The 44,897-nt window shown below is 72.9% G+C and carries 33 protein-coding genes; 20 read left to right on the top strand and 13 right to left on the bottom strand.

Annotated elements, in window-relative coordinates; genetic code table 11:
- From V7E46_RS01925 to V7E46_RS01915, 3 genes are all read left to right on the top strand, one after another.
- A partial coding sequence (locus V7E46_RS01925) for a lanthionine synthetase LanC family protein (RefSeq protein WP_333766763.1) occupies nt 1–1,299 on the top strand: 1,299 nt, incomplete at its 5' end.
- Between the two features lie 66 nt (nt 1,300–1,365).
- A complete protein-coding gene (locus V7E46_RS01920; protein ID WP_333766762.1) occupies nt 1,366–1,506 on the top strand; it encodes a hypothetical protein in 141 nt (46 codons plus the stop codon).
- A gap of 72 nt (nt 1,507–1,578) precedes the next feature.
- Nucleotides 1,579–2,796, top strand: a complete 1,218-nt coding sequence (locus tag V7E46_RS01915; RefSeq protein ID WP_333766761.1) for a lanthionine synthetase C family protein — start codon at nt 1,579–1,581, stop codon at nt 2,794–2,796.
- Nucleotides 2,797–2,924: 128 nt separating this feature from the next.
- On the opposite strand, the gene V7E46_RS01910 is transcribed toward V7E46_RS01915, so the two are convergent.
- Nucleotides 2,925–3,317: a TraR/DksA family transcriptional regulator gene (locus tag V7E46_RS01910; protein WP_333766760.1), complete on the bottom strand. Its 393-nt coding sequence runs from the start codon at nt 3,315–3,317 to the stop codon at nt 2,925–2,927.
- Nucleotides 3,318–3,429: 112 nt separating this feature from the next.
- Here V7E46_RS01910 and V7E46_RS01905 point away from each other — a divergent pair, with 112 nt between their 5' ends.
- Nucleotides 3,430–4,014, top strand: a complete 585-nt coding sequence (locus V7E46_RS01905) for an NADAR family protein (protein WP_333766759.1) — start codon at nt 3,430–3,432, stop codon at nt 4,012–4,014.
- A gap of 122 nt (nt 4,015–4,136) precedes the next feature.
- Here the strand turns inward: V7E46_RS01905 and V7E46_RS01900 are convergent, their stop codons facing one another.
- From V7E46_RS01900 to V7E46_RS01890, 3 genes are all read right to left on the bottom strand, one after another.
- Nucleotides 4,137–7,730 (bottom strand): NACHT domain-containing protein, encoded by a 3,594-nt coding sequence (locus V7E46_RS01900; protein ID WP_333766758.1) that lies wholly within the window; start codon nt 7,728–7,730, stop codon nt 4,137–4,139.
- A gap of 1,293 nt (nt 7,731–9,023) precedes the next feature.
- Complete coding sequence (locus tag V7E46_RS01895) at nt 9,024–11,336, bottom strand: caspase, EACC1-associated type (protein ID WP_333766757.1); 2,313 nt, start codon at nt 11,334–11,336, stop codon at nt 9,024–9,026.
- A gap of 320 nt (nt 11,337–11,656) precedes the next feature.
- Nucleotides 11,657–11,905: a hypothetical protein gene (locus V7E46_RS01890; RefSeq protein WP_333766756.1), complete on the bottom strand. Its 249-nt coding sequence runs from the start codon at nt 11,903–11,905 to the stop codon at nt 11,657–11,659.
- Nucleotides 11,906–12,482: 577 nt separating this feature from the next.
- On the opposite strand from V7E46_RS01890, the gene V7E46_RS01885 reads away from it, so the two are divergent.
- The 4 genes from V7E46_RS01885 (at nt 12,483) to V7E46_RS01870 (ending at nt 18,254) form a co-directional block, all read left to right on the top strand.
- Nucleotides 12,483–13,757 carry a serine hydrolase domain-containing protein gene (locus tag V7E46_RS01885; protein ID WP_333766755.1) on the top strand — a complete coding sequence of 425 codons (1,275 nt, stop codon included), beginning with the start codon at nt 12,483–12,485 and terminating at the stop codon, nt 13,755–13,757.
- Nucleotides 13,758–14,028: 271 nt separating this feature from the next.
- Entirely contained in the window at nt 14,029–14,409 is a 381-nt protein-coding gene (locus V7E46_RS01880) for an SH3 domain-containing protein (protein WP_333766754.1), read from the top strand.
- A gap of 285 nt (nt 14,410–14,694) precedes the next feature.
- The gene (locus V7E46_RS01875) at nt 14,695–15,171 is read left to right on the top strand and encodes a hypothetical protein (protein ID WP_333766753.1); all 477 of its coding nucleotides are present in this window, start codon (nt 14,695–14,697) and stop codon (nt 15,169–15,171) included.
- Between the two features lie 83 nt (nt 15,172–15,254).
- Nucleotides 15,255–18,254: a hypothetical protein gene (locus tag V7E46_RS01870; protein WP_333766752.1), complete on the top strand. Its 3,000-nt coding sequence runs from the start codon at nt 15,255–15,257 to the stop codon at nt 18,252–18,254.
- A gap of 5 nt (nt 18,255–18,259) precedes the next feature.
- Here V7E46_RS01870 and V7E46_RS01865 read toward each other — a convergent pair whose 3' ends face one another.
- Complete coding sequence (locus tag V7E46_RS01865; RefSeq protein WP_333766751.1) at nt 18,260–18,700, bottom strand: hypothetical protein; 441 nt, start codon at nt 18,698–18,700, stop codon at nt 18,260–18,262.
- 124 nt (nt 18,701–18,824) lie between these two features.
- Here V7E46_RS01865 and V7E46_RS01860 point away from each other — a divergent pair, with 124 nt between their 5' ends.
- Entirely contained in the window at nt 18,825–19,475 is a 651-nt protein-coding gene (locus V7E46_RS01860) for a TetR/AcrR family transcriptional regulator (protein WP_333766750.1), read from the top strand.
- Here V7E46_RS01860 and V7E46_RS01855 read toward each other — a convergent pair.
- From V7E46_RS01855 to V7E46_RS01845, 3 genes are all read right to left on the bottom strand, one after another.
- Entirely contained in the window at nt 19,456–21,633 is a 2,178-nt protein-coding gene (locus V7E46_RS01855; RefSeq protein WP_333766749.1) for a tetratricopeptide repeat protein, read from the bottom strand. The two genes, V7E46_RS01860 and V7E46_RS01855, sit on opposite strands and share 20 nt — an antisense overlap.
- Nucleotides 21,634–21,643: 10 nt before the next feature.
- The gene (locus V7E46_RS01850) at nt 21,644–22,870 is read right to left on the bottom strand and encodes a hypothetical protein (protein WP_333766748.1); all 1,227 of its coding nucleotides are present in this window, start codon (nt 22,868–22,870) and stop codon (nt 21,644–21,646) included.
- Between the two features lie 1,072 nt (nt 22,871–23,942).
- Nucleotides 23,943–24,431 carry a hypothetical protein gene (locus V7E46_RS01845; RefSeq protein ID WP_333766747.1) on the bottom strand — a complete coding sequence of 163 codons (489 nt, stop codon included), beginning with the start codon at nt 24,429–24,431 and terminating at the stop codon, nt 23,943–23,945.
- A gap of 341 nt (nt 24,432–24,772) precedes the next feature.
- On the opposite strand from V7E46_RS01845, the gene V7E46_RS01840 reads away from it, so the two are divergent.
- The gene (locus V7E46_RS01840) at nt 24,773–28,174 is read left to right on the top strand and encodes a GH92 family glycosyl hydrolase (RefSeq protein WP_333766746.1); all 3,402 of its coding nucleotides are present in this window, start codon (nt 24,773–24,775) and stop codon (nt 28,172–28,174) included.
- 199 nt (nt 28,175–28,373) lie between these two features.
- The gene (locus tag V7E46_RS01835; protein WP_333766745.1) at nt 28,374–29,537 is read left to right on the top strand and encodes a S1 family peptidase; all 1,164 of its coding nucleotides are present in this window, start codon (nt 28,374–28,376) and stop codon (nt 29,535–29,537) included.
- Between the two features lie 196 nt (nt 29,538–29,733).
- On the opposite strand, the gene V7E46_RS01830 is transcribed toward V7E46_RS01835, so the two are convergent.
- Nucleotides 29,734–30,354 (bottom strand): hypothetical protein, encoded by a 621-nt coding sequence (locus tag V7E46_RS01830; protein WP_333766744.1) that lies wholly within the window; start codon nt 30,352–30,354, stop codon nt 29,734–29,736.
- Nucleotides 30,276–30,950: a hypothetical protein gene (locus tag V7E46_RS01825; protein WP_333766743.1), complete on the bottom strand. Its 675-nt coding sequence runs from the start codon at nt 30,948–30,950 to the stop codon at nt 30,276–30,278. Before V7E46_RS01825 ends, V7E46_RS01830 begins: the two co-directional genes overlap by 79 nt.
- 77 nt (nt 30,951–31,027) lie before the next feature.
- On the opposite strand from V7E46_RS01825, the gene V7E46_RS01820 reads away from it, so the two are divergent.
- The 4 genes from V7E46_RS01820 (at nt 31,028) to V7E46_RS01805 (ending at nt 34,052) form a co-directional block, all read left to right on the top strand.
- Nucleotides 31,028–31,255 (top strand): hypothetical protein, encoded by a 228-nt coding sequence (locus V7E46_RS01820; RefSeq protein ID WP_333766742.1) that lies wholly within the window; start codon nt 31,028–31,030, stop codon nt 31,253–31,255.
- Between the two features lie 131 nt (nt 31,256–31,386).
- Nucleotides 31,387–32,103 (top strand): CBS domain-containing protein, encoded by a 717-nt coding sequence (locus tag V7E46_RS01815; protein WP_333766740.1) that lies wholly within the window; start codon nt 31,387–31,389, stop codon nt 32,101–32,103.
- 161 nt (nt 32,104–32,264) lie between these two features.
- Nucleotides 32,265–32,969 carry a response regulator transcription factor gene (locus V7E46_RS01810; RefSeq protein ID WP_333766739.1) on the top strand — a complete coding sequence of 235 codons (705 nt, stop codon included), beginning with the start codon at nt 32,265–32,267 and terminating at the stop codon, nt 32,967–32,969.
- Nucleotides 32,970–33,068: 99 nt separating this feature from the next.
- The gene (locus tag V7E46_RS01805; RefSeq protein ID WP_333766738.1) at nt 33,069–34,052 is read left to right on the top strand and encodes an Acg family FMN-binding oxidoreductase; all 984 of its coding nucleotides are present in this window, start codon (nt 33,069–33,071) and stop codon (nt 34,050–34,052) included.
- Nucleotides 34,053–34,156: 104 nt separating this feature from the next.
- Here V7E46_RS01805 and V7E46_RS01800 read toward each other — a convergent pair whose 3' ends face one another.
- From V7E46_RS01800 to V7E46_RS01790, 3 genes are all read right to left on the bottom strand, one after another.
- The gene (locus V7E46_RS01800) at nt 34,157–35,857 is read right to left on the bottom strand and encodes a sensor histidine kinase (RefSeq protein ID WP_333766737.1); all 1,701 of its coding nucleotides are present in this window, start codon (nt 35,855–35,857) and stop codon (nt 34,157–34,159) included.
- 113 nt (nt 35,858–35,970) lie between these two features.
- Nucleotides 35,971–36,975 carry an acetylxylan esterase gene (locus V7E46_RS01795; RefSeq protein ID WP_333766736.1) on the bottom strand — a complete coding sequence of 335 codons (1,005 nt, stop codon included), beginning with the start codon at nt 36,973–36,975 and terminating at the stop codon, nt 35,971–35,973.
- 55 nt (nt 36,976–37,030) lie between these two features.
- The gene (locus tag V7E46_RS01790) at nt 37,031–37,837 is read right to left on the bottom strand and encodes a FadR/GntR family transcriptional regulator (protein WP_333766772.1); all 807 of its coding nucleotides are present in this window, start codon (nt 37,835–37,837) and stop codon (nt 37,031–37,033) included.
- A gap of 288 nt (nt 37,838–38,125) precedes the next feature.
- Between V7E46_RS01790 and V7E46_RS01785 the strand changes: the two genes are divergently transcribed.
- The 5 genes from V7E46_RS01785 to V7E46_RS01765 all read left to right on the top strand — a co-directional run bounded on the left by V7E46_RS01785 (nt 38,126) and on the right by V7E46_RS01765 (nt 44,802).
- The gene (locus V7E46_RS01785; RefSeq protein ID WP_333766735.1) at nt 38,126–39,739 is read left to right on the top strand and encodes an ABC transporter substrate-binding protein; all 1,614 of its coding nucleotides are present in this window, start codon (nt 38,126–38,128) and stop codon (nt 39,737–39,739) included.
- A gap of 81 nt (nt 39,740–39,820) precedes the next feature.
- Nucleotides 39,821–40,771, top strand: a complete 951-nt coding sequence (locus tag V7E46_RS01780; RefSeq protein WP_333766734.1) for an ABC transporter permease — start codon at nt 39,821–39,823, stop codon at nt 40,769–40,771.
- Nucleotide 40,772: 1 nt separating this feature from the next.
- Nucleotides 40,773–42,881, top strand: a complete 2,109-nt coding sequence (locus V7E46_RS01775) for a dipeptide/oligopeptide/nickel ABC transporter permease/ATP-binding protein (protein ID WP_333766733.1) — start codon at nt 40,773–40,775, stop codon at nt 42,879–42,881.
- A complete protein-coding gene (locus V7E46_RS01770; RefSeq protein WP_333766732.1) occupies nt 42,878–43,876 on the top strand; it encodes an ABC transporter ATP-binding protein in 999 nt (332 codons plus the stop codon). Before V7E46_RS01775 ends, V7E46_RS01770 begins: the two co-directional genes overlap by 4 nt.
- Nucleotides 43,873–44,802 carry a dihydrodipicolinate synthase family protein gene (locus V7E46_RS01765; RefSeq protein WP_333766731.1) on the top strand — a complete coding sequence of 310 codons (930 nt, stop codon included), beginning with the start codon at nt 43,873–43,875 and terminating at the stop codon, nt 44,800–44,802. Before V7E46_RS01770 ends, V7E46_RS01765 begins: the two co-directional genes overlap by 4 nt.
- The last annotated feature ends 95 nt before the right edge of the window (nt 44,803–44,897 follow it).

Here is a 44,897-nt window from a genome sequence, read left to right as displayed (position 1 = left end):
GCGGTCGGCGAGGCCGACGTACCGCCGTCGTCCCGCACCGCGGTCGGCGAGGCCGACGTACCGCCGTCGTCCCGCACCGCGGTCGGCGAGGCCGGCGCGCCGTTCCCCGGCGCGAGCGGCGAGGCCGGCGCGCCGGCCGCCGGCCGGCTGCTCAGCGACGGCCTGGCCCACCTCGCCGGGACGATCGACCCGGCGGGCGCGTACCTGTGGGACCGGCCGCGGTCCTTGCCCCAAGGCGACGCGTGCAACGTCCAGATGGGCGCGGCCGGCATCCTGGCCGTACTGGACCGGGCCGTACACTGCGGCCACAGCTCGGCCGAGCCGACGCTGCGCACCGCCGCACAGTGGCTGGACGAGCGGCTGACCCGGCCGAGCCGCGTCCTGCCCGGCCTGTACTTCGGCCGTTCCGGTACGGCGTGGGCCCTGCACAGCGCTGCCCGCACCCTCGGCGACGAGGCGCTGGCGGGGCGCGCGACCGAGTACGCGCTGCGTATCCCGCTCGACTGGCACAACCCCGATATCTGCCACGGCCTCGCCGGCGCCGGGACCGCGCAGCTGCACCTGTGGCACGCGACCGGCGACGAGCGCTTCGCCGCGCGGGCGGCGCGGTGCGCGGACTCGGTGGTCCGGCTGACCGCGCAGGCGGAGGGCGGGGTGGACTGGCCGCTCGGGCCGGAGCACCGGTCGGAGCTGGCCGGCTGCGGCTCGTACGGATTCGGCCACGGGGTCGCCGGGCAGGCCGCCTTCCTGCTCGCCGCAGGGCGCGACCTGGACCGGCCCGACCTGATCGAGATCGCCGTGGGCGCCGGGCACGCGCTCTGCGCCGTCGCCGAGCGGCGGGGCGACTCGGCCCTCTGGCCCAAGGGGCCGGGCCGCACCGAGCGCACCGGTCTGAACTTCTGGTGCAACGGCGCCTCCGGTATCGGCACCTGCCTCGTCCGGCTCTGGCAGCTGACCGGGGTCCGGGAATTCCGCGAGTTCGCCGAGCGTGCGGCGGTCGCCGTGCACCAGGACCGCTGGCGGCTCGGCCCGGGGAACTGCCACGGCGTGTCCGGCAACGCGGAGTTGCTGCTCGACCTCGCGGACGCGACCGGCGAGGAGCGGTACCGCCGATGGGCGGGGGAGAGTGCCACCGCCCTCCTCGTCAGAGCGGCCCGCAGGCAGGGACGGCTGGTGGTGCCGGACGACACCCTGCGCGACATCTGCGCGAGCTATCACGTCGGCTACGCCGGCGTACTGGACTTTCTGCTGCGCCTCAGACACGGCGGCAGCCGTTCGTGGCTGGTCGACACCCGTTGACCGGCCCTGATGCCGCCGGCACCAGGAGAAGAACACCGAGAAGCACACCCGAAGGGAGACAGCACCATGGAGTCCCAGGTACTGGAACTGCAGGAACTGCCCGAAACGGACGAGCAGCTGCTGGAGCCGATGATGTGTTGCGACACCGGCCACCACAGCTTCGAGGACACCGACCTGTGCGCCGTTCCGTTCGGTGACGGCCAGTAGTGATACGCCGGGCTTGTGCGGGTGTGGTTCGCCACGTCCGCACAAGCCCTCTCGTACGGGGACGATGCCGAGGTGACAGCACCGGAGTGGGCCTGTGTCCTGCCCGCGGACGCCAGAGCGGCGGCGCTGCGTACGGTGGCCGCCCTGGTCGGACGGCCGGGCACCGCCCCCCGCGCGGTCCCGCCCGACCTGGCGGCAGGCGGCGCGGGCCTCGCCCTGGCCTTCCACCAGCTGGACCGCTGCCTGCCGGGGCAGGGCTGGGACGTACCGGCCGGCGGCTATCTCGCCGCCGCGCTGCGCGGCGCCGGGCGACCCGGGGCGGTGCGCACCGCGGGCCTCTACCGGGGCCTCGGCGGGCTGGCTTTCGCCGCCCGTACGGTGGCGGCCGACGAGGGTGTGCGCGCGGCGCTGGACCGCGGCATCGAGGGCGCGGCGACCGCGGGGGCGCGCGAGCTGGGCGGCGGTACGCACGGCGTGGCCGCCCGGGCCTTCGACGTGATCTCCGGGCTGACTGGCACCGGCGCCTACCTGCTGTGCCGAGCCGCGGAGCCGGGTGCGGCGGCGGCACTGAGCGATGTGCTCGGCGCGCTGGTGGCGCTGTGCGGTGAGCGGGCCGGAGTGCCGCACTGGCACACGCCGGCCGCGGCCCTGAGCGGCGACGCACTGCCGAGGCTCTATCCCGGCGGCGCTCTCAACTGCGGTGTATCCCACGGCATCGCAGGCCCGCTGGCACTGCTCGCGCTGGCCCTCGGCGCCGGCGTCTCCGTCCCGGGGCAGCGGGAAGCCGTGGAAAGGGCGGCCGGCTGGCTGCTCGCCCAGCGTGCGGACGACCGCTTCGGCCCCGACTGGCCGCGGCTGGTCGCCCTGCCCGACCGGTCGGCCACCCCCGCCGCCGACAGTTCGTGGTGCTACGGCAGCCCCGGGATCGCCCGGTCCCTGTGGCTGGCAGGCGTGGCGCTCGACGACCGGTCGCTGCGGGACGTCGCGGCCGGTACGGTCACAGCCGCGCTGCTACGGCCGCTGGCCCGGCACCGGACCCACCCGGAGGCCGGCCTGTGCCACGGTGTGGCCGGACTGCTCCAGATCACGCTGCGGTTCGCGCACGACACCGGCGACCCCTTCTTCGCGACGGCCGCGGTCGAACTGACCGGCCGGCTGGTGGAGTCGGCCGGGCCGAACCGGATCCGGGACCCCGGCTTGCTGACCGGCGCGGCGGGTACGGCGCTCGCCCTGCTGGCCGCCGCGACCAGCGTCCCGCCGACCTGGGACCGCGCGCTGCTGCTGGCCTGAGACGCCGGGCAGGGTCCGCGGGGCCGCCCGCCCGGGGCGGCCGTGGGGACCTTCGCCGCGTGGAAAGGCAGCCGGTCGCCGTCCGCCGACCCGGGCCGGTGCGGCAATCCCCCGCAGATATGCCCAGGTCAGCGCGTGCGGGACGCGGCGGCGCACCGGACGCAGGTGGTGGCTGCCGGGAGCACGTCGAGGCGTTCCGGCGGGATCGGCCCGCCGCAGACCTCGCACCGGCCGTACCCGCCCCGATCGAGCCGCTCCAGCGCGAGGTCCAGGGCGGCCAGGTGGTCCCGCGCCTGCCCCAGCAGGGCGCCGATGTGTGCCCGCTCGAAAGCGGTGCTCGACCCCTCGGGATCATGCTCGTCATCGACCGCGACGAGGGAGTTCGCCTCGACGATCCCGTCGTATTCCCGGCTCAGGGCCGCGATCTGCGCACTCGTGGCATCGCGGGCGTCCGTCAGGCGTTCACGGGTGGCGTCATCGTCCGCGGAGGACACAGGGGCATGATGGTGCGAATCGCTCATTACCACCACAACACCGGCGTCCGCGTTCCCATTCCGGGAGACGGACGGACCAGCGGACCGAGCCGGAGAATCCGTTCGGCCGGTGTCGGTGGTGGCTGCGAGGATTCCTGTCATGGAGACGATCGACACGGTTCAGGCCCGCACGCGGGAAGACCTCGCGGCGCTCATCGCCGCCGGAGCGCCGGCGAAGTGGCTGCTGTTCTGGGGACACCGGCCGCAGCGGGACGGCTCGATCGGCCCGGGCGTGCTCAGCCAGTGGTGGCCTTCGTCATTCGCCGTCGACGGTGTGACGTACGGCAGTGCGGAGCACTGGATGATGGCGGGCAAGGCCCGGCTGTTCGGCGATGACGCCTCGCTCGCGGCGGTGCTCGGCGCCCGCACCCCTGCCGAGGCCAAGAACCTCGGGCGGCTGGTCCGCGGTTTCGATGACGCACGATGGGTTGCCGCCCGCTTCGCTCTGGTCGTCGCGGGCAATCTCGCGAAGTTCGGGCAGGACGCGGCCCTGCGCTCGTACCTGCTCGGCACGGGCAGGCGGATCCTGGTCGAGGCCAGCCCGCGCGACCGGCTGTGGGGCATCGGGCTCGCCGCCTCCGACGACCGCGCCACCGATCCCGCCCGCTGGCGCGGCGAGAACCTGCTCGGCTTCGCCCTGATGGAGGCCCGCGCCCGACTGGCCGACGAGGAGAAGTCCCGCTGAGCGCAGCCCCGTTGCCGCTCGGGCGGGCAGCTCGGCGGAGGGGAGCAGGCGGACGTCATACGCGCCCGCCGCCGCCGTGCGACCGGAGAAGGCGCGGGAGCGTCATCTCGCGGCCCGCCGGGTCAGGCGCTTCCGTGGCCGACCATCAGGTAGGAGTCGAAGTTCACGTTCACCGAGCGGGCGTCCTTCAGCTCGTCGATCACGTCGAGGGGGAGCCAGTCGCTGATCCCGTCGAAGCTGACGCGGCGCAGGGCCGGCAGGGAGAGCAGCGGCTCGATGTTAGTCAGCGCCGAGCAGCGTTCGAGGACGACCTCCTCCAGGTGCGTCAGACCGGTCAGCGGTGCGAGGTCCTGGACGGCGCTGCCGCTCAGGTCGAGGCGTCGTAGGTCCCGCATTCCGCCGATGCCGTCGATGGCCGTGAGGGAGCGGCAGTTCTCCAGCTTGAGCTGGCGCAGGCGGTGCAGCGGCTCCACGGCGGACAGGGACGTGAGGTCCTCCACCCTGTTCGCGCTCAGCAGCGTGAGGACACCGCACGACGCCACGCTCTGCACATCGGCGCGGGTGGGCCTGCCGTTGAGGGTCACCTCGCGCAGGCGGCTCTCGGAGGCGTCGGACAGGACAACGGGGCCCGGCCGGTCCGCGGCGAGCGTCAGGTTCAGCCGGCGCAGGCTGCGCAGCTCGGTGAGGGAGCCGGCGTCGTACAGCCCGCCGGTGGGGTTCAGCCGCAGGGTCCGCAGGTCGCCGAGGTGCCGCAGCGCGTCCAGGTCGTGCAGCGTCCCGCCGGAGACCTGCAGATTGCGAAGCTCCGCCAGCGGTCGCAGCCAGGACCAGTCGTCGAATTCCGGCTTGTCCAGGAGCAGATTCTGCAGATTGCGCAGCGGCGCCAGGAAAGCCCCGTCGGTCATGTGCCGGCCTTGCAGGACGAACAGGTGCCGCAGCCCCGTCAGCGCGGACAGCGGGGTGAAGTCCCGCAGCAGCTCGCCCGCGAGGAAACTCAGGGACACCAGGGTGTCGAGGGCGTCGATACCTTCCAGGCTGTGCAGTTTGAGCGCGGTGCAGTCCAGCTCCTCGATGCTGTGCAGGCCCTTCCAGGAATCGAGGTCCGCGTGCGCCGATCCGGCGCTGCCGCCGAAGACGAGGCGGCGGACCGCGGGGAGCTGGCCGACCGCCTTCATCTTGGCCGCCGTGTCGATGTGCACGGTCGCGTCGCCGAAGGTGACCTCGCTGAGCACGCGCCGGGCGAAGTCCGTCGGGTCGAAGCGGTCCCACACCTCGGTGAGGACCTCCCGGGCCCAGGCCGGCGTCGTGGCCTTCCCGGTCAGGTCCACGGCGTAGTCCCGTATCAGCGTCATGGCCTCGGGTGTGCCGATGTGCGCGGCGGCGACGATGCAGGCGTCCGCCCAGGCCGGGTCGTGGGTGTGCCCGGCGAGCCAGCCCAGTACGTGGTCCCCGTTGCGGGAGCGCACGAGCTTGGCGGCCTCGTCGCGGTCGCGGGGCGGGAAGATCTCGGCGAGATGCGCCCGGACGGGTTCGACGATCTCCAGCTCGACCTTGGCCGTGCTCACGCACTCGGCGATGAGCAGTTGCAGCTCCCGGCGCTGGTCGGGTGAGCTGTCGGCCTCCGCCATCAGGCTCCGCACGAGGGCGCTGGCGTCGCGCCGGTTGCACTTGGCCGCGGCGAACGCCGCGATCCGCCACCAGATCGGATCGCCGTTGCGCAGTTGCGGCACGATGCTCTGCGCCTCGCCGCGGTCGGCGTAGTCGCAGGCGGCCAGATACTCCTGGAAGGTGCGGTGGGCGAACTGCACCTCATTGCCGCCGACATGCTGGAGGACGGCGCTGCGCTGGGCGACGTAGCGCAGCGCGTGGTCGACCGTGGTGCGCGAGCCGACGAAGCCGCTGATCAGGTCGGTGAGCAGCTCGTGGACCGTCACATCGCCCCGGTCGTGCTCCCGCAGCTCGTCCCAGGCGTGCGCGGACGGCGGGGTGAAGGCGGTGAGCGGGCGCAGCCGGATGGTGGTGAGCGCGTTGTCGGCCATGTACCGCGCGATGGCCTGGAGGAAGGCCCGCTTGTCGGACAGGTCGATCTGGTCGGCCATCGGCACCTGCCGCTGGATCTCCCGCGCGTTCGTCAGGGCGTTGATCACCTGCTCGTACAGGTGCGCGCGGCTTCTGGGCTCGACGGTCTCGTTGATGGCGTAGAAGGCGCACAGCATCGCGCACAGCAGGGGTGTCTCGGCGAGGTCCCGCACCAGCGGGCGGCTGGCAATGTGCTCCAGCAGCCGGTTCCTGCGCTGGGTGTACACCTTCTTGCGGTTGCCGGGGACCGACGACAGCAGCGGCAGATACCAGCGGTGGACGAAGCTCTGGATCGCCGGCAGCCCCATGGCGTCCAGTTCCAGGTGGTCGAAGTCGTGCCGGTCGAACCAGGAGGTGTCCAGGCCCTCAGGGCGCGAGGTGACGATGAACCGGGCGGCCGGATACTGCGTGATCAGCGACTTGATCCACTGGTACACATCGTGCCGGTGCCGGTGCGGAAGCGGCGGCAGCTCGTCGAAGCCGTCCAGGATCACCAGGGCCCTGCCTTGGTCGAGCCGCTCGTGCAGCCAGTCGGCCGGGAGCTTCCCGAGCCGCCGGGTGGCGACCCGGGCCAGGTCGGCGACGTCGAGGCGGCGCGGTTTGCCGTCGCTGAAGATGTACCGCAGCTGGATGACGAAGGGCAGCAGGTCCTGCCAGCGCCGCAGCGCTTCGGGGAAGCTGCTGCGGGCGGCGCCGAGCGCCAGCCACTGGGTCACGGTCGTCTTGCCGGAACCGGCGGCGCCGGTGAGCAGTACGCGGTACGGGCGCGGGTGCTCCGCAGGCTGCGCCGGGCGGGCGGCCAGCCGGCGGCCGTGGCGGTCCCGCCGTACACGGCAGGCGTCGGCGATCATGGTGTCCACGTTGGCGCGCGACGTGCCGTCCGTGTGGCGGGCGTCGCGGGTCGAGGACTGCAGGGTGATGTAGCCGACGTCGACCGGCTGGCGGCGCAGGATCTCCGGTATGTCGATGCCGAACAGCTCCATCGTGTCGTACGCCTCGATGACGGCTGTCGCGTACTGGCTCTCGAAGGTGCTGACCTCGTCGCTGACGTCCTTGTGGGCGGTGGGGATCCGTACCGCCTCCACCCCTTCGGTCAGGCCGCGTTCGACCGCCTGGACGAGCATGCCGGGCGGCACCTGGCCCACCTCGCGCACCACCGTGGTCAGATGGCTGACCAGGGACCTGACGTACTGGGCGGCGTGCCGCATGAGGACGCGTCCGTAGCGGTGGACCTCCTGGTCCGCGCCCGCCTCGCCCCAGGACTTGACCGCCTCCCGCCGCAGCAGGAGGTCGACGCTCTCGCCGCGGGGGCCGAGCGCGGCCATCCCGCCCTGTGTCAGGCGCAGGCCTGCCAGGGCGCTGATGATCCCCGCGATCACCCGGTCCTTCTGCTCGGCGGTGACCGGCTCGCGCCGGTTGCTGTCGAACGCCTCCAGGGCGGCGCCGAGTTGGTCCTTGGCGGCCTCGACGGCGCGGGCCAGGGCGCGCTGGTCGCGCAGGCCGGTGTCCTTGCGGATCAGGGCGGCGGCGACGGCCTGCGGGCTGTTCAGCACCTGGTCATCCGGGCGGTCCAGCGCCACCCGGAACGACGCCCCCACCAGAGCCACTGCCAGAGAGTCGAATCCGTCTGCGGACATCCGCGTGCACCTCCGCGCATTCGGACCGGCATGTCCGGTCCACCCCCGATGCGGTTGTCTGTTCCCTACCCGCTGTGCGCGTACGCCTACCGTGCCGTCTGGTCCGGGCGGCGTCCTCAGGGCTGTCCCGTAATCCCCGGCGGATCAGCGCGCGGCGTCAGATGCGGTGTATCGCAAGGCGGAGGGTCTCCTCATACCGGGTCGTATTCGGATGATCCCGACAGCACAGCGAGGTGCCGTAGCTGTTGCCGCATGCCTGCCGGGGATTACGGGACAGCCCTTAGCTCGACTCTGTCGGTGATCTTGATTGCACCGTGAGGCGCTGTGGTTCGAGTGGAGGTGAAAGACCGTCACCTCTGGCCTGTCGCAGCAGGTCAGTGTAGCTGAGGGCGGCCTGACCCGGGTGGTGCCGGAGAGGGCGGGAGCGGCCCTGGCAAAGCCGGGACGTATCAGCACTGCCAGATGGTGCGGGTTCGGCGAGCGAGACGAAGGGCAGCGGTCCGCCGAGCTGTCCGGCCCGCCAGTAGCGCAGGAGGGCACCGGGGCCGGCCACGACGGGGAGCATGGGTCAGTGGGCAGGGCTGATGAGCTTCGGGCTGCCGTTCCGCTCGCACGAGTACGTCTTGCCGTCACGAGCGTGGAAAACGAGGTCACCAGGGGTGCAGATGCCCGTGGCCGTCGGCCGGGAGTAAGTGCCGGGCGGGATCGTGAACTGCCCCGCCGAGACGGCAGCAGCGGGACCGGTGACGGGTGGGGACGGCGGCGAGCTGAGGGCGGCTGACGGACTCGGCGAGCCCGGCGGTACGGGTCCGGAGGGGGAAGCGCTGCAGGCCGCTGCGAGGGCGGCAGCGGTCAGCGCGGACACTGCGCATATCGCGCCCCTCGTTGCGGTGTTCATACGGCGGGACACTATCGGATCGGCCGGTGCGTCAGGCTCGGCGGTCGTCCTGGGCCGGAGGGCGGTGCAGTGGGAGACCTCGGGGGTCAAGTGCTGAGGCAGTCCCGCAGCCATGGACCCACCGACTGGCAGGGCAGCGCCAGCGGCGTGGGCGGCTTTCCCTCGCCCGCCTTCGGCGTGGCCCGCGCTCACCACGAAGTCGACGCCCGTGCCCTGGGAGGCGCCGGCCGGGCGGCCGCGCTCGGCGTCCCTCTGCCCCCGTGCGCCTGCGGCTGATCCTCTCTGCACGACGCAGGTTCCGCCGCGAACATGAGAACCGTATCGGCACCCCAAGCAGCAGCGCCTGAAAGGAAGCGGGGAGTCCCGCAAAGCGAAGATCCCCGACAGCGTCAAGCTCAGACCATCGCGAGGTATTCGCGGGCCGCGTCACCGACCGCCTGGAGCAGGCCGACCTGTACGGAGAAGGGGTCCCACACCCCGGCCGTACCCGTCTCCTGGAACGAGCCGGAGACGGCGTCGTAGGTGGACCCGGGCCAGACGGCGGCGAGGCGGTCGGCGATCGTGGCCGGATCCGCCTCGCCCGCGTTCGCCGCGACGGTCAGCAGCGGAACGGCCAGTGCCTGGCCCAGGGCGGCGGCGAGGGTGCGGACATGGGGAGGCGCGCCGCCGAAACCCGCGCCGAGGTGCCGGCCCACCTGCGCGAGGGCCGCCGCCGCGCCCGGGAGCATGCCGCCGTCGACGGCGGCCCGGCAGATCAGGACAGCGGTCTGGACGAGCGCTGTGCGTTCGCGCAGCGCGCTCTCGTTCGCCGCGCCGACCCGCACCACGGCGAGCCCGCCGGCGAACCGGGCCAGACGCTCGCGCTGCCGCGTGCGCTCCGCTTCCGAGGGGGCGTTCTCGATCAGGGCGCGGATGACGTCGATGCGGCTCGTCATGGCGGCGAGGTGGCCCGTGCCGTCGGTGAGCGCCAGCGAGGACGGTGCGGCCACCGCCCTGCGCGCGGTGCCGAGGCACTCCAGGTCGGCCGAGCGCAGCGCCGCCTCGTCCGCGAGGACCGCGGCGCCGGTCCAGGCCGCCACGTCCCGGAGGGTCTCCGTGCCGGCGGCGGCGACCACCGCCTGGACCCCGCTGCCGGTCCCGGACGGCAGTACATCGTGCACGCTGCCGTAGGCGAGCACGAGGAGCGGGCGGCCCGTGGCGTCCACGACGTCGAGAAGAGGCTTCAGCGTCGTCGGCGACGGCAGGCGGAAGTCGCACAGCGCGAGATAGGGCCGCTCCAGGACGATGCCGCCGGCCGGCTCTCCCGTCCGCGAGGGCGGCAGCAGGCGCGGGCAGTCCAGCCGCAGGTCCTCCTCGACCCTGAGGCCGAGACCGGGGATGGTGCCCGCTTCGACTTTCACGACGCCTTCGCGGCCGACCTTGTCCAGGGCCTGGGAGACGATGCCGCCGACCTGCGGATCACCGGTGACGGTGGTGCCGATCTGCTGGAGGTCCAGCGCGGACTGCACCTCCCGCGCCAGCGGCAGCAGGCCGGAACCCGCGGCCCCGGTCACCGTTTCGATGCCCCTGGCCAGCAGCGCCGGGTGCGTCCCCGCAGCCAGCGCGGGTTGCAGCGACCGCAGCAGGCTCTCCAGGACGAGGACCGCGCCGGCCGCTCCGTCGCAGGACTGCGCGCGCATCCGTGTCACCAGATCCCGCGCCAGGTCCAGGCCGAGCCCGGCCCAGGCCGTCGCGGGGGTGAGCGCGCGGACCGCGGCGGCGGAGTCGGCGGTACGCAGCAGGGTGCCGTCGGCGGTCTGGATCACCGCGAAGCGCCGCACCGGACCCACCGTGCCGCGGATCGCGTCGGCCGCGGCCGAGACGCCGGCGTGGATCTCGTACGCCCGCCGGTCGCGCGGCGGCATCGGCGGTACGGACGCGTGCGGTGCGGGCGGGCCGACCGGCCGCGTCCCGGCCGCCGCGCTGCGGGCGACGACCATCGAGGCCTCGCTCCCCAGCACCCAGCGCCGGGGGGTCTGCCTGGCTCCCCTGGCGGCCATGGCGTCACTGGCGTAGTGGAACAGGTCGTCGACGCAGACCCGGCCGTCCGCGTCCCGGTCGGCCTTCCCGGTGCGCAGGCCCTCCACGACCACAGAGGTGAACACCGACATCGTCGCGGCGTTCCCGCCGCGGTCGGTGAGCCGGTCTCCTTCCCACGCGAGCTGGAGCTCGTTGGTGGACGTGATGACGGCGGTGCCGGCCCTCCCGAGGTGCTCGGCGATGCCGGCCGACGGAAGCCCCTTCGCGCGCGGGTCGAAAGCCCCGCTGTAGCAGCAGTCGAGCAGCAGCAGCTTGTTGCGCGCCCGGCAGTTGTTCAGCCGGCCGTTGAGGAAGGCCGCGGAGACCGCGGTGGATTCGAGCAGGTCCCGGTCGAACTCCGTGTCGGCGGCGGCCAGATACAGCCGCCCGTCGTCGTCCTTGACGCCGTGGCAGGAGAAGTAGAGCAGCAGTTCGTCGGTGGTCCCGCGGCGGGCGAGGAAGGTGTCGATCCTGCGCCGGACCACATGGGCGGGCTGATCGACGACGTGGTGGACGGTGAATCCGCCGATGTCCTGGTCCGCGAGGACGTCGCCGAGCGCGCTGCCGTCGTGGCCGGGGGCGTACAGCCGGTTCCAACGCGGGTCGTCGTAGACCGAGGTGGTGACGACCAGCGCCTCACGCTCCGCCATCGTCACCCGGCTCCGGGACGTCCGCCGCGTCCGTCGCCGCCACGACATGCGCCACCGGCGCGTGCCCGACGACCTCGACGTCCCCGAGGACCATGGCCCACCTCCCCGGAGCGAATCGTACCGAACACCGACCTTTCGGGGGCCCGCACGGCGCGGTCCGCCGACCCGGCGGTTCCGCGCCCCCGCGGTGGCCGTCTCACGAGGAGAACCGTGTCCCGGACCCCACGTTCCGGGGAAGACCGGCGCACGGAGGGGGAACCGTATGCCCACCGGCCGGGGAACGGCCGGACGGAGTCCGCCCCGGCGATCCTTGGTCTTCCTCAGAAGTTGAGACCAGGGTTGACGAAGACCTTGTCGGCGAGCGCCTTGGCGTCGGTGGTGGCGGGGAGGAAACCGGTGTGGATGACCTTGGAGATGCCGGGCTCCAGTTGCTCCTGGAGGTTCGTGGGCGACGGGTCGAAGGTGAGCGTCTGGAGCACCGGCAGGATGTTCGCCGCCGTGTCCGGCACGTGGTGCTTGGCGGACTCGATCTCGGCCGTGGCCTGGAGGTTCGCCCCCGCCCAACGCAAGCCCCGCGCCCACGCGTTCACGAGCTTGGCGGCGGTGACCGGGTCCTGGCTGACGAAGGTCCCGTTCAGGGCGACCGCGCAGCAGGGAGAGGCGGAGTTGCGGCTGATGCTGCGGTTGTCCGAGAGCTCCCGTCCATCAGTCGCTGCGCATTGGCCGGAAAGCCGTATCCGCGGTGCCCGACGGGCTGTGGGGAACCCGCCCCGGAGCAGGGTCGACGACGGTGAGAACACGCCAGCGGCGGGATATCCATGGGCATTCCACGGGAAAAGGTGTGATCTCAGCTCCCGGCGGGCGTATCGTTCCGACCGGCCGGACGTCGCGGGGGCGCACCCTGGGGGTACGACTTCCCGACGGCCGCCATCGACCGCGTCGCCGGCACGGTCGCGTTCTACAACGAGCACGTCGGCCTGTACGTCGACGGGACGCCGCTGCCGCGCCCCCCGCGCCCGGCTGCGTAGACGGCACGCCTTTGCCGGCCCGGGGCAACCCGGCGGGTGCGTCGGGAGGTTGAAGGAGTAGCGGTTCACGGCTGTCACGGCCAAACCGCCCGTATCGGCACTGCACTGGAGTCCCGCCTTGACCTACCGTTCCCCCGCCGCCAGGCGCCGCACCCTTGTCGCCGCAGCCGCCCTCGCGGCTGCGGCTGTCGCTCTGCCCGCCGCGGGCACGGCGAGCGCCGCCCCCGCGGCAGCCGCCCCGGCCCCTGACTACGCGGGACTGCGGCAGGCGCTGAACAGCGTGGTCGCCGCGGGCGCGCCCGGCGCCTACGCCCTCGTCAGCGACCGCGGCGGCCACGGCGGCACGGTCGGCGTGGGCACCGGTGACCTCGCGACCGGGGCGCCGATCGACCCGAAGGGGCAGTTCAGGATCGGCAGTATCACCAAGAACTTCACCGCCGTGCTCGCGCTGCAACTCGTCGCGCAGCACCGGGTCGGGCTCGACGCCCCCGCCGCCGGCCAACTGCCCGCCGGTGTGCTGCCGGCCGGCTCCCCGATCACCGTGCGGGACCTGCTCAACCACACCAGCGGGCTGTACGACTACAGCAACGACCTGCCCGGCATCCTCGTGGGCGACACGGTGACCGGCTACCAGCAGTTCCGGTACAAGACGTACGCCCCGGCCGACCTGGTGGCGGGCGCGCTCTCCCACGGCTCGCAATTCACCCCGGGCAGCAAGTACCAGTATTCCAACACCAACTTCGTGGTGCTGGGCATGCTTGTCGAGCACATCACGGGCAAGCCCTTCGCGACGGTCCTCACCGAGCGGATCCTGCGCCCGCTCGGGATGCACGACACCCGTTTCGTCGTCCCCCGCACGGACATCGGCGGCCGACACGCCATCGGCTACCTCACCCAGGACGACCGCTCCAAGCCGCTGTTCGACGCGACCGCGCAGACCGCGTCCTGGATCTGGAGCGCGGGTGCGGCCATCTCCAGCACCGCGGACCTCAACACGTACTGGCGGGCACTGACCGCGGGCGCGCTGCTGCCGGAGGAGCAACTCGCCGAGATGGAGGCCGTGGTCCCGGTGGACGCCACCGGCACGTCTTCCTACGGCCTCGGCATGCGCGCGTACACCCTGTCCTGTGGCACGCGGGTTTACGGCCACGACGGCATCCTGGAGGGCTACCAGAGCTACTCGTACACCACGAAGGACGGGTCCCGGCAGGTGACGGTCGCGGCGAACGCCTCCAACAACGGCGATGTCTTCGCCGCCGAACGAACCGCCCTCGACCCGGTGTTCTGCGGCGTCCCGTCCTCCCCGGCCGCCAAGCGCCGGGCGGCGGCGGGCGCCGGCCACGTCGCCGCGGAGGAGACCGTCGGCGTCTCCCCGGAGGTTCTTCGCAAGTAGCCCAGCCCAGACGGTCTTTCGGGGGTGTACGTCCCCCGGCGGCCCATGTCCGGGCGTGCCGCGCGGTGTTCGCCCCGTCGCGGTCGCCCGCGGGGAGCCGCGGAGCCGGGGTGCATGCCGCCAAAGGGGTTGCTGCGTGTGGGCCGTTGGAGGGGTTTTCCGGACGGGGAGGCCGGTGCGCGGCCGGCCCGGGTGGACGCTCGGGGAGCGGGACAGCCCCGTTCCGCGACCCACCGGTTGTCGTCCGGTGGGATCGACCAGGAAGGCAGTCATGCAACCGTTCTTCACGCCGAAGTTGATGACCACCGTCGCGCTGACCGCAGGGGCGGCCGCACTCAGCGTGCTGGGATCCGCCCCGGCGGGCGCCAGCACCGCGGGCCCCGCGCCCGCGCCCGCGTCCGTGTCCTCCGTGCGGGCCGCCGCGTACGTCGAAGGCAAGGTCGTCTCGAACCTGCCCCTGACCATCCGCAGCGAGGCCACCACCAATTCCGCGGCCCTGGGCAGCTTCCCGCCGGGCACCGTCATCCGCATCAAGTGCAAGGTCAACGGACAGGTCGTCGACGGCAACCCGCGCTGGTACAAGCTGTACGACCGTGCCGGGTGGGTGGCCGCCCGCTACGTCGTCAACCTTGGCGATGTGCCCTGGTGCTGACCCTCTGACCAGCGGCTCACTCCTCGCCGGCCGCACGTGATCCGACGCGTCGGCCGGCGAGGCGGCAAGGAAGGGCCGGAGCCTGTCCTCACGGGGTGGGGGCGGGCTCCCGGCGTCCGGACACCGGGCGGGTACGCGCCGGGCCGGCGGATCGCCGCAAGTCCCTACGGGTTCCGTCCGGCCGCCGACGCCGGGAGCGGGCGGGGCGATCGGCTGCGAGTGCGCGGGTGGGGGCGATACGGTCGGAACTCGGCTGTGGGGCCGAGGACTTGGGGGAGCCGACACATGATGGGTGCGGAGATCGCCGTCGGATATCTGTGCGCGTATCTGGTGCGCAAGGCACGACGGGCCGGTGACGCGGCGGACGCCGAAGTCGACCGGACGGTGGACGCCGGGATGGCGAAGGTCCACGATCTGGTGACCCGGGCGCTGGGGGAGGATCCGGCGCTGGACCAGGCGCGGTCCGAGGCGGCCTCGGAGCAGGCGGAGGTCTCGGAGGGCACCCGGCGGTGGGTGACGCACGCGCTGACCGGAGCCGCGCAGGGGGACGCGGCGCTGGCGCAGGCCCTGGCGGACGCCGTCAAGGAAGTGCAGGCCGCCACCGCCGCTTCCACCGAGCCGGGTGCGGTGACCGCCCAGGGCGAGGGCATCGCCGTCGGGGGCGGCGTGAGTGTGAAGGCTGAGGCCGGAGGGGTCGCCGCGCTGCGGATGCGGGACGTCTCGCTGGGAAACCCTCAGGCGCCGGGCCCGCAGCACACCTGAGCGCGCCCGGCGACTCCTCCTCCACTCACTCCGCCCTCGACGTCGGCGCGTGGGGCGCCCGACTGCTCGCCGGCGTCGGCGGTGTGGCGGTGCACACCGTGGCCGGCGGATTCCATCAGCACCACCACGGGGCACCCGCGTCCGGCGTCGCTGCCCTGCGGCGCTGGCAGCCGGTCGCCGACTGCGATCCGCTCGCCCTCGGTGTGCACCGGGCCCGCCCGGGCGGGGCGGACGCGGGCGCCGACGCGCTCGCGAGCCCAACCCCGCCCGGCGGCAACGGTGGTGCCGGCCTGCTGCCGCCGTACGTCCCCCGGGACGTGGACGAGCAGGTGCGCCACGCGCTGCGAGCGGTGTCCGCCTGCGGCGGCATGGTGCTGCTCACCGGTGACTCGACCTCGGGCAAGAGCCGTACCGCCCTGGAGGCGGTTCGCGCGGTGTTGCCCGGCCATCTGCTGCTCGCCCCGCCGCGCGGCGCCGACCTGCGGCCGCTCCACCCGGCGGAAGGCGGCCCGGGCTACGGCCGGCACGTGCTGTGGCTGGACGACCTGGAGGGCCATCTCGGGCCCGACGGGCTGGAGCCCGCGCTGCTCTCCGCGCTCACCGCGGCCCGGCTCGTGATCGTGGCCACGCTCCGGGACGAGCGCTTCGACACGCTCCGGGCCACCGTGGAGCGGACGTCCGGCACGTCGGTACCCGACCACGTGCCCTCGGACGCGGGCATCCGGGTGCTGGACATGGTGCAGCCGATCGTCGTGCCCCGGGCGTGGAGCGCGTCGGAGCTGGAACGGGTGACCGCGGTCCCCGACGAGCGCCTGGCGGAGGCACACCTGCGGCACGGGCCGCACGGGATCGCCGAATACCTGGCCGCCGGGCCCGAGCTGCTGGAGGAGTGGCACAGGGCGGTGCGGCCCGCGCCGCGCGGCGGCCATCCGCGCGGCGCCGCCCTCGTCGCGGCCGCCGTGGACCTGGCCCGTATCGGCCTGACCGGTGACGTGCCCGAGCGGCTGCTGCGCGCGGTGCACCCGCACCACCTCGACGCCCTCGGCGGCGCGGTCCTGCGCCCCGAGCCGTACGAGGACGCGCTCGACTGGGCGGCGCGGGTCCGCTACGGTGTCGCCAGCCTGCTCATGCCCGGCAGCGAGGAAGGGACATGGCGGCCCTTCGACTACCTCGTGGACGCCGTGGCACGCGTCGCCGACGCCCGCCCCGTACCGGACGCCGTCTGGCTCACCGCACTGGAGAGCGGTGACGACAGGACCCGGCCGCTGATCGCGCTGGCCGCGTCGTGGGCGAGCAGATGGGCCATCGCCGAAACGGCGTGGCGCCCGCTGGCCGAGAGCGGCGACCACGACGCGATCGTCAACTTCACCTCCGCCGGATTCATGCAGCGTCTGGACCCCGAGGAGATCGAGCCGCTGCTGCGGCCCGTGGCCGAGGCGGGCCACCTCATCGCCCAGCTCAACCTCGGCGCGGTCCGCGACCTGCGCAACGACCCCGAGGAGGCCGGGCGCTGGTACGAGGCCGCCGCGACGGCGGGGCTGGCGCCCGCGGCAGCCAATCTCGCGATGCTGCTGCGCAGGAAAGGCGAGGACGAGCGGGCCGAGACCTGGCTCGTCAGGGCGGCAGATGGCGGCCACGCCGGGGCGTTCCGGGCGCTGGGCTCCCTCGCGTACGAGCGCGGCGACCTGGTGGCGGCCGAGGAGTGGTGGCGCAAGGGCGCGGAGGCGGGCGACGACCAGGCGGCCTACGCGTACGGCAGCCTGGTCGGCCTGCGCGACGAGGCGGAGGGCGTACGGCTGCTGCGGCCCCTTGCCGAGGGCGGTCACGACCTGGCGGCCGCGCGGCTGGCCCATGTCGCCGATCAGAACGACGACCTGCCGGCGGCCGAGCGGTGGTGGCGGGTCGCCGCGCAGGCCGGGCACGCGGACGCCGCGAACGAGCTCGGTGTGCTGCTGAGCCGGGGCGGCGACCGTACCGAGGGCGCCCGGTGGTACGCCCGCGCCGCCGAGGCCGGCCATGAGGTGGCCATGTTCAACCTGGCCGTATGGCTGGCCGATCAGGGGGACAGCGCGGAAGCCGCGGCCTGGTACCAGCGGGCCGGAGCGGCGGGCCACCTTCCCGCCCTGAACAACCTCGGCCTCATGCAGCGGGCCGAGGGGGACCCGGCGGCGGCCGAGGCGACGCTCCGGCGCGGCTCCGAGGGGGGCGACCTGGTCGCCCGGCGCAATCTGATCGACCTCCTGATCAGCACCGGCCGGCCGGTGGAGGCCAGGTCCCTGCTGCTCGCGATGCTGTCCGACGAGACGGCACTGGACACCTTCGTCTTCACCGAGGCGGTCCGGCGCGGCGGCCGTCCGGAGGTCGCCGCGGCGATCCTTCGCATGGCCGCTGACAGCGGCCGCGTCGACGCCGCCCTCAACCTCGCGAACCAGCTGTTCAGGAGCGGCGACCTCGGCGAGGCCGAACGCTGGTGGCGCGTGGCCGCGCCGCTGATTCCGAACGCGGCGAACAACCTCGGCGTCCTGCTCGCGGAGCGCGGTGAGTACGGGGAAGCGGCACGCTGGTGGCGCACGGCCGAGGAGAGCGGCTATCCGGGTGCCACGCTCCGCCTCGCCGGACTGCTGCTGCTGGACGACCGTACGCAGGAGGCCGAGGCACGGCTGCGGCAAGTGGCCGAAGCCCTGCCGGAGGCCGCCTGCCTGCTGGGCCGGCTCCTGCTCGACAAGCCCGGCGGATCGGCCGAGGGCGAGCGCTGGCTGCTGCGGGCGGGGGAGGCGGGTGACGCCGACGCGGCCTACGAGTACGCGGTGCTGCTGGCCGGACGCGATGAGCCCGAGCAGGCGGAGGAGTGGTGCCGCAGCGCCGCGCAGGCGGGCAACCCCTCGGCCGCGCGCACGCTCGGCCAGATCCTGGCGAGCCGGGGGGAGCTGGCGGAGGCGGAGACCTGGCTGGCCACGGCGGTGGAAGCCGGCATCGCGAGCGCGGAGGAGACGCTGGCGCTCGTACGGCGCGAGCTCTCCGCCGAGGGTGGAGAGCCTGCCACGGCCCACTCGCTCACCGAAGGGCCGGCTGGCGGTTCCTAGCACCGTCAGCCGCGGGCCGACCTGCCGCGCAGCAGGAGCGTTGCCGCGAGGACGCCCGCGGCGGCCGGCAGGAGCGCCAGGACACCCCACAGCGGCGGGAAGATCCGCGCGTCGTATTCGGTGGACACCAGCAGGAGGACCGCCAGGCCCGCGGAGACCGCGATCACGGCCACGGCCAGGACCGCCGCCAGAAGGCGGTGCGAGCGCGCGACCCCCAGCACGAGCAGCCACAGCAGGAAGTCGACGACGGCGACGGCGTAGACGAGGCCGTAGAGCACGCTCGCGGACGGCTCCTTGCCCGACGAGGCGTAGACGTCGTCGGCGTGCTCGATGAGGCTGCGCCCGCCGGCCTGGTCGACGATCGCCGCCACCGCGAGGACGACGGACAGGACGAGCGCCACCGCCACGGCGCCATGGGCCGGGCGCCGGCCGCGTGCCGTCACCATCAGGACCCCCCGTTTTCAGACAGTGACTTTCTCATGCGAGTGACTGTACGAAAGCTGTGCGCGAGGGGTCAAGAGTGAAAGGACCTCACTCGCTGAGGAGTGTGACTGTCGGTAGCCTTGCGGGATGGCATCCGGTCTGCGGGAACGCTGGCGCGTCAGGGCCAGGCGCGCCATCCAGGAGCGGGCACTCGATCTGTTCGACGAACGAGGCTTCGGCGCTGTGACGATCGAGGAGATCGCCGCCGCGGCCGAGGTGTCGCCGTCGTCGGTCTACCGCTTCTTCGGCACCAAGGAAGGGCTCCTTGTCGCCGACGAGTTCGACAGCATGAGCCAGGAGGTGCTGGAGGAGATCCTGGACCTGGACGACCCCGTCGGCAGCCTGCTGCGGATCGTGCTCAGGTACGAATCACCGCCGGAGCGGACCGCCGCGCCGGCGGGGGAGCAGCCGCCCGGCCCGCGGGCCGAACCGGGCCCCTGGCGGCGGGTGCGGTACTTCTTCCAGGAGCCGTCGGTGCGGATGGCCGCGTGCGCGGCGCTGGACCGGGCGAGCCAGCGGATGGCCCCGATGATGGCGGCCGGCCGCGCCGAGATGACCGCGACCCAGGCGCGCGTGGCGGCGAACGCGCTGGTGTTCGGCTACTTCGCCGCGCTGGAGCAGTGGTATCTCGACGGCGGTGAGCGCCCGATCGCCGACTACGTCGAGGACGGCATGGCACCGCTGCGCGCGATCTGGCCGTCCGGCGCCGCGCCCGGGGTCAGCCGAGCAGAGAGCTGATCTCCTGCTCGTACGGGGAGTCGCCGAGGGCCAGATGGGCGCGGAGGTCGGCCCGGGCGTCGGACGTGCGGCCGGCCGCGGCCAGGCAGCGGGCACGGTGGTAGAGGAGTTCCGACCGGTCCGCCTCTTCCGCGTGCAGGGCGCGGCTGTAGTCGGCGGCGGCCCGGTCCCACTGTTCGAGGGCCTCGTAGACGAAGCCGCGGTTGTAGAGCAGGTCCGGGTTGTCCTGGTCCTTCTCCAGCGCGCTGGACAGGTCGTCGAGCGCGCGGTCGAACTCCTGGTGCTGATACGCCGCTATCGCCCGGTTGACGCGTGCGGCGGTCAGGCCCGGGTCGAGTGCCAGCGCGCGGTCGAACGACTCGGTGGCCTCCTGCGCCTGGCCGAGTTCCAGCAGGGCCAGGCCGTGTGCGCAGTGCAGCCGGGGCTCCTCGGCCGTCAGCGCGACACCCGCTTCCGCCACGGCCGCGGCGCCCAGCGCGTCCCCGGTGTCCAGCAGCAGCGACGCGAGGCTGATCCGGCCCTCCAGGTGGTCGGGCTCCAGGTCCAGGACGTAGCCGAAGTCGGCGGCGGCCCGCGCGAGGTCGCCGTTCCCGGCGTGGGCGAGGCCGCGGTTGTGGAACAGCTCGGGGAAGGGCGGGCCGAGCCGCGCGGCGTGGTCGTAATCGCGCAGCGCCTCGGTGTGACGGCCCAGTCGGCTGAGCACGTTCCCCCGGTCGAAGCGGTACTCCGGGTACATCGGATCGACCTCGATGACGTGGTCGAGGTCGGCGATGGCCTCCTCCAGGCGGCCGACCGCGGCCAGCACCTGGGAGCGGTTGTGGTGCAGGACCGAGCGGTGCAGGCGGTGCTGGTCCGGCGTCAACGCGCTGTCCAGCTGGGCGATGCCGTCCTCGACCAGGCGCAGCGCGGACTCGGGGCGGCGGAGGTGGGATTCCACGAGCGCCTTGCCGTTGCTCATGAAGACGGTGTGGAAGGCCCGGGAGTCGGGGTCGGGGAGCAGCTTGGCTATCTCGACGGCGGTGTTCATGAAGGCCCGGGCCCGGGCGTGGTCGCGGTGGTCCGGGTCGTAGAGCCGTGTGTAGATGATGCCGAGCGCGTAGTACATCGACATGTGGGACCAGGGGCTGTTGGTCCGGGACAGGAGGTCCCAGTAGATGGCCTCCGTGTCGCCAGGGCGGTCGAGGGCGCCGAGGCACTGGGCGACCAGCAGCCGCAGGTAGTAGTAGCTCTTCGGATCGGCCTCCGGGTCGACCCGTTCGACCAGCGGTTCCACCAGGTGCAGGGCCGCGGCGTAGTAGGCGGCGCCGATGCAGTACGCGGCGGGCTCGCTCACCGCGACGATCACGTCGGCGATGGCCAGGGTGCCGTGGCTGCGGTGCCAGGGCACGGCGCCGAGGCGGGCCGACCAGGTGTCCGCGGCGAGCAGTTCCTCGACCCGCTCGTCGTGCAGGGGCGCCCGTACGGCCGGGTCGCAGTCGCGGAAGGCGGCGATCAGCGCGGGGTCGTCCGACGTACCGTCGGAGGCCAGGTACGCCCGCACGGCGTCGAGGGAGCCGGCGCGGTCCCCGGTCAGCGGCGGGCGGGCCACCGCGGGCGCGAGCAGCTGGTGCGCGTGGCGGGCCTTCGCCTCGGCCAGCTCGGTGGGGAGCTCCGCGTCCGCGGCGCCGATCACCAGGCGTACGCGCGACGGGTCGAGGCGGCGCAGGGCGATGGCCAGGAATTCGGCGTCGGTCGGGTCGGCCTCGTGGACCGTGTCGAAGGCGAGGGTCAGCGGGCGGTCCTGCCCGTCCGGCCCGGTGAGGGCACGCAGGAGGTCGACGATGCCGTGGCTCTGCCGGCGGGAGGTGTTAGCGGGGAACCAGCGGGTGCGCTCCCCGGTGGGGACGGCGACCGTCAGCGTCTCGGCGTTCTTGCCGATGAGGCCGACCAGTTCGGGAGCGACGGCCAGGATCTCCTTCCGGTGGCCTTCGAGGACAGCGGTGTCCAGGTCGCTCATCCGCGGCAGCAGCGCGCGGAGCGCGGCGCCTGCACCGGTGTAGGGCCCGCGCAGACGGCGGTGGCAGTCCACCGTCACATCGGGGCGCTGGGCCTGGGACAGAGCAGCGCGCGCCGCACGGGTGTCACCCGTCACCCACAGATGCCCGGATCCTTCGCTCACGGCATTCTCCTTAACGTTGAGGACCGAGCTGGTCGATTCGGGCTGCGGTACCCGCGGACCGTTTGCCGCCGCGGTGGTCGCGAAATGCCATGGCCGCCACCAGAGCGGGTTCGAGCAGCACGAATACCAGGGTGAGAACGGAATCCCACCAGTGCGGATCGGTCACGCTCCAGCGGGCGATGCCGACGGCGAACCGGTGGATCAGCGTCCCGAGAGCCGGCAGCGCGAAGGTGAGCATTCCCATCATCATCGCGGCACTGCAGACGAAGACCACGGGCGCGTAAACGCGTACGACCGCCCGTTCGTGCCCGGTGAGAACCGACTGGTCCACCATCCGCTCGGGCCGCCGGACGAACTGCCAGTAGCGGTTGCGCAGATAGGCGCGCGACAGGGCGTGCAGGTCCGGGCAGCGCAGGAGTTGGGCCAGTACGTAATAGAGGTCCGTCTCCATGAAGACCAGGAATTGCCAGGCCATCCGCAGGACGGTGAGATAGAGCGCGGCCATTGCCGCGTGCCCGGCTGCCGCCGCGGCGCTGCCGTGTCCGTGGCACGCCCAGGCGACACCGAGGAGCGCGCTTCCGAAGAGCGCGTCGGCCAGAAGGCCGGCGCAGAACGGCAGGATGCGTTTGGAGCGCGGAACTCCCATGAGGCCGGTCAGGGTTGTCTGGAACACCAGGAAGTACAGCCGCCGCCCTATGGTCACGCTGGCGGGGACGCCGAGCCGGCGCGCCGCCAGGACGTGAAAGGTCTCGTGCAGGGCGATACCGGCCAGTTGGGAGACGAGCACGATCAGCAGAAGGCCGAGGAGCGAGTCCCCGGCGGTGATCCGTGAAGGCCCGGGGCGCAGCCAGGGGTGCTGGGCCATCGCATAGCCGCAGACGGCCATGGCGAGGACGAAGAGCACTCCCGCGACCGGCGAGAAGAGCCATCGGGCGAGCCGGCCGAAGCGCGTCACATTGCGCGGCGGCGCGACGGGCGAGGTCTCCCCGGTGTCGCGTACGAAGCCGAGGCCGCGCAGCGTCTCGACGAGATCGCCCATGTCGGGGGTCTCGCCGTACTCCTCGGCGTACCAGGCGGCTGCCTCGTCCAGGGGCGCGCCGTCGAGCAGCCGCCGGACGATGTCGGCGGCGTCCGCCGGAAAAACAGCGTAGGTCTCCGTGTCCGCCCGGCCGACGATGACCTCGTCGCCTTCGGTGATGAAGCTGAGCGGATGAAGTATGACGTGCGAGCTTTCCACGGAATTTTTCCCCTGGCGGTCGGCCGACTGTTCCGGACATCGTTTTCTGCCGCCGGAAGATCCGCCGTGGCGTGCACGGATGAACACCGTGCACGCCACGGCGGATTTACCCGCCCGTCATGTCGGTCACTGGGCCGGGCAGGACAGCGGCAGAGCGGATCCCTTGGCGATCAGACCGTAGGCGGAGGTGCCCGAGCTGGTCAGCCGGATAGGTCCTGTGGAACGTACCTGGAATTTCTTCATGGATATTCACCTCACTTTTCAGGAAAAGTACCCTGCGCTGAACGATGGGTGCAGACCCAGGGCCTGGAGAAATAGTCTGCTGGGCGGCGCGGATGTATTTCAAGAGTATTTCTCCCTCTGGCCGAAAGCTCACATCCGCCCACCACGGCGTATCGGCCAGATGTCGGATCCGCTCGGGCCGGGAACGGCGAGTCGCCTACCACGTCCGCGAGGCCCTGGCGAGGGTGCCGAGAAACGGGGCATATGTGGTCCGAGCGCCCGGGTGATGCGCGGGTGCGTCCTCCGTCCGCGGCGGTTTGACGTGCGCACTCGGAGCGGTGGGTGACAAAGCGGAGATCTTCGCCCTGTGGTCCTGCGCCCGCCGGCTCCTCGGGGGATCGGAAAAGGCGTACCGCCGAAAACGCACCATGTGTCCTACGTCACACGACGAAAAGAGTTTACCCGCTTCTCCGGGCGACTGCTGTGTAAAATAATGACGATCGTCTTTCGGTCCTGTTGTGCAAAACTTCTTTCAAACGGCCCCGCCCCGGAAGGGGCGGTGTTCCGTCTTCGGACGGGGGAAGCTCCTGGTGCGGGTTTTCCGATCAAGAGGGCGTCCGGGGCCGGAGGCCGGAGGGCTGTTCCCGGCGGCGACGCGCGGGGTGGCCGATCTTTCGCGCATGGCTGGAAGAGTCCCGCACGCGCGGTCGCCCGTCACTGCGGAATGGATGCGGAGGGCGCCGTTCCGGCCATGATTGCCCGGCCGCGGACAGCGGCCGAAGGGTGACGGGCGGCCAGAAACAGCCACGAGGGTCCCGGGGTGCGCGGGTCACGGCCGTCGGGGTGTGGATCACGGCCGGTCGGGGGCGTGCTGCCGGCTCTCCTGCCTTTCGAACGACGCGAACAGCGAGGCCGTCCGCTCGGCCCGCTCGGCCCGCTCCTCGGCCAGGCGGACGAAGCGGGCGACCACCGCCTGCTCGTACTCGCTCAGCAGCGGCCCGGTCTGGTCCAGCGCCGCCCGGAGCGCCCCGACCTGCCGCACGGTCCGCCTGGCCTCCACCTTCTCCCGGCTGGGGACGCTGAGGTAGCCGGCGTGGATCAGGCGGCGCAGGCCGGCCCTGGTCTCCTCCGGCGGCAGGTCCAACTCCCAGATGAGCCGGTCGACATCGCCGTCGTCGCCGTAGACGCTCTGCAGCCACATGCAGCGCACGTAGAGGCCGAGGTCGGCGAGCGACAGGCGTGAGTCGGTGATGTGGGCGTGGCGCACCACCAGGGCGTCCAGTTCGGGGGTGTTCGCGGTGATGGTGTCGATGGTGTCGGTCTGTCGGAGCGTGTCCATGCACGCATCCTCGCCGACCGCGGCGGCAGAACGCCGCATATATCCTCCGGGACACCAATTACCTCCCAATAGCCTAGTGTTGGCAGCCATTAAGCCCACAATGCGACGCCGTGACCCTCGGCCGAACAGGTGCGGTAACCGCCCTTGCCGTGCGGGGGATTGACATGGCCTCGGGATTGGCGTTTGACTCGTCGCTCGTGCAGGTCTGGCAACGTTGTCATCGCATCGCCGCCCCAGTCGCCTGAACCGCAGGACGCGAACGCGCGGCGCCGTTGCCGACCCGAGGACGCCATCCGTCCTCCTGGGCACACTCGTGCGCACGAACCGCGGAGGCAGTCACGATGATCTCCTTGCGTCGCCCGGACCACCCTCGCTCCACCCGCCGTTCCCGGCCGGGCCGCCGCGCCATGCGGCGGCTCGCCGTGGTGGGGTCCCTGCTGGGCCTGGCGGCCCTGCCGCTGCAATCGCTGGACAGCGCGTCGGCCGCCTCGGCGCCGTCCCCGGTCAAGGACCCGGCGTCCCTGGTCAACCCGCTGATCGGCACCTCGGGCCTGGTCAACACCTTCCCCGGCCCCGACATGCCGTTCGGCATGATGCAGTGGGGTCCCGACACCACCCCGCACCGGGCGCAGGGCGGCGGCTACGAGTACGACAGCACGAAGATCTCCGGCTTCAGCCTCACCCACGTCTCGGGGCCGGGCTGCGACGTCGCGGGCGACGTGCCGATCCTGCCGGTCTCCGGAGCGCTGCCCGGCAACCTGTCGGCGGCCACGGCCCAGTTCGCGCACAGCGACGAGAAGACGGCCGTCGGCTCGTACACGGTGACCGACGCCTCCGGTGTCACCACGGAACTGACCGACACCACCCGTGCGGGCCTGGGCCGCTTCACCTTCCCCGCCGGCGCGCCCGGCAGTCTGCTGCTCAAGCTGAGCGGCGGCGCCACCCAGGTGGACGGCACCCGGGTCAAGGTGGTGAACAACCACGAGGTGAGCGGCTCGGTCGACAGCGGGCACTTCTGCGGCGCGGGCAACCGCTACACGCTGCACTTCGACATCACGTTCAACCGCCCCTTCACCGCCAGCGGCACCTGGGTCGGCAGCACGGTCAACCCCGGTGCCAAGGCGCTGGCGGCGGGCCGCACCGCCGCGCCCGCGACGAACGCGGGACAGGGCGGCGCACCGCACGAGAAGCGCTCCACCGTCCCCGCCGCGCCGTCCCCGGCCGTGCACCCGGTGGCGGGTGCTGCCCCGGCTGCCCGCGCGGGCACCTCGGGCAGGAGTGCCGCGGCGGCCCCGGTCACCGGCGCCAACGGGATGTACCTGACCTTCGACACCGCGTCCTCCACCGCGGTCACCGCGGCGGTCGGCATCTCGTACACCAGTGACGACAACGCCGCGGCCAACCTCTCCTCGGAGATCAGCGGCTGGAACCCGGACAAGCTGCGCACCGCGAACCACAACGCCTGGAACGACGTGCTCGGCCGCATCGCGGTCGGCGGCGGCAGCCACGACCAGCAGGTGCAGTTCTACACCGCGCTCTACCACGCGCTGCTGCACCCGAACGTCTTCTCCGACGACAACGGCCAGTACATGGGCATGGACGACCAGGTCCACACGCTGGCGAAGGGCCAGAAGGCGCAGTACGCCAACTACTCCGGCTGGGACACCTACCGCTCGCAGACCCAGCTGATGGCCACCGTAGCCCCGCAGCAGACCGGCGACGTCGTCACCTCGATGCTCAACGGCTACGACCAGACCGGCCTGCTGCCCAAGTGGGCCTCGAACAACGGCGAGAGCTACGTCATGGTCGGCGACCCCGGCGCCTCGATCATCGCCGACGCCTACGCCTTCGGGGTGCGCAACTTCGACTCCGCGCACGCGCTGGACGCCATGGTGCACGAGGCGACCACGCCCAACCAGGACCGCCCGGGCCAGGCGGTGCGCGACGCCAAGGGCTACCTGCCGCTGGACGAGACCGACTACAGCTGCTGCAACTTCTACGGCCCGGTGTCCACCCAGCTGGAGTACGACAGCGCCGACTACGCGCTGGCATCGTTCGCCAAGTCGCTGGGGAAGACCGCGGACTACACCAGGTTCGCCACCCGCGCCCAGGACTGGATGAACGTCTTCAACCCGCAGACCGGCTACATGCAGGGCCGCAACAAGGACGGCAGCTTCGCCGGCGGCTTCACCCCTGGCACCTCCAACGGCTTCGTCGAGGGAACCTCGGCGCAGTACACGCCGATGGTCCCCTTCGACCTCAAGCAGCTCATCACCGCCCGCGGCGGCCCGGCGGCCTACGCCTCGTACCTCGACAGCCTGCTGGACAGCATCACCGAGCCCGGCGGCACCGACGCCGACCTCTCCAACGAGCCGAGCCTGGAGATCCCCTGGGAGTACGACTACCTCGGGCAGCCGTGGAAGACCCAGGCTGCGGTGCGGCAGGCGCAGACCGGTCTGTACTTCAACGCCCCGGTCGGCTCCTTCGGCAACGACGACCTCGGCGCGATGAGCTCCTGGTACGTCTGGTCGTCGCTGGGCATGTACCCGGAGACGCCCGGCACGGACACCCTTGCGCTGGGCAGCCCGGCGTTCCCGATCGCCGAGGTCACCTTCGGCAACGGCAAGCAGGTCACGCTCAACGCCCCGCAGGCCGCGCCCGACGCGCCCTACGTGCAGTCGCTCGACGTCAAGGGCAAGGCGTGGAATGCCGCCTGGCTGACCTTCGGCCAGTTCCGCTCGGCCAGGACGCTGGACTTCGCGCTCGGGGCGCAGCCGAACACCTCGTGGGCGACCGGTCCTGGCGCGGCGCCGCCGTCGGACACCACCGGCGGCCAGCGGGTGCTGGCCGCTACCGGCCCGACCAGCGACGGGCTCGTCATCGCCCCCGGCGCGAGCGGTGACGCCACGCTGCGGCTGACCAACCTCGGGGCGAAGGCCGTCACCGCCGACTGGACGGCCACCGCGGACCCGGGGGTGAGCCTCGGCGCCACGTCCGGCTCGCTGACCGTGCCCGCCTCGGGCACCGCGCAGGCGCAGGTCCCGGTCACCGCGGGCGGCGCGGAGGGCGCCTACTCCGTCTCCTTCGCGCTCACCGACCACACCAGCGGCGCCGACCTGGCCGGCGCCACCTTGCGGGTGGCCGTCGCGCAGCCCGGCGCGCTGTGGCCGTACGAGTCGAACGAGGGCGTCTACGCCGACGGCACCCACTTCACCGGCGGCTTCGACGACGGCGGCTGGGCGTACTCGCAGAACGCCCTGGCCGCGGCGGGGGTCGTCGGCGGCAGCAAGCTCACCGCGGACGGGATCACCTACACCTGGCCGACCACCGCCCCGGGGCGGCCGGACAACCTCGAAGTCGGCGGGCAGACCATCCCGCAGCCGGCCGGCTCCTCCGGTGCCTGGCTCGGCCTGCTCGGCGCCGCCACCAACGCGCCGACCGACGGCAGCGGCGTCCCCGGCGACCTGGCCGTCACCTACACCGACGGCAGCACCGCCAAGGCGGGCGTGGTCTTCGCCGACTGGACCCTCAACGGCAATGCCAGCAAGCCCCTTCCGGGCAACACCACGGTGGCGGCCTCGGCCTACCGCAACACCGCGGACGGCGGCCGGGACAACGTCAAGGCCTATGTCTTCTCGGTGAAGGTGCCGCTGGACCCGGCCAAAACGGTGGCCTCGGTGACCCTGCCGGTGACCGGGGCCTCGGGCACGGTCCACCTGTTCGCCCTCGGCTACGGGAGCTGAGTCCGCGCCGTACCGCCCCGGGCCCGGCGCCGAGTCGGGCCCGGGGCGGTACGACTTCCCCCCGGCGGGCAGGAGTTCAGGCGCAACCGGAGCACCGAGGCGATCTGTACATGACAATTCTGCGGTCATAGGATGGCCCCGCCCTCACGTGAGAGCGCTCTCTCATCGGTCTCACCCCCCGCACTGAAGAGGAAGTGCCATGAAACGCAGAGTCAGCATGATGGTCGGCCTGTCCCTGGCGCTCGCCGCCGCGGCCACCGTGGGAGGTGCGGGCGCCATGACGGCGACCGCGGCCCCCGCCTTCACCGGCGCCTCCGACGCCGTGGTCACGACGATGGTCCACGACCTGGGCCTGACCAGGGCCCAGGCCCAGCAGCGGCTGGAGCAGCAGGCCACCGCCACCGCCCTCGAACCGGCGGCGCGGAAGGCCGCCGGAAGCTCCTACGGCGGTTCGTGGTTCGACCCCGCCGAAGGGAAGCTGGTCGTCGCCGTCACGGACGCGCGGGCGGCGAAGACCGTGGCGAGGACCGGCGCGGCCTCCGTCGCGGTCGCCCGCACCGCCGCACAGCTCAACTCGGCGAAGACCGCGATCGACAACCTGGCCAGGAAGCAGAAGGCCCCCGCCGGAGTGAGCAGCTGGGGTGTCGACCTCCAGTCGAACAAGGTCGTGATCGACGTCCGCGCCGACGCGGCCGGCGACCCGGCGGTGCGCGCCTTCGTCGCCGGCGCCGAGCGGGGCGACACCGCCGGGGCCGTCACGGTGAAGACCACCACCGCCGCACGGCCGACAACGTTGTCCGCGGGCACGGTCGGCGGTGACCCGTACACCAGTCACGGCATCCGCTGTTCCATCGGCTTCTCCGTCCGCGGCGGTTTCGTCAGCGCCGGCCACTGCGCCCAGGCCGGGGCGGCCGTCTACGGCTGGGACGGCTCCTACGTCGGCAACTTCCAGGGCGGCACCTTCCCGGGCAACGACTACTCCTGGGTCAACGTGGGCAGCGGATGGTGGACCGTCAACGTCGTGCTCGGCTGGGGCACGGTCTCCGACGTGCTGGTCCACGGTTCCGCCGTGGCCCCGGTGGGCTCCTCGATCTGCCGCTCGGGTTCGACGTCGCACTGGCACTGCGGCACGGTGCTGGGCATGAACGAGACGGTCAACTACAGCCAGGGCAGCGTCTACGGGCTCACCGAGACCAACGTGTGCGCGGAACCGGGCGACTCCGGCGGCTCGTTCATCAGCGGTGACCAGGCCCAGGGAGTGACCTCCGGCGGCTACGGCAACTGCACGTCGGGCGGCGAGACCTGGTTCCAGCCGGTCAACCCGATCCTGTCCGCCTACGGTCTCACCCTCCAGACCAGCTGACCTCCGCGGTCGCCGTTCACCGTCCGGCCCTGCCGGACGGTGAACGGAGCCTGCTCCTGGCCGGCGACGGCACCTTCGCCGCGGACGAGGCCGGCCGGATCGTCGCCGGCATCTGCTGACCGGCCGGCACGGCGGCGGATCGCGAGGGGGCACCGCCCTGTGGGCGGTGCCCCCTCGGTGTGCGGGCCGGGCGTCGTCACCGGAGCCAGGCGTGGCTGCGGACGATGGGGAGTTGGGCCCAGAGGCGGCCGAGGCCCCAGGTGGTGCCGGCGGCGGCGAGTGCGAAGAGGATCATTGCGAGGGCGTAGATGAGGTGGTAGTCCACGAACGGGTTGGACGACTTGCTGGGGGCGCCGGTGGACAGGTGCTGGGCAGGGGGCCATTCGGCGGCCCACATCATCGCCATCAGGACGGTGCCCGCCACGGCTGTGACGCGCAGGGCGATGCCGCTCACGAGGGCGGCGCCGATGCCGAGCAGGGCGAGCATGAAGAGCCAGTCGGTCCAGCCCTGTCCCGCGATGTGGTGGAAGAACGACTGCAGCGGGCCGGCTGACACGCCGGACAGGAAGCCCTTGGTGGGGGAGCCGCCGTCGATCCAGCCCTTTCCTGAGCCGGTGGCGTAGTGCCAGCCGAAGGCCTTGTCGAGGAACGCCCACAGGAAGACGAAGCCGGTCGCTATCCGTACGGCGGCCAGTGCCCTGGCGGCGAGCGCGGTGCCGGCGGCGGTCGTCGTGTCGTTCACCGGCTCGGCGAACGCCCCGTTCCGGCTGCGCAGGTGGAATCCGGAGCGCTGCCTGGGCTGGTTGTGGACGGCCATGATGTCTCCCTGCTCGATGGGTTGCTGTCCGGTACGCCATTACTGTCCCGCCGGCGGGGGTGCGGGCGCTGGGGGCCCAGGGCCCGACCTCGCGGGCCGAACGGCCCTGCCCACGGGCCCGGTCGGGCCGCACGGCACACGGGGCCGGGGCTCGCTCGGTCCTGCCAGGTCCAGTCGGCGACCTCGGGCAGGTCGGTGCCGTGCTCGCGGATCCTGGCGTGGTGGCGCAGGCGGGTGTCTCCATGCGCTGGCGGACCGCTGCCGCCATGACGGGCAGGCCGGGGACGCGAGTCGATGACGTCCATGACGAGGCGGTAGCGGTCGAGGTCGTTGCGGACGACCATGTCGGAGGGCGTGGTGGTGGTGCCGTTCTCCTTGTAGCCGCGCACGTGCAGGTTGGCGTGGCCTGTGCGGCGGTGGATGAGCCAGGGGGGAGTGCCGTTCGCGGGCCGAACCGCCCTCCCGGTAAGGCCGTTCGGCCCTCTGCGGCGGCGGCCGGAACCCGCGAAGGTGAAGGCGGCGGGCCGCGGTTCGCTCGATGAACGACGCCGCGGGCCGCCACGGCGGTCCGCGATCCGCCGAGCGCCCCCGCACACCGGCGCCCGACGGCACGTGAGGCCCGGCGGGTCCGCGTGACCGGGTCACATACCGCCCCGAGGAGAGGACGTACCCCATGAACGAGCAGACCGTGGTCATCGGCGGCGGCTCCGCCGGCACGCTGGCCGCCAACCGGCGCCAGGCGGCGCCGAAGGACGCCGGGGACCGCATCGTGGTCATCGACGGCGAGGACCGACGCGACCCGGAGTTCGACCTGCTGGCCGCCCTCGGCATCTACGGCCCCGAGACGTTGCAGCCCCCCGGGCACCTCCAGCTGCGGCACCCTTGGGACCCCGGCCCGTAGGACCCTTGCGACCCTTGCCCACTCACCCCCGGCGGGCGGCCATCAGCCCGCCGGCCGGCCGTGGCACCCGCACGGCCCCTGCCCACCGCCGTCCACGCCGAGCGCTCGGCACGCATGCACAGGAGCACACCATGAAGCACCGCAAGGTCGGGAACGTCATGACGAGCGACGTCGTCCGGGTCCGTGAGACGACCCCCTTCAAGCAGGTCGCGGCGCTCCTCGCGCAGCACCGCATCAGCGCAGTGCCCGTGGTGGACGACGACGAGAAGGTGGTCGGCGTCATCTCGGAGTCCGACCTGATGGTCCGGCAGGCCCGGCAGGAGGAGACGGCTCCCCGGCACCGGCTGCCGCTGAGCCCGGCGTCCCGCAGGAACGCGGCGAAGGCCGGGGCGCTGACGGCCGGGCGGCTGATGTCCACCCCGCCGGTGACCGTCCACGCGGACGACTCGATCGCCTTCTCCGCCCGCGCCATGGCCCAGCACCGGGTCGAGCGGCTGCCGGTCCTCGACGAGGAGGAGCGGCTGGTCGGGATCGTGACCCGGCGCGACGTGCTCCAGGTCTTCCTCCGCCCCGACGCGGACATCCGCGAGGACGTCATCCAGGAAGTCCTGGTCAGGACCCTCTGGCTGACCCCGCTCGCGGCGGGGGTGGCGGTCCACGACGGTGTCGTGACGCTGGAGGGCAGGCTGGAACGGGAGAGCGACGTGGCCATCGCGGGCAACGCCACCGCCCGGATCGACGGTGTCGTCGCCGTCGACAACCGCCTCACCAGCCGCCGTGACGACACCGGGCCGCGGGCCGGCCAGGAGGCCCCCTGGCGGCGGCACCCCGCCTCGCCGGCGAGGTGACACCGCCGCACGCGCACGGCACGGCGGTGCGCCGCGGGACCGCGGGGCCGGACGGCGGGCCGCCGGGTCCGTTCGGCCCTGGTGCGGTACGGACCCGCGCGCGATGATCGGAGGACCAGGGACGGCACCGGGCCGGCCGGCGACAGGTGAGGCGTCCGCTCATGAGTGAGGTACCGCGATTCTCCGCGGCGTCCCCGATCCGGGTCTTCCTCGTGGACGACCACGAGGTCGTGCGCCGCGGTGTCCATGATCTGCTGGACGCCGAACCCGATATCGCGGTCGTGGGCGAGGCCGAGTCGGCCGGTCACGCGCTGGCCCGCGGCCCCGCGCTGCGCCCGGACGTCGCCGTGCTGGACATCCGCCTTCCCGACGGCGACGGGATCTCGGTCTGCCGGGAGCTGCGCTCGGCCATGCCCTCGCTGGCCTGCCTGATGCTGACCTCGTTCGACGACGACGACGCGCTGCTCGACGCGATCATGGCGGGCGCGGCCGGCTACGTACTGAAGCAGATCAAGGGCTCCGACCTGGTCTCGGCGGTGCGGACGGTCGCCTCCGGGCAGTCGCTGCTCGACCCGGCCACCACGGCCCGCCTGATGAGCAGCCTGCGGGCGGACCACTCCGTTGCGGACCCCGAGCAGGAGGCGCTGGCCGGGCTGTCCCCCCGCGAGCGCGAGATCCTGGCCCTCATCGGCGAGGGCCTCACCAACCGGCAGATCGGCAAGCAGCTCTACCTGTCGGAGAAGACGGTGAAGAACAACGTGTCGCGGCTGCTGGCGAAGCTCGGCGTCGAGCGCCGGGTCCAGGCCGCGGTCATCGCCTCGAACAGCACGGCTCCGCCGCCCGGTCCCGGACACGGCCGCCGCTGACGGCAGGGCCGATCGGCCCTGCCGCCGGGGACGTCCTTCCCCTGCCGGGCCGCTCCCCGCCCGGCGAGCCTTGAGCCACGGCGGCCCGAGGAGAGCGCAATGCACAACACCGCACTGGACGCGGCGGTTCTGGAGAAGCTGGTTGCGGCGGCCGTGGCGGCGCCGTCCCTGCACAACACGCAGCCGTGGCGCTACCGGCTCGACCCCGGCACCTCCACGATCGAGGTGCGGGCGGCGCAGGAGCGGGGGTTACGGCACACCGACCCGGTGGGCCGCGGCCTGCACGTGTCGGTCGGGGCGGCGCTGTTCAACCTGCGGGTGGCGGTCGCGCACTTCGGCTGGGAGCCGGCGGTACGCCTGCTCCCCCGGCCCGCCGAGCCCGACCTGCTGGCGTCGGTACGGCCGGCGGGTCCGCTGCCCGGCGCCTCCCGCCACCGGCAGGGTCTCTACGACGCGGTATGGCGCCGGCGCAGCAGCCGGCTGCCCTTCACCGGCCGGGCGGTTCCGGCGCAGGCGCTCGCCGAACTCGGCGAGGCGGCGGTGGCGGAAGGGGCCGAACTGGCCTTCCCCGAGGTGAACGAGGTCCGCCGGCTCCTGCAACTGACCGCGGAGGCCGAGTGGTTCACCGCGACCGACCCCGTCCGCCTGGCGGAGAGCCGCAGCTGGGTACGGGACGGGGCGTCGGACGGCCTGCCCGGCGCGGTGCTCGGGCCGCGGGACGCGGCCGGGCGGCTCCCCGTACGGGACTTCGCGGCTCTGCGTCCTGCCTACGACCGGCCCTCGGCGGTCTTCGAACAGCGCCCGCTGATCGCGGTGCTGTCCACCCGGCACGACAGCCGCGCGGACTGGCTGCGCGCGGGCCAGGCGCTGGAGAACATCCTGCTGACCGGCACCGTGCACCAGTTGCGCGCCTCGCTCCTGCACCAGGCGCTGGAATGGCCCGGCACCCGCTGGGCGCTGCGCGAACCCGGCGCGGGCAGGGGCTACGTCCAGATGCTCATCCGCCTCGGCTACGGCCCGGAAGGCCCGGCCAGCCCCCGCCGACCGGTCCACGACGTCCTGGACGCCCCGACGGGTGCCTGACGCCCGACCGTACGGTGTCCTGGACGGGTCCGCCCGGGGCCCGGCGCCCGATGGCCCGAGGCCCGGCGCCCTGGACGCACCGCCCGACGCCCGACCGCCGCCTCCTACCGCCCGAGCGGCACGCGCCACACCAGCCGGGTGCCGCCGCCGTCGGCGGGCGCCGCCGCCATGTCGCCGCGGTGGCGTTCGGCGCGCTCGGCGAGATTGCGCAGGCCGCTGCGGCGGCCCTGGCGGGGGAGGCCGACGCCGTTGTCCGCGACGGTGACGGTCAGCAGGCCGGGGGAGACGGCGAGCGACACCTCGACCGCCGACGCCCGCGCGTGCCGGACGACGTTCGACAGCGACTCCTCCAGCACCGCGACCACGTCCTCCGCCACGGCCTGCGGCACGTCGGTGTCGATCAGCCCCTCCATCCGCAGCGAGGGGGTGAACCCGAGGGTGCGGGCGGCCGACTCGACGGCGCTGACGGTTCGCGCCCGCAGGCTCAGCCGCTCGCGGTCGGCTTCCTTCGCCCGGAGGCCGAAGATGGTGGAGCGGATGATCTTGATGGTCTCGTCGAGGTCGTCCACCGCCCGCGTGACGCGCTCGTTCGCCTCGGGGTGGTCGATGAAGCGCAGCGAGCTCTGCAGCGTCATGCCGGTGGCGAAGAGCCGCTGAATGGCCAGGTCGTGCAGGTCACGGGCGATCCGGTCGCGGTCCTCCAGCAGCGCCATCTGCTCGGTGGCCCGGCGGCGCTCGGCCAGTTCCATGGCCAGCGCGGCCTGCCCGGCGAAGGCCGCCAGCGGGGCCGTCTCGTCCCGCGCGAACGGCTGGGCGTGCTCCGCGCGGCCCAGCAGCAGCACCCCGCGTGCCCGGTCCTCGGCCAGCATGGGGACCGCCACCACGGGCCCGAGCCCCTCCCACCGCGGCGGCCCGAACGCGGCCCGCGGGTCATTGCGTATCTCGCTGGTGGTGAGGGAACCCCCGGCGGCCAGGGCGGCGCCCATGAAGGAGCCCTCCACCGGCAGCACCAGACCGCTGTGGGCCTCGGCGTCCACCCCGACCGCGATGACCACCTGCAGATCCGTGCTCTCGCCGAACGGCAGCGCGATCACACCGAGGTCGGCGTCGAGGATGTGGCTCGCGTGCCCGACGATGCCGCGCAGCACCGCCATCTCGTCCGCGCCGGACAGCAGGTCGCCCACGATCTGGGCGTTCGCCTCCAGCCACCGCTGCCGCTCGCGGGCGGCCTTGTACAGGCGGGCGTTCTCGATGGCGACGCCCGCGGCCACCGCCAGCGTGCGCAGGATCGCCTCGTCCTCGCCGTCGAAGTCGCCGCCGCCGTGCTTCTCGGTGAGGTAGATGTTCCCGAACACCTCGTCGCGCACCCGGATCGGCACGCCCAGGAAGGAGTGCATGGGCGGATGGCCCGCCGGGAAGCCGCGCGAGGCCGGGTGGTCGCAGATCTCGGTGAGCCGCAGCGGCTCCGGGTGGCGGATCAGCTCGCCGAGGAGGCCGTGCCCCGACGGCAGCGGCCCGATCGCCCGGGCCTGCTCGGCCGAGATCCCGCTGGTGAGGAACTGCGAGAGCAGGGTGCCCTCGATGACGCCGAGCGCGCCGTATTCCGCGTCGACCAGCACCACCGCGGCCTCCACGATCCGCCGCAGCACCTGCGGCAGGTCCAGTTCGCCGCCGACCGACAGGACCGCTTCCAGCAGGCTGTGCACCCGGTCCCGGGTGCCGCGCGCCGCGTCGATCCTGACCTGCAGCTCGTCCAGCAACTCGTCGAGCCGCAGCTGCGGCAACCGGGCTGCCTCCTCGCCCACCAGGTCCTCCACTCGGAACGGCCCGCGCACGGTGAACGGCCGACGTCACCGTAGTCGGTCCTGGCACGGCAGCGGAAGCCGGAGTCGGCTCCGGGGCCGGCGCACCGCCCGGGTCAGCGCGGTTCCGGGCCGAGCGCGGCGGTACGGTCCTGGCCCAGCCGCTCCCGGACCCAGGCCAGCTGCCGGGCCCGGTGGAATTCGCCGCCGCCCTCGTGGCCGTTGAAGTGGTAGACCGCCAGCTCCTTGGGGCCCGCATACGCGTGATACGCGGCTATGCAGGTGGAGGGCGGGCAGACCTGGTCCATCATCGCCACCGAGAACAGCGCGGGGGCGGTGGCGCGGGGGGCGAAGTGCAGCCCGTCGAAGTGGTCGAGCGCGGCGAAGAGCGGCTCGGCGCGGTCCCGGTGCAGCGCGAGGTAGCCGGCGATCTCGGTGTACGGCGGCAGGACGGCGCATTCGGCGCCGCGCCGGATGTGGCACAGGAAGGGCACGTCGGGCAGCACGCCCGCGAGCCCCGGTACGAGGCCCGCGACAGCCAGCGCGATCCCGCCGCCCTGGCTGACGCCGGTGACCACGACCCGGTCGGGGTCGATCTCGGGGTGGCTGCGGGCGGCGGCCACGCAGCGCACCGCGTCGGTGTAGAGCCGCCGGTAGTAGTGGTCGTCGGGGCGGTCCGTGCCCCGGGTGAGGAAGCCGGGCACGGAGCCGTCCGCGGTGCCGCCGGTGTCGGGCGTCGCCCCGGGCGCGGCCGACCAGCCCTGGCCGCGGGTGTCCATGACCAGGTGGGCGTAGCCGGCCGCGGCCCAGGTCAGATTCTCGTGCGGCAGGCCACGGCCGCGCCCGTAGCCGAGGTATTCCACCACGCAGCCGAGCGGGCCGGACGGTGCGGCGGGCAGCCGCAGCCAGCCGCGCACCGGCTCGCCGCCGTATCCGGTGAAGGTGACATCGCTCACGCGGACCGCGGGCAGTCCGGCGTCGACGGCCTCGAACCGCGGCGGCCGGGCGGTCCGCCCCGCCTCTTCCAGCGTCCGGGACCAGAACGCGCCGAAGCCGGCGGGTGCGGGCTGCCCGGCCCGGTAGTCGAGGCATTCCGCCAGGGTGAGGTCGGTCAGGGGCACGGCGGGCTCCTCGCGAACTGGGACATCTGATGTCTGATGTCCGCACGGCGGGAATCTAGGCGGAGTCCCCGTCGGCGTCAAGGCGGTGCCGTATCCGGCGGGGCGCGATGACGGTGCCCTCGCGGGCCCCGTGCCTGCTCCCGCCGCCGGTCCCGGCTCCCGCCTCCGCGCCGGCGGGACCTGCCGTCCTGGCCTCGGCGATCCGCCGCCGTACCGGCGCGTAGTGGTCGGAGACGGCAGCGGCGAAGGCCGCCACGTCCCGGCTGCGGGCCGCGTCCACGATCCGGCGGTGGTGGTGGACCGTCTCGACCTCGTCGGCCCGGGTGATCCCGTTCAGGTGCGGGGCGACGACGATGTAGACGTCCCAGAAGGCGGCCGAGAGCTGGCCGATCAGCTCGTTGCCCAGCGGGGCGACCAGCAGGGCGTGGAAGGCGCGGTCGGCCTCCACGAAGCCGGTGCCGTCGCCGCTGCCGGAGGTGTCCATGTCGTTGACGAGGGCGTCGAGCGCGGCCACGTCGCCCGCGCCGAGCGCGGCCACGATGCGGTCGGCCATGCCGCGCTCGAACAGCTCGCGCATGTCCGCCAGCTCCAGCATGAGCTGCATGTCGTCGTCCCGGTCGAGAAGGCCACGGAAAGTGAGGCTTTCCACCAGCGCGGACAGCCCCAGCCGCCCCACGTAGGTGCCGTGGCCCCTGCGCACCTCCACGATGTCGAGGACGTCCAGGGTCTTCACGGCCTCGCGGACACTGGAGCGGCTCGCGTCCAGCGCCTCGCACAGCTCGTTCTCCGTGGGCAGGAGGTCGCCCGGACGGAGTCCGTTGTCCAGGATGTAACGTTTGATACCTTCGCTGACCTCGTGCATCAGCAGGCGGCTGCCCCGCCCTTTGCTGGAGTTGCGACTTGCGTCCACCCCTTGACCCCTCTCGTCCTTGCGGCTACGGTCCACCCTATCAGGCATCAGACATCTGATGTCCTATGTTGCACAGAGTGTTCGCGGTGCTGTTCTCGCCGACCCGCCGCTGTTCGGCAGACGCCGGGCGGCGCCGCCCGGCGGCCCGGTACCGCCGGGCGCGGCCACGGCCGTCCGGCACCCCGGGCCCGGCCCGGCACCGCTCCCCACCGTCCATCCCTTCCTGTCCCGGAGGTTCCCGTGTCTTCTCGACGGACACCCGCCAGAGTCGATCGCCGCGCTTTCCTGCGCTATTCCGGCGCGGTCGGCGCAGCCGCCGCCTTCACCGGCACCCTCGCCGCGTGCGGCGGACCCTCCTCGACCACGAACGCCGGCTCCGGTTCCGGCTCCGGCGGCGGCGGAACGGCCGGCGGCACGATCACCGCGGGCATCTCGTACGCCCTGTCCACCGGGTTCGACCCGATGACCTCCTCGGGCGCCACCCCGGTCGCGGCCAACTGGCACATCTTCGAAGGACTGGTGGACCTCAACCCGGTCACGCTGACCGCCCGGCCCGCGCTGGCCACCGCGATGCCGGTGAAGATCGGCCCGACGACCTACCGCGCCACCCTGCGCGAGGGCGCGACCTTCCACGACGGCTCCGCCGTCACCGCCGACGACGTCGTCTTCAGCTTCCAGCGCATCCTGGACCCGAAGAACGCGTCCCTGATGGCGCAGTTCCTGCCCTTCTTCGACTCCGCGCGGGCGGTGGACCCCCGTACGGTCGAGTTCACGCTGAAGTACCCCTTCGCGCTCTTCCCGTCCCGGATATCGGTTGCCAAGGTCGTACCGAAGAAGATCGTGCAGGCCGGCCAGAAGGCCTTCGACGCCAAACCGGTCGGCTCGGGGCCGTACGCGCTGGTGTCGGCCACCCGCGAGGACAAGATCGTCTTCCGGAAGTACCCGAAGTACAACGGGCGGTACCCGGCCAAGGCCGAGTCGATGACCTGGAATCTGCTCTCCGACGCCTCCGCCCGGGTCAGCGCGATGCAGTCCGGCCGGGTCGCGGCCATCGAGGACGTGCCGTACATCGACATGTCCGGCCTGAGGCGCAAGTCCACCGTCGAGTCGGCCGCGTCCTTCGGCAACCTCTTCCTGATGTTCAACTGCGCCAAGAAGCCCTTCGACGACCAGCGGGTGCGGCAGGCCCTGCACTACGCGCTGGACACCGAGAAGATCATCGCCACCGCGATGTCCGGCCAGGCCACCGCGGCCACCGGCTACCTCCAGCCCGGCCACCCCGACTACGTCAAGGCCGCCACGGTCTACGGCCACGACCCGGTGAAGGCGAAGGCGCTGCTGAAGGCCGCCGGCGTCAGCGGCCTGAAGGTGACCGTCCTGACCACCGACACCTCCTGGGTGCAGGACATCGCGCCGCTGGTCAAGGAGAGCTGGGACGCGGTCGGCGTCAGCACCACCTTGAGCATCGGCCAGTCCTCCGCCCAGTACGCGAAGATCGACACCGGCGACTTCGACCTGCTGGTCGCGCCCGGCGACCCGTCGGTCTTCGGCAACGACGTCGACCTGCTGATGCGCTGGTTCTACGTCGGCACCTGGCCCGAGACCCGCTACCGCTGGTCGGGCACCGCGGCGGGCAAGCAGGTCGTCGCGCTGCTGGACAAGGCCGCCCGCTCCGCCGACGACAAGGCGCGGGCCGGCCTGTGGGCCCAGGTCACGGACATCGTCGCCGACCAGGCGCCGCTCTACCCGATCCTGCACCGCAAGCTGCCGACCGCCTGGAACAGCCAGGCGCTGTCCGGGTTCAGCCCCGTGCCGACGACGGGCCTGTCCTTCCTCGGGGTGGCCCCGGCCTGAGCCGCCGGGCCGGCGCGCCGCCTCCCCGGCCGCCGGCCCCGGCACCCCCAGTCGTCCAGGACCTACCGCTAGGAACAACCGATGTTCGCTTTCCTCCGGCTCGCGCTGCGCCGCGTGGCGATCATGCCGGCGATGATCCTCGGCATCACCCTGCTGGTCTTCGTCGTGCTCCAGTTCTCCCCCGCGGACCCCGCCTACAACGCGCTGGGGGAGAACTCGACCGCCGCGGCCCGCGCGGCGTTCGCCCGGGCCAACGGGCTCGACGACCCGCTGCCCGTCCGCTACGTCCACTTCATCGGGCGCCTGCTGCACGGCGACCTCGGGGTGACCGTGCCGCCGAGCCAGCCGGTCGCCCACCGTATCGCCGTGGCCTTCCCGCTCACCTTGCAACTCACCCTGCTGGGGCTGCTGCTCGCGGTCGTCCTGGCCGTCGCACTCGGTGTCGTCGGCGCGATGTACCGCGACCGCTGGCCCGACCATGTCTTCCGCGCGGTGTCGATGGCCGGTGTCGCGGTGCCGTCCTTCTGGCTCGGCGTGCTGCTGATCCAGCGGTTCGCCCTGGACAACTCCTTCTTCCCGACCGGCGGTTACGTCAACCCGGGCGACTCCTTCACCGGCTGGCTGCGCTGCATGGCGCTGCCGTCGATCTCGCTCGCGGTGCCGGTCGCGGCCTCGCTGGCGCGGCTGATCCGCACCTCGATGGTCACCGAGCTGGACCGCGACTACGTCCGCACGGCGACCGGCAACGGCCTGCCACCGCTGCTGGTCGTCCGCTCCGTCCTGCGCAACGCGCTGGTCACCCCGCTCACCGTGCTGGGCATCAAGGTCGGCTACCTGCTCAGCGGCGCGGTCGTCATCGAGACGATCTTCGACCTCCCCGGCATGGGCAAGCTCATCCTGGAGGGCGTCACCGGCGGCGATGTCGCCCTGGTGCAGGGCACCGTCCTGACGATCGCGCTCGCCTTCCTGGTCGTCAACGTCGTCGTCGACCTGCTGTACCTGCTGGTCAACCCGCGCATCAGGACGGTATGAGATGTTCCTGTTCACTGGCCCCCAACGGGTCGTCGCCAAACTGTCGCGCCCGGGCATCCGCTTCCGCGCGCTGCCGCTCGCCTCGCGCATCTCGCTCGCCGTCCTGGTCGTCGTGATCCTGGCCGCGGTGTGCGCGCCGCTGGTCGCCGACAACCCGCTGACCACCGGCATCCCCGTCCAGTCCCCGGGCGGCCACCACTGGTTCGGCACCGACCGGCTCGGCCGCGACATCTTCGCGCGGGTCGTCTACGGCTCCCGCTACTCCCTGGTCATCGGCCTGGGCTCGACGGCCGTCGCGGTCGTCGCCGGCGCGGTCCTCGGCTCGCTGGCCGCCACCTCGCCCAAATGGGGCGACGAGACGGTCATGCGGATCCTCGACGTCGTCATGTCCTTCCCGCCGATCGCCCTGGCCGCCGTGCTGGTCACCGTCTTCGGCTCCAGCGTGCCCGTCCTGATCCTCACCATCGCCTTCGTCTACGTGCCCTCGCTGGCCCGCGTCGTCCGCGCCAATGTGCTCGCGCAGTACGGCGAGGACTACGTCGCCGCGGAGAAGGTCATCGGCGCCCGCCGCGGCTACATCGTGCTGCGGCACGTGGCCGTCAACTGCGCCGCGCCCGTCATGGTGTTCGCCACCGTCCTGGTCGCCGAGGCCGTCATCTTCGAGGCCAGCCTCTCCTTCATCGGCGCCGGTGTGCAGGACCCCGAGCCCAGCTGGGGCAATGTGCTCTCCTACGGCCGGCAGATACTGCTCTCCGGCGGCTGGTGGGCCACCTTCTTCCCCGGCCTGGTGCTGCTGGTCACGGTGCTGGCCCTGAACATCCTCTCCGAGGGACTCACCGACGCCTCCGCCTCGCCCGGCGCCGCCCGGGCCGAGCGGATCGACCCCGCCGCGACCGCCGTTGCCGCGACCGCCGTTGCCGCGGCCGGCGATGCCGCGCGGCCCGCGGCGGAACCGCCCGCGAGTCGGACCGGTGACACCGCGACGGACGCGGAGCCGCCGTCCGGGAAGCGCCCGGCGGACGACGACCGGGCCGCCGTCGAGCGCAGCCTCGTCCTGCTCGCCGAGCGCATGACCACCCACCCGCCGGCGATCCGGCCCGTCCCGGCCGGCGCCCCTGAACTGCTCGCCATCCGCGACCTGTCGATCCGGTTCCCCGACCGCTACGGCGGCGTCCCCGTGGCCGACGGCATCTCGCTGACCGTCCGGGAGGGGGAAACCCTCGGCCTGGTGGGCGAGTCCGGCTGCGGCAAGAGCATCACCAGCCTGGCCGTCATGGGCCTGCTGGCCCGCAACGCCGAGGTGAGCGGGCGCATCGACTACCGCGGGCGCAATCTGCTCGACCTCGCCCCCCGGCAGCGCCGCGCGCTCGCCGGGACCGAGATCGCGATGGTCTACCAGGACGCCATGTCGTCGCTGAACCCGTCGGTGCTCGTCGGCCGCCAGCTCAAGCAGCTCACCTCCCGCGGCGGCACCCAGAGCCCCGCGGAACTGCTCGACCTCGTCGGCCTGCCCCCCGAGCGCACCTTGCGCAGCTACCCGCACGAGCTGTCCGGCGGGCAGCGGCAGCGGGTGCTGATCGCCATGGCGCTGTCCCGCAGCCCCCGGCTGCTCATCGCCGACGAACCCACCACCGCGCTCGATGTGACCGTCCAGGCCCAGATCGTCGAACTCCTGGTCCGGCTGCGCGACGAACTCGGCTTCGCGATGATCCTGGTCTCCCACGACCTGGCGCTCGTCGGCGGCCTCGCCCACCGCGTCGCGGTGATGTACGCCGGGCAGGTCGCCGAGACCGGGGACACGCGGGCGCTGCTCACCGACCCCGCCCACCACTACACCCGCGGCCTGCTCGGCTCGGTCACCTCGCTGGAGTCCGGCGCCGACCGGCTGCACCAGGTGCCGGGGGTGGTGCCGGCGCCCCGGCACTTCGGCGCCGGCTGCCGGTTCGCCTCCCGCTGCGAGGCCGCGACCGCGGTGTGCCGCAGCCAGGTGCCCGAACTCGCTGGGCGCCCCGGGGAGTCCGCAGGACCGCTCGAAGACGGCGCCGGCCGGCACGGTTTCGCCTGCCACCACCCGGCGGAGCCCGTACTGCTGCAAAGGAGCGGACGATGATCCGGCTTGAAGACGTCCACGTCCGGCACCGGGTCCGCGGCGGCGGCCTGTTCAGGCACGACGCCGTGCACGCGCTCACCGCGGCGGAACTGACCGTGCAGCGCGGCGAGATCGTCGGCCTGGTCGGCGAGTCGGGGTGCGGCAAGTCCACCCTGGCCCGGGTGCTGACCGGCCTCCAGCGGCCCACCGAGGGCCGGGTGCTCTTCCGCGGTGAGGACCTGTGGGGCATGCCCGCCGCCCGGCGGCGCGCCGAGTTCGGGTCCTCGGTAGGGGTGGTCTTCCAGGACGCCTCGACCGCCCTGAACCCGCGCATGCCCGTCGGCCGCATCCTGCGCGACCCGCTGGACGTCCACCGCCGGGGCACGGTACGCGACCGGGAGCGCCGGGCCGCCGAACTCCTCGACCTGGTCGGCCTGCCGGGACACACCCTGCATGCCCTGCCGGGACAGCTGTCGGGCGGCCAGCGCCAGCGCGTCGCCATCGCCCGCGCGCTGGCCCTGGAGCCCGAGCTGATCGTCGCGGACGAACCCACCAGCGCCCTGGACGTCTCCGTACGCGCCCAGGTCCTCAACCTGCTGATGGACCTGCGGGCCGAACTCGGCCTCGGCATGGTCTTCATCTCGCACGACATCCAGACCGTCCGGCACCTCTCCGACCGGCTCGCCGTCCTCTACCTCGGCCGCATCGTCGAGGAGGGCCCCGCCGGACAGGTCTCCCGGGCGCCGGCCCACCCGTACACCGAGTCGCTGTTCTCCGCCACGCCCAGCCTGCTGGAGACGACCGAGCGGATCGTGCTGAACGGCCCCGTCCCCTCCGCCACCCGCCCGCCGAGCGGCTGTCCCTTCCGCACCCGCTGCTGGAAGGCCGACGACGCCTGCGCCGACACCTTCCCGCAGCCGACCGCGGACGGCGCCCACCGCTGGCACTGCGTCCACCCCCAGATTCCCGCGCCGGCGGCCACCGCCGCGCAGCCCGCTACGAGGAGCAGTTCGTGAAGCCCCGCACCTCCCCCTTCTCGGGGGTCATCCCGCCCGTCGTCACCCCGCTCGCCGCCGACGGCACGGTGGACACCGCCTCGCTGGAGCGCGTCGTCTCCCACCTCCTCGACGGCGGTGTCGACGCGCTGTTCGCCCTGGGCAGCTCGGGCGAGGTCGCCTATCTGACCGACGACCAGCAGGACACGGTCCTGGACGTGGTGGTGAAGACCGCGGCCGGGCAGGTCCCGGTGCTGGCGGGCGCCATCGAGACCACCACCAACAAGGTCATCGAACGCGCCGCGGCGGCAACCGCCAGGGGGGTGGCGGCCGTTGTCGCGACCGCCCCCTTCTACACCCGCACCCACCCCACCGAGATCGACCGGCACTTCCGACTGATCGCCGCGGCCTGCGACGTCCCCGTCCTCGCCTACGACATTCCGGTGTGCGTGCACAGCAAGCTCTCCCGCGACCTGGTCCGCACCCTGGCCGCCGACGGCGTCCTGGCCGGGGTGAAGGACTCCAGCGGCGACGACGTGTCCTTCCGCCAACTCGCCCTCGACCTGCACGACCAGGCCGGCTTCGCGCTGCTGACCGGACACGAGGTCGTGGTCGACGCGATGCTGCTGGCCGGCGCCGACGGCTCCGTGCCCGGCCTCGGCAATGTCGACCCGCACGGCTACCGGCGGCTGCACGACGCCGCCGCCCGCGGCGACTGGACCGCGGCCAAGGCCGAACAGGACCGGCTGGCCCGGCTCTTCGAGATCGTCGCGGTCGCCGACCCGTCGTCCGCCTCCGGCACGGCCGCGGGGCTGGGGGCCTTCAAGACCGCGCTCACCGTGCTCGGTGTGATCGCGGGCAACACCGTCAGCCCGCCGATGCGCCCGCTGACCGGCCAGGAGACCGACCGCATCGCCGCGATCCTGGAGCAGGCGGGGCTGCGATGACGCTGCTCGCCGGCGTCGACATCGGCGGCACCAAGACCTCCGCCGCCCTGATCACCCCCGAGGGCGACCTCCTCGACCGCATCACCCTGCCCACC

Source organism: Streptomyces sp. IBSBF 2435 (assembly GCF_036815005.1).
Taxonomy (GTDB): domain Bacteria; phylum Actinomycetota; class Actinomycetes; order Streptomycetales; family Streptomycetaceae; genus Actinacidiphila.
This window is presented reverse-complemented; position numbering and strand designations above follow the sequence as displayed.

Excerpts from the sequence above, each read along its gene's own strand:
- V7E46_RS01920 (WP_333766762.1), top strand. The coding sequence starts at position 1,366 with ATGGAGTCCCAGGTACTGGAACTGCAGGAACTGCCCGAAACGGACGAG.
- V7E46_RS01910 (WP_333766760.1), bottom strand. The coding sequence starts at position 3,317 with ATGAGCGATTCGCACCATCATGCCCCTGTGTCCTCCGCGGACGATGAC.
- V7E46_RS01905 (WP_333766759.1), top strand. The coding sequence starts at position 3,430 with ATGGAGACGATCGACACGGTTCAGGCCCGCACGCGGGAAGACCTCGCG.
- V7E46_RS01900 (WP_333766758.1), bottom strand. The coding sequence starts at position 7,730 with ATGTCCGCAGACGGATTCGACTCTCTGGCAGTGGCTCTGGTGGGGGCG.
- V7E46_RS01895 (WP_333766757.1), bottom strand. The coding sequence starts at position 11,336 with ATGGCGGAGCGTGAGGCGCTGGTCGTCACCACCTCGGTCTACGACGAC.
- V7E46_RS01880 (WP_333766754.1), top strand. The coding sequence starts at position 14,029 with ATGCAACCGTTCTTCACGCCGAAGTTGATGACCACCGTCGCGCTGACC.
- V7E46_RS01875 (WP_333766753.1), top strand. The coding sequence starts at position 14,695 with ATGATGGGTGCGGAGATCGCCGTCGGATATCTGTGCGCGTATCTGGTG.
- V7E46_RS01865 (WP_333766751.1), bottom strand. The coding sequence starts at position 18,700 with ATGGTGACGGCACGCGGCCGGCGCCCGGCCCATGGCGCCGTGGCGGTG.
- V7E46_RS01860 (WP_333766750.1), top strand. The coding sequence starts at position 18,825 with ATGGCATCCGGTCTGCGGGAACGCTGGCGCGTCAGGGCCAGGCGCGCC.
- V7E46_RS01845 (WP_333766747.1), bottom strand. The coding sequence starts at position 24,431 with ATGGACACGCTCCGACAGACCGACACCATCGACACCATCACCGCGAAC.
- V7E46_RS01840 (WP_333766746.1), top strand. The coding sequence starts at position 24,773 with ATGATCTCCTTGCGTCGCCCGGACCACCCTCGCTCCACCCGCCGTTCC.
- V7E46_RS01835 (WP_333766745.1), top strand. The coding sequence starts at position 28,374 with ATGAAACGCAGAGTCAGCATGATGGTCGGCCTGTCCCTGGCGCTCGCC.
- V7E46_RS01830 (WP_333766744.1), bottom strand. The coding sequence starts at position 30,354 with ATGGCCGTCCACAACCAGCCCAGGCAGCGCTCCGGATTCCACCTGCGC.
- V7E46_RS01820 (WP_333766742.1), top strand. The coding sequence starts at position 31,028 with ATGAACGAGCAGACCGTGGTCATCGGCGGCGGCTCCGCCGGCACGCTG.
- V7E46_RS01815 (WP_333766740.1), top strand. The coding sequence starts at position 31,387 with ATGAAGCACCGCAAGGTCGGGAACGTCATGACGAGCGACGTCGTCCGG.
- V7E46_RS01810 (WP_333766739.1), top strand. The coding sequence starts at position 32,265 with ATGAGTGAGGTACCGCGATTCTCCGCGGCGTCCCCGATCCGGGTCTTC.
- V7E46_RS01805 (WP_333766738.1), top strand. The coding sequence starts at position 33,069 with ATGCACAACACCGCACTGGACGCGGCGGTTCTGGAGAAGCTGGTTGCG.
- V7E46_RS01790 (WP_333766772.1), bottom strand. The coding sequence starts at position 37,837 with ATGCACGAGGTCAGCGAAGGTATCAAACGTTACATCCTGGACAACGGA.
- V7E46_RS01780 (WP_333766734.1), top strand. The coding sequence starts at position 39,821 with ATGTTCGCTTTCCTCCGGCTCGCGCTGCGCCGCGTGGCGATCATGCCG.
- V7E46_RS01775 (WP_333766733.1), top strand. The coding sequence starts at position 40,773 with ATGTTCCTGTTCACTGGCCCCCAACGGGTCGTCGCCAAACTGTCGCGC.
- V7E46_RS01770 (WP_333766732.1), top strand. The coding sequence starts at position 42,878 with ATGATCCGGCTTGAAGACGTCCACGTCCGGCACCGGGTCCGCGGCGGC.